The sequence below is a fragment of the Pseudomonas cremoricolorata DSM 17059 = NBRC 16634 genome, from assembly GCF_000425745.1.
Classification (GTDB): Bacteria; Pseudomonadota; Gammaproteobacteria; order Pseudomonadales; family Pseudomonadaceae; genus Aquipseudomonas; species Aquipseudomonas cremoricolorata.
Map to the genome: position 1 here is coordinate 1 of NZ_AUEA01000007.1, position 57,413 is coordinate 57,413.

The window sequence follows — 57,413 nt, forward strand, 5'->3', positions numbered from 1 at the left end:
ATTCGCAGCTCACGAACATCACATATCCGAATTCGCTGGCACGTTCACAGAACGCACCGGCTACCGAATTTCTTGACGACCATAGAGCATTGGAACCACCTGATCCCATCCCGAACTCAGCAGTGAAACGATGCATCGCCGATGGTAGTGTGGGGTTTCCCCATGTGAGAGTAGGTCATCGTCAAGATTCATTTCGCAAAACCCCTATCTGCGCGAGCAGGTAGGGGTTTTGTCTTTTCTGGCTCATAACCAGACGCGGCCCTGACTCTGCTCTCGCAGATTTCCCCCTCATTTACCACGAAAGTAGGCAAACTACGTGACTTGCCTGGCCGCTAACGGCGTCAAGACCTTGTTCTTGCCGTTTCAACAGCGCCAGGAAATGACCGCTAGGAGTGTCGACTCCAGGCGAATTTTGGATCTACCACCGAAATATCACGTGAGGTTACAAGCGAGATGGCCAAGGCCGCCGATGTCGTTGTGCAATGCCTGGAAAACGAAGGTGTCGAGTATGTATTTGGTATTCCTGGCGAGGAAAACCTCGACCTGCTGGAATCCCTGCGTAAGTCGAAGATCAAGTTGGTGCTGACCCGTCACGAGCAGTCTGCCGGCTTCATGGCTGCCACCTACGGACGCCTGACCGGCAAGACCGGTGTCAGCCTTTCGACGCTCGGTCCTGGCGCGACCAACCTGGTAACCGCCAGCGCCTACGCCTACCTCGGCGGCATGCCGATGATGATGATCACTGGCCAGAAGCCGATCAAGAAGTCCAAGCAGGGCCGTTTCCAGATCATCGACGTCTGCGGCATGATGGACCCCATCACCAAGTACACCCATCAGTTCGCCTCGGCCGACAACATCCCGGCCCGTATGCGCGAAGCGTTCCGCCTGGCTGAAGAAGAGAAGCCCGGTGCCGTGCACCTGGAACTGCCTGAGGACATCGCGGCCGAACAAACCGACTCGATGCCGATTCCGCCAAGCCTGCACCGCCGCCCCTTGGCAGAGCACAAGGCGATCGAAGCCGCTGTCGAGAAACTGCAGAACGCCCGCAGCCCGATTCTGGTGATCGGCGCCGGTGCCAACCGCAAGATGACGGCCAAGGTGCTCAAGCAGCTGATCGACAAGACCGGCATCCCGTTCATCACCACGCAGATGGGTAAAGGCGTGGTCGACGAGCGTCATCCTCGCTTCCTGGGCAATGCGGCGCTGTCGTCCGGCGACTTCGTGCACCGCGCGGTGGAAGCGGCCGACCTGATCGTCAACATTGGCCACGACGTGATCGAGAAGCCGCCGTTCTTCATGGTCCGTGGCGGCACCGAAGTCATCCATATCAACTTCCGCTCTGCCGAAGTCGATGCGGTGTACTTCCCGCAGATCGAGGTGATCGGCGACATCGCCAACGCCGTGTGGCAGATCGGCGAAGCGCTCACCGACACTACCCACTGGGACTTCACCCGGCTGATGACCATTCGTGAAGCCAACGAAGCGCAGATCGTCGAAGGCGCCGATGACGAGCGCTTCCCGGTCTACCCCCAGCGTCTGGTCGCCGACATCCGTCGTGCGCTGCCCTCTGAGGGCATCGTCGCGCTGGACAACGGCATCTACAAGATCTGGTTCGCCCGCAACTACAAGGCCCACAAGCCCAATACAGTACTGCTGGACAACGCCCTGGCGACCATGGGCGCAGGCCTGCCATCGGCCATGGCCGCGCATCTGGTGCACCCGGATCGCCCGGTCATTTCGGTGTGCGGTGACGGCGGTTTCATGATGAACAGCCAGGAACTGGAAACCGCCGTGCGCTTAGGCATGCACCTGACCGTGGTGATTCTGCGTGACGATGGCTACGGCATGATCCGCTGGAAGCAGGCGAACATGGGCTTCACCGATTTCGGCCTCGATTACGGCAACCCGGACTTCGTCAAATACGCCGAAGCCTACGGCGCCAATGGCCATCGCGTGGAAAGCGCCGAAGGCTTCCTGCCGTTGCTGCAGCACTGCATCGACACCCCAGGCGTTCACGTCATCGACTGCCCGGTCGATTACAGCGAAAACGACCGCATCCTCAACAGCGAGCTGCGTGAGCGCGCGCTGAGCGTTTAAGCCGCTAGACCGGGTCGCTACTGGCACAGTAGCGGCCCTGGCCTGATTACTCCTGATCCACACCATCCAAGCCGTTGCCCTGCGCCTGTGCTAGGGTGCATGGCTACGTGTGCCTCAGGACAGTCAGCCCATGCTCCCCTCTCTAAGCGACAAAGAACTGCTTCGCCTCGAAGACCTGCTCATCACCTACGGCAATGACTACTCGGTGCTCAACCTGGCCGAGCTCAACGGCTTTTTCACAGCGCTCGCCAGTTCGCCGGTGCGGGTATTACCTGAACAATGGCTGCCCGCGGTCGCCGGCGGCAAAGTACCCAAGTTCAAGAAGCCGGCCCATGAAGAGGCCTACACCGCGCTAATGTTGCGCTACGCCGATCAGGTGGCGCAGTCGCTGGCCGATGACTTGGACAGCTACCAGCCGCTGTTCGAACACAGTGAAGATGAACACGGCAGCATCGTGGTATTGGAAGAGTGGTGCTTCGGTTATATGCGCGGTACCCAGATCGCCGGATGGGATGAGTTGCCCGCCGCGCAGAACGAACAGCTCAAGGCCATTTCCCTGCACGGTCTGGAAGACAACTTCGAGCTGCTCGATACCATGAGCCGCGAACAACTGCAGGCGTGCGTGCCGCAGGTGCTGGAATCGGTGCGTGGGCTGTATCGCTTTCAACGGCAGCAAACGCCTAGTTGAAGTTGCCAACTCCCCCACAAATACCTCTGTACGTATGAACCTTGTCGAGCAGATTTGATCCGAGCGAACAACCTCGCATTCATCTCTGCTCAAAAGGAAGTGTCACCATGCACGATGCCAGCACTGGTAGTCTTATCAAGTCATACCGCTACGGAAGAGGCTATCTGATCTTCATTTACGGCTTCATCGCCGTATTGCTCGGCCTTGCCGCGTTCCTCGCCTACGGATATTCCATTTTCTCCACGCCAGGCGCCACCACATCGGGTGGTACCCGCTTCAATGGTCCGCCCGAAGTCCTGCTGTATGCGGCAGGTTTCCTTGTCTTCATTGCACTGTGTATGTTCGCCCTGTCGCGTTGGCAAAAGAAACTGCGTGACGCCCGCTACGACGTGCATGAACACGGCATTCGCCAGGTCACTTCGAGCGTCGATGAGTTCGTGCCCTTCGTCGAGATGAATGACCTGTACCTGTTCGCGTCGGGCCAGACCCTGACTGCCGGGCTGATCAACAACCTCGCCTATCGCCGCCACTCCGGTGAACAGTTCCGCCGGGTCAACCCGCATATGCCCAAGCTGGATGAGTTCATGGAACTGGTGCGTGACCTGCACGTGCAAGCCCGTCTGCCCATCGCCCTGGAAACCTTGAGCCAGGGTGGCTCGGTGCAGTTCAACTACGCCGACACGAAACAAGTGTGGGGCAAGCGGATGACCGGCAACTTCCTCAATGTGGAGACCAAGCCACTGTTGATCACACCCCAGACCCTGGAAGTGGACGGCCGTCGTTTCCCCATTTCGCTGTTGCGCGAAGCCAGCATGAGCAACTGGACCGAGAAGGTGGTGATCAAGGACAACGATGGCCAAGTGGTGTTGTCGACCATCGCCACCGGCATCATGAGCATGGACGTGTTCTTCAACGTGCTGGGCTGGATGCAGGAACAACAGCAGGTCGCGGTGGCCGGTAAAGTATTGGCCGATCAGTGATCATCTGAACGCACTTGGGACGCGCCATGGCCATACCCTACAAAGCCGCTGCAGTTCTGACCTTGGCCGTGCTGAGCAGCGCGTGCGTGCCGTGGAAGCGTGAACGCCCGGCCTATGCTGACCTGTGTACCTCGAAGTTCGAGTTTCAGGTGCCGGGCCCGCAAGGGCCGACACGCATCTTCCTGCAGGCCTATCTGTACGATCACGCTGCGCGTTGGTCCGATCAGCCGTTCCAGCAAGTGCTGCATGTTCAACACCCTGGCGAGAAGTATCCCCGTTCAGAGTTCTACGTGCAGTTGATTGCCTACAACCAGGACCGTCAGCGCGTGAAACGTGGCAGCGGCGGGGTGCCTGCCGTACCGATTCTGTACGACAGCCGTGAAGCGTTCATCACTTTCGCCGATGGCACACGGTTGCAGGCCAGGCCCGAGGTGTACCTCGGCGACGGCGATGTCTACGACTACACCCGCATCACGCCGCGCAACGCACGGCCCTCGCCGTATGACATCAACAGTGACGAAGTGCATGGCCTGATCCCGCGCATCACCAACAATAAGCACTATGGCTCGGCCTACGTGGTGTTCCAGACCGATCGGTTCGCCGCCGATTCGAAGTGGACCATCAACTTGGGCGCGCTCCAGGTGCAAGGCCAGAAGTTACCGATCCCGCCCTTGCAGCTCTGCCATCAACCGGTCAAGACCTGGATCGGCATCGAACCGTTGATGAGGCCCTGAACTCAGCTGGCGCTGCGGTCTCGACGCATTTGCGTGGTGAGGGTGAAGCGATCGGCCGGGTGTACGGTTTCCGAGACAGCCATCAGCTCGCCGATTTCATCGCGGTACTGACGAATGATGCGCAGGCCCGGTGAACCGGCCTCGGCCGCCAGCGCCTGGGCAAGCTCGGCGCTGAGCAGCACCGCCCGTACCTGTTGATCGACCACGGCGATCGCCCTGCCGAAATGCGCTTCGATCAGCCCGGCGATCAACTGGTCGGGATGCTCATGGGCCAGTTCGATGACATCGCTGTAGTCGCGCTGCGCATAGACGTCGGTCCAGCACAGCGGCGCTGCGTTATGCACCCGGTCGACACGAATGCTCGACACGCAGAAGTAGTGCTCGCCCGGCACCAGGCCCAGTCGCGCCGCTTCGCTCAGATCAGCGACGAAGTGGCGCACGGTCTGGATTTCCCGCTGCTGGGTTTCAGCCAGGTGGGCGAGGTCGGCCACGCTGGCGAGCGATTGCGAATACCCCCCACGCGGACTGCTGGCCTCGACCCGTGTGCCGACGCGCTTGCGCCGCGACACCAGCCCCTGCACCGACAGCTGATTGATTGCCGCACGCACGGTGTGGCGGCTGACATCGTACAGGTCGCACAGCTCGAATTCGGTGGGCAGCAGGCTGCCAACCGGGTAACGGCCTGTGGCGATACCTTCCATCAAATCCTTCGCCACGCTGGCGTATCGCGCCTGATTCATGCCTTTGGTCGTTCCCTGGAAATTCGTCGGTTGACAGTGTAACAGCGGTGGGGCAAGAATTATGTACGTACATTATCAATATGTACGGTCAATAACAACATTTCAGGATCTTGCCCATGTCCACTACCGTTTTCGATTCCACCTTGTTCCGCGACATGTTCGGCACCGCCGAAATGCGTGAAGTGTTTTCCGACAAAGCGCTGATCGAGCGTTACATCGAGGTCGAAGTGGCCCTGGCCAAGGCCGAAGCGCAGTGCGGGGTGATTCCTGCCGAAGCCGCCACGCAGATCGCCGAGCTGTCGCGCTACGAGTCGCTGGATCTGGCGCTGATGCAGCATGAAACCGAAATTGTCGGCTATCCGATCCTGCCGCTGGTCGAGCAGTTGTCCAATCTGTGCGGCGAAGCGGGCCGTTACGTGCATTGGGGTGCCACCACCCAGGACATCATGGACACCGCTGTGGTGTTGCAGGTGCGCAGCGCCCTGGCCATCGTCGAGCGCGACGTGCAAGCCGTGCGCGGTCTGCTGGCCGAGCTGGCGCAGCGCTATCGCGACACGCCCATGGCTGGCCGCACGCACTTGCAGCATGCCTTGCCGATCACCTTCGGCTACAAGTGCGCCGTATGGCTGAGCATGTTCGACCGGCACGCCGAGCGCCTGGTCGAGCTGCGCCCACGGGTTGAGGTCGGCCAGTTCGCCGGCGCCGCAGGCACTCTGGCGTCGCTGGGCGACAAGGGCCTGCAAGTGCAGGCCGCTCTGATGGCTGAACTCGGCCTGGGCGTGCCGCAAGCCACCTGGCACGTGGCCCGTGATGGTTTTGCCGAAACCCTGAACTTCCTCGGCCTGGTCACCGCCTCGCTGGGCAAAGTGGCGCTGGACATCATGATGATGATGACCAGCGAGCTGGGCGAAGCCTACGAGCCGTTTGTCAAAGGGCGTGGCGCCAGCAGCACCATGCCGCAGAAGCGCAACCCGATTTCCTGCGAACTGATGTACGCCGCAGCCAAAGGTGTACGCCAGCAGGCCGGGCTGATGCTCGATGCGATGATTCAGGACTTCGAACGCTCCACCGGTCCGTGGCAGGCCGAGTGGATCGCCATCCCAGAAGCCTTCGCCCTGTCTGCCGCCTCGCTGGGTCAGGCGCGCTTCATGCTCGCCGGCCTGGATGTGCGCACCGAGCGCATGCGCAAGAACCTCGACATGACCCAGGGCCTGATCGTCGCAGAAGCCGTGATGATGGGCCTGGCCCCGGCGCTTGGCCGCCAGGTGGCACACGACGTGGTGTACAGCGCCTGCCGCCGCGCCAACGACGAAGGCATCAGCCTGTTCGAAGCGCTGCAAGCGCAAGGCGAGGCCACCGAGCGTCTGGATCTGGCCACCCTCGAAGGGCTGTGCGACCCGAGTAACTACCTGGGCCTGGCCCCGCAGATGGTCGACCGGGCGCTTTCGCAGCCCGGCAGCGTCGCCCGCTGAGTCGATTCGGGCCCGGCGTGCCGGGCTCTGGTGCTGCTTCCCTACAAGAACAATGAGAACGCAACCATGTCGTCCACTACGAAAAAACCGCTGTACAAGGACCTGACCTTTCAGGTGCTCGCGGCGATGCTGCTGGGCATCGCCTTTGGTTTCATCGCCCCCGAGGTCGCTGCCAGCTTCAAGATTCTCGGGGACATCTTCCTCAAACTGATCAAGACCGCCGTGGCCCCGCTGGTGTTCTTCACCGTGGTGCATGGCATCGCCTCGGCCGGTGACATCAAGCGCGTCGGCAAGGTCGGCTGGCGCGCGCTGGTGTACTTCGAGGTGCTGTCCACCGCAGCGCTGGCGCTGGGCCTGCTGTGGGGCAACTTGATCGGCATCGGCTCGGGCATGCACGGCGCACACGCCAGCAGCGCCGCGTCGGCTGCGGCCAGTGCCGCGGTCGCCAAGGGCCATGCACCGACTTCGACCATGGACTTCATCTACAACATCTTCCCCGACAACTTCGTCGGCGCCTTCGCCGGCGGGCAGTTGTTGCAGGTGCTGGTGATCGCCGTGCTGTTCGGTTTTGCCTTGCTGGCGCTCAAGCATGAACGCCGCCAGGTGATCGAAGATGGCCTGAACCGGGTGTCGGAATGCTTCTTCGAGTTCATCAACCTGATCATGAAGTTCGCTCCGCTGGGCGCCTTCGGTTCGGTGGCCTACGCCGTTGGCAGCAATGGCTCGGCCGTGCTGATGTCGCTGGCCAACCTGGTGCTGATGTTCTACGTGGCGATCGCCTTCTTCCTGTTCGTGATCCTCGGCACCGTGTGCCGGTTGTCGGGCTTCAGCTTCTGGCGCTTCCTCAAGTACATCAAGGATGAAATCTTCATCGTGCTGGGCACCGCGTCTTCGGAAAGCGCACTGCCGCGTCTGTTGCAGAAACTCGAACGCCTGGGCTGCTCGAAGCAGAGTGTCGGTCTGGTCTTGCCGACGGGGTATGCCTTCAACCTCGACGGCACCTCGATCTACATGTCGATGTGCGTGCTGTTCATCGCCAACGCCTATGGCGTGCCGCTGGGCTGGGAACAGCAACTGGGCATTCTGGCGATCATGCTGGTGACCTCCAAGGGCGCGGCCGCGGTATCAGGCGGCAGCTTCGTGGTGTTCGCCGCCACGGTCACCGCCATTGGCGTGCTGCCCATCGAAGGCCTGGCCTTGCTGTTCGGCGTGTACCGCTTCATGTCGATGGCCATGGCCGCGTGCAACACCATCGGCAACAGCGTGGCCACGGTGGTGGTCGCCAAGTGGTCGGGGGAGTTCACCGAGCAGACCGCGCGTGAAGAATACGCCCGGGTGCTGGGCCGTCCGGCCGGCGCGGCGCTGTGAGGGGATGAGGCTGCGCACTGACTGACGTCGGTTTCGGCCAGCGTTTGATCGCAACCCCTGAAAGCAACGACTGAAAGCCACCTGAGCCCAGCGCTCGAGGTGGCTTTCTTGCATTCAACGCGCTTGCAGCGAGCGCCTGGCCAGCTCCAGCCAGGCTTTGGCTGCGAACGACAGATGCCCCACGCGCCGCCAGGCCAGCGAGACATTCCAGCTCAGCGGCGGCGAGCCGACCTGAGCAATGGTGAAATCCTCAGGCGCCAGCGTGTCGCAAAACACTTTCGGCAACAGCGCCACCCCCACGCCCAGGCCGACCAGCGAGGCCATGAAATCCCATTGCCCGCTGCGCCCGCTGACTTTCGGGGTGAACCCGGCTTCGCTGCACGCGGCGGTCACCATGTCATTGAGGGCAAAGGCGTCGCCGTAAAGGATGAACTCACTGTCAGCCAATTCCTCGAGTGCCACGCTGGCTCGGCCCTGCCACGGCGACTGGCGCGGCGCCAGCAGACACATCGGCGATTCGAACAACGGCAGCGACTCGAACTCCGACCACAAATCCCCGGCACCGGGAAAGTCCAACACAGTGCCCATTTCCAGCACGCCGTCGCGCAGGTGGCCGAGGGTATCGTTACTGCCGATCTCGAACAGCTTGAGCTCGATGTTGGGGTAGGCGGCGTGATAAGCCGCGAACACCGGCGCCAGAATCGAATGGGTGGAAGGCGACAAGCCCATGCGCAGCACACCGCGCTCGACCCGCTGCAGCGCATCGACCTCCTGCTTCATGCGCTGGTGCACGGCGATCATCTGCTTCGCGCGCTGATAGACGATGTCGCCGGCCTCGGTGACGCTGAAGCGTTTGCCTTCGCGCGCCAGCAGCGGCACCCCGAAGCTGTGCTCCAGCACCTGCACCATCTTGCTCACGGTGGGCTGGGTGAGGTGCAGGGCGTTCGCTGCCTTGGTGAAGCTCTGCTGATCGACCACGGTCACGAAATAGCGCAGCGCACGAATATCCATGGAGCATTCCTGTTGTGCATCATTTGCATGACTTTAATTCATTTTTTCTTTGCAAGGCATGTCGGTAGCATTCTGCTCATTCGCTGAAATGCCAGGAATCGTTCGATGTCGTCTTATCCGCAGGTCAACCCTCCACGTCCTGCCGCCTCGTGGGCAAAAGCGCTGGGACAGGTGCTGCTGCTGGGCGGCCTGTGGTGGATCGCCCAGCGCCTTGCAACCCTGCTGGCCCTGCCACTGTCCGGCGGCATCGTCGGCCTTGGCCTGCTGGTGGCGCTGTTGCTGAGCGGCCTGGTCAAGCCCGCGTGGGTGGAGGCGGGGGCCGAGCTGGTCCTGGGCAACATGCTGCTGTACTTCATTCCGCTGGTGGTGTCGGTGGTGCAGTACACCGACCTGCTCGAGCATGAAGGCCTGAAACTGCTGGTGGCGATTGGTGTGGGCTTTCTCAGCGTGATGCTGGTGACGGCCTGCGTGGTCGAGCTGATCTGTCAGCAGATTCGCAAGCGGCGGTACGGCAAATTGACCGATGTGCGTAGAGATCGCCCCGCCCTCGGCAGCCAGGTGTCGTGATGAACGATTCGCTGATCTCTCTACTGTTTCTGCTGGCGACCCTGGGGCTGTTCTATGGCAACCAAGCCGTCTACAAGCGTCATCCGCGGGTATGGCTGACCCCGGCCATCCTCACCTCGGTGCTGTTGATCGCACTGGTCGAGGCCACCTCGTCGAGCTACCCGCTGTATTTCCAGGACACCCGCTGGCTGGTGTGGCTCTTGGGTCCGGCGACGGTCGCCTTCGCCCTGCCGATCTACAACAACCGGCGCATCGTGCGCAGATACTGGATGGCGCTGCTGGCCGGCAGCGTGGCGAGCATTGTGGTGTCGGTCGGCGTGACCCTGCTGGCTGCCCGTGCGCTGGGCCTGGACCAGGCCATTACCCGCAGTTTGCTGTCACGCTCGGTGTCCACGCCGTTCGCCCTGGAGGCCACCGCGCACCTGGGCGGAACCGCGCAGCTGACCGGCCTGTTCGTGGTCATCACCGGCCTGTTCGGCATCGTCCTGGGCGAAATGATTCTAACCCTGATGCCGCTGCGCACCCGCCTTGCCAAGGGCGCGCCGCTGGGCAGCGCGGCCCACGGTTTTGGCATGAGCATCGCCCGCGGCCTGGGGCCGGAGGAGGGCGCGGTGGCGAGCCTGACGATGATCTTCAGTGGCGTGCTGATGGTGCTGGCCGCGCCGGTGATTGCCTGGGCGGTGGGGTGAGGGTTGGTTACCATAGCCGGCCTACATCCTGCCTGAACGGCCTGCACCGGAGCCCATCGATGAATTCAGCCAAATCGGTTTACCGCCTCAGCCGCTGGCTGAGTGCACTCATCCTGCTCAGCCCTGGACTGAGCAACGCTGCGTCCGCTTCAGCGTGTGGCGAAGCACGCGCTGTGTTTGAGTGCGATGTTGCAGGCGGTGTGACATTGGCGTTGTGCGCCAGCTATCAGGGCGATGCGCTCGAAGGCCTGCAATATCGCTTCGCCCGCAATGGCACTACTGAACTCGAGTTCCCCAAGGCCAGGTTTTCGCTTCGCGAGTTCAAAGCCAATCACTACGTGCGATTCCAGACCGACTACAGCCTCATCAAGTTTTCCAGCGGTGCTTACACCTACGGTATCTACAGCAATTACGACGGCGAGGCCGGTCAGGCCGATGCGCGCAGCGCAGGTGTGGCGGTGAGCAATGCGTCCGACGTCGAGGTGGCCAACAAGCGCTGCGCCAGGATCGAGGTCGACGAGCTGCAAGAGGTGATCCCGCAGCTGGCTTGCGATCCTGATGACGCTTTGGGTTGTTCGTGAGACTGAGGGCAAGATTCACGTCGCGCGCGTAGCTCAGCAATCGGCCGGGCACGGTCGATGATCACCCTGCGCCCCAGCGGGAAAGGTAGGAAAACACCAGTTGCCCAAGCAGCAATCAAGATTGCATTCGAATCGAAGCCAGCAGCTCGCCTGGTTGCTTATGCCAGTCGCTCAAGCCCGCACTGATACTTCGCACTTTCAAGGCTCGCTTCAAACGCCTCGAGCCCCGCGTATATCTGTTGCAGGCCAGTGATTTGCCCGAGTACTTCGTGTTTCTTGTCGGCAATGGCCTTGCCTGCCAATTCCCACGGCAGATCAGCACCTTGATGCCCCAGCAGAATCGCCTGCAGTTCTTTGAGCTTGAAACCCAACTGCTGCGCGCACTTGATGAACGTCAGCAGTTCGACACTCTGCTGAGTGTAAACACGGTACTGCCCTCGGCGTTCGGGCGGCGGCAGCAGGCCGATCGCTTCATAGTGGCGAATGGTTTTTACCGTGGTGCCCGACAGTTGCGCGGCTTTGCCGATATACATGAGCGGCCTCTTGTAAGGGAGCGGCGCATCATTGCATGGCACCCGCGGTTCGGGAATCACCTGAGCGCAGGTCAGACGGCAATGCCGCGTGCCCGTTCGAGCCAGGCTTCGCGGCGCTGAGCACTGGAGCCGAGCACTGGCCCGAACATCAACGTACGCAGTGGCCGGATACCGCAGAATTGCAAGGTGGTCTTGCGCACCTGATGAATGCCAGGCATGCGATACACCCAGCGGTAGTACCACGGCGGTGTATCCATCGTCACCAGCAGATGCGCCGTTCGGCCCTTGAGCAGTTGCTCGGGGAACGCCTTGCCTGCCCTGTAGCGAAACGCGAAACCGGGCAGGAACACACGGTCGAAAAAGCCTTTCATCAACGCCGGGATACCGCCCCACCAAATGGGGTAGATGAACACCAGATGCTCGGCCCAAGTGATATCGGCCTGGGCCCTGAGCAGGTCGGGTTCCAGTGGCTGGACTTGCCGGTAGCCGCTGCGCAATACCGGGTCGAAACTCAACGCATCAAGTCGTAACACCCTCACATCATGGCCGGCACCGCTGGCGGCCTCGATATAAGCCTCGGTCAGCGCCGCGCAGAAACTCTCGCCCGACGGGTGCCCCAGCAGCACAAGTACTCGTTTGCTCATCGTCGCTTCATCCTGAACATGAACGTGCAGGGTAAAGCCTGACCCTAACGGGAGAGTCAACTGATCGGGGGCGTTGCAACGCGCATTAGCTAGCGGCTGAAGCTATTCATCCGTCACCATCGATCATGGAAGTACGTCGCGCTCCGCCCTCGGCGCTAAAGCTCCTGCATCCGCAGCACTCGCTGCGCGCACTCACGCCAACTCAATCTATGCTTGCCAACCGCCTCTGGCAGGTCCGCTTCCCCAGCCAGCATCACCGGCATGTCGCGCATCCTCATCCAGGGCTCACTCTGCCAATACAACAACGTCGCGCTGCGCCCGCCAGGCCAGCACATCCGCCCGAGCTGCGGTGCATCGCCCATCCCCTCAGGCTGCCCACCCCGCAGCACCGCCACCACCTCATGGGTCAGCCACCAACGCAAATGACGGTTCTCCGGAACATGGTGATGCGCCAGCAACGTATAGGCCCCCGACTCGCTGACCATGGTCGTCTGCGCGCACTGGCCATAGCGCAGCAACTGCACAACCCGGCATTGATCCGGGTCGAGCTTGCGCAGGCAGTGTTCGTCGAAGAAGCGACCACTCAGCCGACCCAGCTCCCGGGCGCAGAACCAGGCTTGGGATTCGAGCCAGAGGGTGTGGAGAGGGCGGTTGTGGCGGGTGAAGAGAGTGGGGGAGTGGAGGTTGGTCATGGTTGGCCTCCGGGGTTTCTAGCCTGGCGAGAAGGCAAGACGCATGTTTCGCACTGCTTGGTACTGATGGATCTTGTAGGCATTTTCAGAACCTCTACGTGATTTCAGCTTTCTTAGGGCTGGGTGTCGGGAGCTAAGAAATCCCACGTAGCGGACCGGACGTATTCCCCTTCCGGGTCTTGTATTAGTCCGCTCCCGACATAACACGTTTTCTGCGCGCAGGATTAGACCACAGGCACAAAAAAGCCGCATCTGTCGGGGCGGATTGACCGCTACGTGAAGGCGTTTCTTAGGCGCCGTGGAAAAGGTACTGCTGGCGGGTGAATTGAACAATAAAAAAAGCTGTAGGAATGTTCTGAAAATTTAGCGAACTAAACTAATCATGGCGGCCAAGTTCATATGTCAGTTGTCAGCTTTCTTAGGGCTGGGTGTCGGGAGCTAAGAAACCTCACACAGCAGGCCGGACATATTCCCCTTACAGGTCTTGTATTAGCCCACTCCCGACATAACAGAATGGTTCCTGCTCGCAGGATTAGACCACAGGCATGAAAAGGCCGCATCTGTCGGGAGCGGGTGGACTGCTGTGTAAGCGTTTCTTAGGCGCTCGGGGAAAATAGGTGGGGTTGTGCTTTGCGGTCAATGGAATCTTTGTAGGGGTTTTCGGAGAATGCTTTTTGCAGTGGCGGCCAGAGCGGTTGGTTGATTAGCTTACTTTTTATCAATCTGACCTATCCCTATGTGCTGAACTGATAATGGCATCTACAGTTCTTTACACTTGAACGGGTACACCGAATGTTTGTTTTGGGCAGTGATGAGTCGATGAATCGCACTCCTCAGATCAGCGGCGCTGGCGGAGAGCATGTGGACTCTCTATGAAACACCGAGAGCCCGATTTGTAACGGGAGCCTAGAAAACGCCGACTGAGGATGAGGCCTCTTCAATTCAGGTCAGGCGTATTGGTAGCAGCTGCTGGTCGGTTGCATCTCTTGCTGAACGGCGCTACTGGTCGAAGGCTTCCGGCGGTGGATGGCCGCTTTTGCCCCAAAGCGGTCGGTCGGGGCTACTTTCGTCGTTTGCTGCCTCGGGTCAAGGGGAGAGGCAGACCCAAAGCGGGCAGCCCCGAAGCGAACGCAACGCAATTGCCCGTCAAACTGCCAGCAAAAATAATTCCAGCATTCGCGCAGCCAACGGTTTAAATTTCCCAAGTGGTGGGGAGCATGTCTGCGCTGCACCATTCAGGATCCTTCAAAGTGCAGCGGTGCTGCCCATATAAATAGCCTGAGCATCGTCACGCGAGCTTTGGTACGGCCTGTAGCCTCTATGAATAAAATATAGGTCTTTGTACCCTGCCAAGGATCATGTATGCTCGGAGAGTTAACTAAAAACAAGAGATTTGCTGGTTAAGATTTAAGAAATTTTGTTTACGAGTAGATGGGGTTATCTGGGGAGGGAATGTGATGGGCATAGATGAAAAATTATTCGAAGAGGTGATGCACTCATTAAAGCTTGCGCGTGACCTGCGTGAAGCAAGAACAATAGACTCGAATGCAATTAGCGATGTATTATGTTTTAAGCTTTCGCATCACTTTGATCCTGAAGGTGATATGGAGGAAAGTCTCGGAGATCTCCTTGATTCGGTAAAAGAACAAAGTGAGCAAGCTGTTCGGGATGCTCTTGGGGAACATCACAGTTTTGAGTTGTTCAAAGATGAACTCGAAAAAAACCCGAACTTCAAAAAAGCCATAAGGAATGGGGAGCGGGCCAAGGAAAGTATCGAAAAATTAATTGAGTATATGAAAGAAAACTATCTAGACAATGACGCAAAAGAGTTTGCCTCACTTTGCGTAAATGCCTTTACCGATATCAACTCCATGCTTCTAGAGCAGGATGTCGTGCCTCTGATCAAGAGAGGTATCTATTCCGAAGATTTGGCTTCAGCTATTACAGTCTGGCAAGACTTCGCAACTGAAAAGGCGGACGATGAACAGTTCTGGCAAATGGAGTTGTCTGCTCGAAAAGGAATATTGGAGCGACTCATCGGAGGTTATGCATTATTTTTACAGCGTGAATTTCATGTTGGCACTACAAGCGCTGAAGGCAAAGGAAGTAAACGAACAGACTTCGCATTGATAGATGGGCTAAATAATAACTTGACGTTTATTGAGATAAAAACCCCCAACACTAAACTTCTGGGCGCCACGTATCGCGGTACTTATCCGTTATCCAGCGAAGTTTCTGGGACAATCAGTCAGGTCCTAAATCAAAGAAACGAACTCATCATGAATTTTCACTCTAAGAGGTATAATAGTGAAAGCGTGTTCGAGGTTTTTTCACCGAGGTGCTTTGTCATCGTGGGTAACCTCACAAGTTTCGGTGGAGACAAGGAGAAACTGAAAGCATTTGAGGTTCAAAGACAGGCTGTAGCTGCGCACGTGACTATCGTTACCTTTGACGAGCTATATCATCAGTTTTCAACCTTCAATCAGATATAGGGCGGACCGAATTTTCGAGGTGTTATTAACTGCCGAGTATGGCATCCGATGTGAGGGACCGGTTCTGGCCGATTTCTGCCCTTCACGAATGGCCGCTATGGGTCGAATACAGCCGGTCGCGTTTAACCGCTGTCGGCCAAAGGCGGACGCTGAGCGTAAGCGGCCATCGAAGACACTTCAGCATCCCATTAATAAGGGCGATGTTATCCACCTAACATTACGTCGACACCATTGCTCTTATTAAAAGGATAATCATGCGCCAGCGTCCCTCCATCAGCACTGTTGAAGGCTGCAGACCTGGTTCTGCCCGCCCGCACACCGCTAGGCTCAAAGTCTGAAAGTAGTGGAAGCTGCGCCATTTTTGAGTACCGTTTTCCCGAGTCTTCTGCGCATCGTTTAAGAATCTCTCGGCTGGGTTAATAAAAGCTGGCCAAAGACACGGAAAAAATGGGAAACATATTGGGTCGCGCAGCCTCACCGCCACTCACGGCTAGGCCCCAGCACTTTCCCCACACCCACAAAAAATCCGATGCCCGTCCCCAAGCATCGGATCCCGTGACCCATCAGTTCGCTATAGCTCAACCCATCTCAGTTCGCTGAAACAGGCTCAGGTGCAAAACCCGCACCCGCCAATCAATCCCAGCTCAACGCCCCACCCGTCTGATACTCGATCACGCGGGTCTCGAAGAAGTTCTTCTCTTTCTTCAAGTCCATGATCTCGCTCATCCATGGGAATGGGTTGGTGGTGCCTGGGTATTCTTCTTTCAGGCCGATCTGGGTCAGGCGGCGGTTGGCGATGAACTTGAGGTAGTCCTCCATCATCGCGGCGTTCATGCCCAGTACGCCGCGCGGCATGGTGTCGCGGGCGTATTCGATTTCCAGCTGGGTCCCTTGCAGGATCATCTGGGTGGCTTCGTCTTTCATGGCCGAGTCCCACAGGTGCGGGTTCTCGATCTTGATCTGGTTGATCACGTCGATGCCGAAGTTCAGGTGCATCGACTCGTCACGCAGGATGTACTGGAACTGTTCGGCAACGCCGGTCATCTTGTTGCGGCGGCCCATCGAGAGGATCTGGGTGAAGCCGCAGTAGAAGAAGATGCCTTCCAGTACGCAGTAGTAGCCGATCAGGTTGCGCAGCAGTTCTTTGTCGGTTTCCGGGGTGCCGGTGTTGAATTCCGGGTCGGAGATGGCGCGGGTGTACTTCAGGCCCCAGGCGGCTTTCTTCGCGACCGATGGGATCTCGTGGTACATGTTGAAGATCTCGCCTTCATCCATGCCCAGCGATTCGATGCAGTACTGGTAGGCGTGGGTGTGGATCGCTTCCTCGAAGGCCTGGCGCAGGATGTACTGGCGGCACTCGGGGTTGGTGATCAGGCGGTACACGGCCAGGGCCAGGTTGTTGGCGACCAGCGAGTCGGCGGTGGAGAAGAAGCCGAGGTTGCGCATGACGATGCGGCGCTCGTCTTCGGTCAGGCCGTCCTGGCTCTTCCACAGGGCGATGTCGGCGGTCATGTTGACCTCTTGCGGCATCCAGTGGTTGGCGCAGCCGTCGAGGTACTTCTGCCAGGCCCAGTCGTACTTGAAGGGCACGAGCTGGTTGAGGTCGGCGCGGCAGTTGATCATGCGCTTCTCATCGACCGCAACGCGGGCGGCGGAGCCTTCAAGCTCAGCCAGGCCTTCGGCGATGTCGAGGTCGTTCAGCGAGGCCTTGGCGCGCTTGACCGCGTCGGAGTCGCTGGCGGTGGCGGCGCGGGCTTCTTGAGCGGCGGCGTCGCCGGCGCTGTCGAGGCGGTCCAGGTTGGCGGTCGCGGCGGCCTGGCTCGGGGTAGCGGTCTTGGCGGTGACTTCGCCGTCTTCTTTATCGAATTCGTCCCAGCTCAGCATGATATTGGCTCCTGCTTGAGGGCCGCCTGTCGGCGACCGGTTGGATTTTAAGAATGTGACGCCTGACGCAAGACCACTAAGGTGATGCACAGCGCGAGAGGCAGGCTCTCGATACATCTTTATAAGTTGTAGCGGCGGTGCCTGGCCAAGCCTCGGGAGGGGCCAGGGCACTGAATTGGGCCCTGTCAAAGGGGGCGGCATTGTACCTGAACTGACCTTGAACCGGCGTGCCGGTCAGGCAGTTCTTGCTGACTTTTTTCGACCGATCTCTGGCTCGTCGGTTCATCGACCGAACGCTATGAGTGACGGAAGGGGAGTGTAGTGGAAGCCTATATGTAGTGCCAGTCTAAATTTTCAGGCACACCATGTAGGGTTTTTGCCGGGGCGCGGCATTTCCGCGCAGGCTCAGGAAGGGCGCTCTGAGCGCCATGGCGTGAGCGTGATGCTCACGCCGCGGAGACCCTCGCCTCATTGCTCAGGGCGATCCTGGACGGCTGTCAGGTCCTACTGGAGGCACCGACTGCGCAGCGTCTCGACCACATGTGTCTTGGGCTGTCGACGGGCTTGCTCGACCGTGGTGAAACGGCCGGTTTCTGCGTTACGACCAATCTTGCGAGTTACCACTTTTTTCCGCGTCATGAGGGGACTTCCAGTGATGGCAGGTCCTGTCTTTCTACCGACTCGTGCGAGTGCTGGGCAAAGGGAGCGATTTCTCAAGGCGACGGATACAAAAACGCCACGCGGGATGCCCATCAAGGCATCCCGCGTGGCATCAAGCGGTTACTGGCAGGCTTCGCAATCCGGCTCGTCGATCGCGCAGGCTTTTGGCACGGGGGCCGGGCCTGCGGCTTGGGCCGGGGCGCTGTCGCCGCCGCTGGAGACGGCGTTGAGCTTGCCGGTGTTGATGGTCGACTTCTCGGTGCTGGTCGCGGCCAGGGCACGGAGGTAGTAAGTGGTCTTCAGACCGCGGTACCAGGCCATGCGGTAGGTCACGTCGAGCTTCTTGCCCGAGGCGCCGGCGATGTACAGGTTCAGCGATTGCGCCTGGTCGATCCACTTCTGGCGACGGCTGGCGGCATCGACGATCCACTTGGTCTCGACTTCGAAGGCGGTGGCGTACAGGTCTTTGAGTTCCTGCGGGATACGCTCGATCTGCTGCACCGAACCGTCGTAGTATTTGAGGTCGTTGATCATCACCGAGTCCCACAGGTCGCGGGCCTTGAGGTCGCGCACCAGGTACGGGTTGATCACGGTGAACTCGCCGGAGAGGTTCGATTTCACGTACAGGTTCTGGTAAGTCGGCTCGATCGACTGCGACACGCCGGTGATGTTGGCGATGGTCGCGGTCGGCGCGATGGCCATGATGTTCGAGTTGCGAATGCCTTTCTGCACACGCTCGCGCACCGGTGCCCAGTCCAGCGACTCTTCCAGATTGACGTCGATGTACTTCTGGCCACGGGCTTCGATCAGGATCTGTTGCGAGTCCAGCGGCAGAATGCCCTTGGACCACAGCGAGCCCTGGAACGTCTCGTAGGCGCCGCGCTCATCGGCCAGATCACAGGAGGCCTGGATCGCGTAGTAGCTGACCGCTTCCATCGACTTGTCGGCGAACTCGACGGCAGCGTCGGAACCGTAGGCAATGTGCTGCAGGTACAGCGCGTCCTGGAAGCCCATGATGCCCAGGCCCACCGGGCGGTGCTTGAGGTTGGAGTTGCGCGCCTGCGGCACCGAGTAGTAGTTGATGTCGATCACGTTGTCGAGCATGCGCACGGCGGTGTTGACGGTGCGTTGCAGCTTGGCGGTGTCCAGCTTGCCGTCGACGATGTGGTTCGGCAGGTTGATCGAGCCCAGGTTGCAGACGGCGATCTCATCCTTGTTGGTGTTCAGGGTGATCTCGGTGCACAGGTTGGAGCTGTGTACTACGCCCACGTGCTGCTGCGGCGAGCGCAGGTTGCATGGGTCTTTGAAGGTCAGCCATGGGTGACCGGTTTCGAACAGCATCGAGAGCATCTTGCGCCACAGGTCTTTGGCCTGGATGGTCTTGAATACCTTGATCTTGTTGTACTCGGTCAGCGCTTCGTAATACTCGTAGCGCTCTTCGAAGGCCTTGCCGGTGAGGTCGTGCAGGTCGGGCACTTCGCTTGGCGAGAACAGGGTCCACTGGCCGTCGTCGAAGACGCGCTTCATGAACAGGTCGGGAATCCAGTTGGCGGTGTTCATGTCGTGGGTACGACGACGGTCATCACCGGTGTTCTTGCGCAGCTCGATGAATTCTTCGATGTCCAGGTGCCAGGTTTCCAGGTAGGCGCAGACCGCGCCCTTGCGCTTGCCGCCCTGGTTGACCGCAACGGCGGTGTCGTTGACGACCTTGAGGAACGGTACGACGCCCTGGGACTTGCCATTGGTGCCCTTGATGTACGAGCCCAGCGCGCGCACCGGGGTCCAGTCGTTGCCCAGGCCACCGGCAAATTTCGACAGCATGGCGTTGTCGTGGATGGCGTGGTAGATGCCCGAGAGGTCGTCCGGCACGGTGGTCAGGTAGCAGCTCGACAGCTGTGGACGCAGGGTGCCGGCGTTGAACAGGGTCGGGGTCGAGGCCATGTAGTCGAAGGACGACAAAAGGTTGTAGAACTCGATGGCACGGGCTTCCTTGTCGGCCTCTTCCAGCGCCAGGCCCATGGCCACACGCATGAAGAACACCTGGGGCAGCTCGAAGCGTACGCCGTCCTTGTGGATGAAGTAACGGTCGTAGAGGGTCTGCAGGCCGAGGTAGGTGAACTGCTGGTCGCGCTCGTGGTTGATCGCCTTGCCCAGTTTTTCCAGGTCGAAGTCGGCCAGCGCCGGGTTCAGCAGTTCGAACTCGATACCTTTGGCCACGTAGGCCGGCAGGGCCTTGGCGTACAGCTCGGCCATCTCGTGGTGAGTGGCGCTTTCGGCCACTTCGAGGAAGCCCAGGCCTTCGGCGCGCAGGGTGTCCATCAGCAGGCGGGCGGTGACGAACGAGTAGTTCGGCTCGCGCTCGACCAGGGTACGGGCGGTCATCACCAGGGCGGTGTTGACGTCCTTGAGGGCCACGCCGTCGTACAGGTTCTTCAGGGTTTCGCGCTGGATCAGCTCGCCATCGACTTCGGCCAGGCCTTCGCAGGCTTCGCTGATGATGGTGTTCAGGCGGGTCATGTCCAGCGGCGCCTTGCTGCCGTCGGCCAGGCTGATGCGGATGGTCGGGTGCGCCTCGACCACGTTCTCGGCGTTGGCGCGGGTGGCGCGCTCCTTGGCCCGCTGGTCGCGGTAGATGACGTAGTCGCGGGCGACTTTCTGTTCGCCGGCGCGCATCAGGGCCAGTTCGACCTGGTCTTGGATTTCTTCGATGTGGATGGTGCCGCCCGATGGCATGCGACGCTTGAAGGTTGCGGTGACCTGTTCGGTCAGGCGCGCGACGGTGTCATGGATGCGCGACGAGGCAGCAGCGGTGCCACCTTCAACTGCAAGGAACGCCTTGGTGATGGCAACGGTAATCTTGTCGTCGGTGTAGGCGACGACCGTGCCGTTACGCTTGATCACACGCAGTTGGCCAGGCGCGGTGGCGGCCAGATCCTGATTCGAATCGGCGTCCTGTGGCAACGTGGCCTGCGGGTTCTCGCGAGTTGTGTCGGTTTGCATCGGTGGGTGTCTCCACAGTTTCTATAGTGTTCAGGCGCCTTTTGAGCGCCTACCGGTTCTGTCCACGTCTTGCGCGACCGTCCGGGGGACGCGACACGCGCGCATCCACCCATTCGGGAATGCCGACTTTCGGGACAGACTCAGGAAATAAGGGGCATGCCAATGCCGCTCCCTGGCCGAAGTCAAAGGTTGCGGATGATCCGTAACCCGTTGCCGTCTGGTGCTCGGCGCTGCCGAAAACACCCTTGACCGAACAAGGCCCTGGCGGGCTTGCCTCGGCCCCTCCGCAGGAGCGGTTGGTACCTGGAAATCACGCTAATTTCCTACACAAAAGCACTTGAGTTTGTGTAGGAAGTTGTGTTTGTGATTTACCGCGAAACCCAACATATAGTGGTTCGCTGAAATTGCGCTACAAGATAATGCGGTATTGGGGGCTTTGCAAGGCGGCCGGCTGTGGATAACTTGTGGGTACTTTGTGAGTGATTTCTCTGCACTCGCTGTAGGCCTTGTCCCAAGCAGCTTGCCGCGATTTTTGCCGATTCGCGCTCAGGCAAAGAATTTTTCGGGGGCACGCCCTGGCCCATCGAGCGATTGGCTCCAGTGCCTTGAAGTAGAGCCTGTCAGACGCTGATCAGGCTGAGCAGATGACCGTCCGTCAGGCAGAACTGGCCCTGCACCTCGCAACCCTGGCGCCAGTCGCTGGAAAGGTCAGTGAGCAGGCGCAGGCGGGCCAAGCCGTCGCTGGACCATTCCAGTAGCTCGGCATGCTCGAAATAGAAGCGCTGAAGGGTCAGCGGGTAGAGGGTCTTGAACAGGCTTTCCTTGAGCGAAAAGGTCAGCGTCACCACCAGACCGATCTGGCTGCGGTCGAGGCGCTGCAACTCGGCGGGGGTGAGGATTTCGCCTGCCAGGCGCTCGGCGCGGGCATCGTCGAGCAGGCGTTCCTGGTCCAGGCCAATGCCTTGGCAAGTGCCGTGCGCGGCCACCACCGCGGCGGCCCAGCCCTGGCCGTGGGTGATCGAGCCGCGGATATCGTGCGGCCACACCGGTGCGCGGTCTGCGCCGCTGGTGGGTACGTAGCTGCGGCCATCCAGACGCTGCAAGGCCGCGCGCGCGCAGACCCGCCCGGCCAGGTATTCGGCCTGGCGCTTGGCCACCGAGCGTTGCAGGCTGTCGCTTTGCTCGATGCCGGCGCGGGCAAAGTCATCGCCGTGCAGCCGTGCCGGGTCGAAACTGCAACTGGCCAGCACCGCCCCCGGTATCGCCTGGGGCAGTGGCCAGTGGAACTGGATGGGGTCGCAGCAAAGGGGCAGGGTGGTCATGGGCGGCGGCTGATCAACCGGCGACGAAGTTCGGCGGCGATACCAGCTCGACGGTCTGCAACTTGCGCGGTGCAAGGATTTCCGCCTCGCCTTCCACTACCAGCTCATCGTTCTGGTTGTACACGTTGGTGGCGATGCGCACCTTGAACTTGGGCAGTTTTTCCAGAATTTCCAGGCGCACGGTCAGGGTGTCGCCGATCTTCACCGGTTTTTGGAAGCGCATTTGCTGGCCCAGGTAGATGGTGCCGGGGCCGGGCAGGGTGCAGGCCACCGCGGCGCTGATCAGGGCGCCACTGAACATGCCGTGGGCGATGCGCTCGCGGAACATGCTCTTGGCGGCGAACTCGGCGTCCAGGTGCACCGGGTTGTGGTCACCGGACATGGCGGCGAACAACTGGATGTCGCGTTCCTCGACAGACTTTTCGTACTGGGCAGTCTGGCCGACTTCGAGGGCTTCGTAAGGCGTGTTGCTGACCTGGGTCATCGGGTTTCCTTGATCAATAGATTCATGTAGGCGATCCATCGCGCGCCGGGTTCGTTCCAGCGCATGCAGCAGACCCCCGAGTATATCGGCGCTGGCCGTCGGGTGACGGCTTTCGATGAGCGGTCGCGGATGAATATCCGCCGACGCGTGCCTTATAAGAGCCATAGGACGGCCTGTTCAGCCCGCGCATCACACCGCTTAACCACAAATACGATTCACGATGTTAATGGCAGCCCTTGTCCGATGGGCCGCGACGTGCAGAGCTGCTAACGTCGATTCATGCCTGCTCGGCCCAAGCCCGCGCAGGCAGCGCGAGGCTTACCCCCTCGGCCCATCGATCGCACAGGCCAGGCAAAGGAACAATAATAAATGCACGCCGACTTCTGGAACGACAAACGCCCCGCAGGCGTACCCACTACCCTCGATCTGCATCGCTACCAGTCGGTGGTGGAGGTGTTCGAGCGCTCATGCCAGCGCTTCGCCGACCGACCTGCGTTCAGCAACCTGGGCGTGACCTTGAGCTACGCCGACCTCGAACGCCACAGCGCAGCCTTTGCCGCCTGGCTGCAGCACAACACCACGCTCAAACCGGGTGACCGCATCGCGGTGCAGATGCCTAACGTTCTGCAATACCCCATCGCGGTGTTCGGCGCCCTGCGCGCCGGGCTGGTGGTGGTCAACACCAACCCGCTGTACACCGCCCGGGAAATGCGCCATCAGTTTCGCGATGCCGGGGTGCGCGCGCTGGTGTACCTGAACCTGTTCGGCCAACGCGTGCAGGAGGTGCACCGCGACGCCGGGCTGGAATACCTGATCGAAGCGAAGATGGGCGATCTGCTGCCCAGCGCCAAAGGTTGGCTGGTCAACCTGCTGGTCGACAAAGTGAAGAAGATGGTGCCGGCCTATGCACTGCCCCAGGCCATCGCCTTCAAGCAGGTGCTGCGCAGCGGCGCCACCCTGCGCCATAGCCCCGTGGCGGGGCAGCGCGACGAAGTCGCCGTGCTGCAATACACCGGCGGCACCACCGGCCCGGCGAAGGGCGCCATGCTCACCCACGGCAACCTGATCGCCAACATGCTGCAGGTGCTGGCGTGCTTTCAGCAGCACGGCGACGATGGCCAGCCGATGATCAAGGAAGGTCGCGAGGTGATGATCGCGCCGCTGCCGCTGTACCACATCTATGCCTTCACCGCGAACTGCATGTGCATGACCTTCACCGGCAACCACAACGTGCTGATCACCAACCCGCGCGATATTCCAGGCTTCATCAAGGAACTGGGCAAGTGGCGCTTCTCGGCGCTGATCGGCCTCAACACGCTGTTCGTCGCACTGATGGACCATCCAGGTTTCAGGTCACTGGATTTCTCGGCGCTGAAGGTCACCAACTCCGGCGGCACCGCGCTGGTGAAAGCCACTGCCGAGCGCTGGGAAAGCCTCACCGGCTGTCGCATCGTCGAAGGCTATGGCCTCACCGAAACCTCGCCGGTGGCCAGCACCAACCCCTACGGACAGATGGCGCGACTGGGCACGGTCGGCCTGCCGGTGGTGGGCACGGCGTTCAAGGTGATCGACGAGCAGGGTCAGGAACAGCCCCTCGGCCAGCCGGGCGAGCTGTGCATTCAGGGCCCGCAGGTGATGAAGGGCTACTGGCAGCAGCCTGAAGCCACGGCCGAGGCACTGGATGCCGAGGGCTGGCTGAAAACCGGCGACATCGCCGTGATCGACGCCGACGGCTATACCCGCATCGTCGACCGCAAGAAAGACATGATCATCGTCTCGGGCTTCAACGTGTATCCCAACGAAGTCGAAGAGGTGGTCATGGGCCATCCGCAGGTGGCCAATTGCGCCGCCATCGGCGTGGCGGACGAGCGCACCGGTGAGGCGGTCAGGCTGTTCGTGGTGGCCCGCGAGGGCGGCATCGACATTGAAGAACTCAAGGCCTACTGCAAGGCCAACCTCACCGGCTACAAAGTGCCGCGGCAGATCATCGTGCGTGATGCCTTGCCCATGACCCCAGTAGGCAAGATCCTGCGCCGCGAGCTGCGCGACCTCGCCTGAGACCTGCCCTCGAACGCCCCGCCCAGGCCCGCGCTTGCCCAGCGTTGGCTCTGGAGCGGGGCGTTGAGGGTTCGAGGGCACGATAGAGCTTTGTGACTGAATATTGATTTCTGGTTTTATTCGTGACTGTAGGGGCTTTGTACGGCTCTGGTCGGCTTTTGGCAAAGCTGTTACTCTCGGCGCGCTTTCGGTGCGAGGCCCAGTGGTAGGTCTGCACCCCCAACCATAAAAAAACGCATGAACGCGTGAGAATCCGCTGTTGCTAAAGGAGTGGGGCTCCATGATCGAAGATTTCTGGAAGGACAAGTACCCAGCCGGCATTGCGGCTGAGATCGATCCTGACGAATTTCCCAATATCCAGACAGTCCTCAAGCAATCCTGCCAGCGCTTCGCTGACAAACCTGCCTTCAGCAACCTCGGCAAGACCCTCACCTACGGCGAGCTGTACACGCTGTCCGGCGCCTTCGCCGCCTGGCTGCAGCAGCACACCGACTTGCAGCCCGGCGATCGTATCGCCGTGCAACTGCCCAACGTCCTGCAATACCCGGTCGCGGTCTTCGGCGCCCTGCGCGCGGGCCTTGTGGTGGTCAACACCAACCCGCTGTACACCGCGCGGGAAATGGAGCACCAGTTCAAGGATTCCGGCGCCAAGGCGCTGGTCTGCCTGGCCAACATGGCCCACCTGGCAGAGAAAGTGGTGCCCAAGACCGACGTACGCCATGTCATCGTCACCGAAGTCGCCGATCTGCTGCCGCCGCTCAAGCGTCTGTTGATCAACAGCGTCATCAAGTACGTGAAGAAGATGGTGCCGGCCTATCACCTGCCCAAGGCGATCCGCTTCAACGACGCCCTGGCCAAGGGTCAAGGCCAGGCGGTGGTCGAAGCCAACCCCGGCGCCAACGATGTCGCCGTGCTGCAATACACCGGCGGCACCACGGGTGTGGCCAAGGGCGCCATGCTGACCCACCGCAACCTGGTGGCGAACATGCTGCAGTGCCGTGCGTTGATGGGCGCCAACCTGCGCGAAGGTTGCGAAATCCTCATTACGCCGCTGCCGCTGTACCACATCTATGCCTTTACCTTCCATTGCATGGCGATGATGCTGATCGGCAACCACAACGTGCTGATCAGCAACCCACGCGACCTGCCGGCCATGGTCAAGGAACTGCGCAAGTGGAAGTTCAGCGGCTTCGTTGGCCTGAACACCCTGTTCGTTGCCCTGTGCAACAGTGAAAGCTTCCGCTCGCTGGACTTCTCCGCGCTGAAAATCACCCTGTCCGGCGGCATGGCCCTGCAACAGAGCGTGGCCGAGCGCTGGAAGGATGTCACCGGCTGCGCCATCTGCGAAGGCTACGGCATGACCGAAACCAGCCCGGTGGCGGCGGTCAACCCGGCCGAGGCCAATCAGGTCGGCACCATCGGTATTCCGGTGCCCTCGACCCTGTGCAAGATCATCGACGACAGCGGCGCCGAGCTGCCTTTGGGCGAAGTCGGCGAGCTGTGCGTGAAGGGCCCGCAGGTGATGAAAGGCTACTGGCAGCGCGACGATGCCACCGCCGAGATCCTCGACAGCGAAGGCTGGCTGAAGACCGGTGACATCGCCCTGATCCAGCCCGATGGCTACATGCGCATCGTCGACCGCAAGAAAGACATGATTCTCGTCTCGGGCTTCAACGTGTACCCCAACGAACTCGAAGACGTGCTCGCCGGCCTGCCCGGTGTGGTGCAGTGCGCTGCCATCGGCATTCCGGACGAGAAATCCGGCGAAGTGATCAAGGTGTTCCTGGTGGTCAAGCCCGGCATGACCCTGACCAAGGAGCAGGTCATGGAGCACATGCGCGCCAACCTCACTGGCTACAAGGTGGCGCGCCACATCGAGTTCCGCGATTCGCTGCCCACCACCAATGTCGGCAAGATCCTGCGCCGCGAACTGCGCGACGAAGAGCTGAAAAAGCTTGGCGTGAAGAAGAGCGCCTGATCGAGGCCGGGCTGGTGATGGGGCGTGATGCCGTGAGGTGGTAGACTCACGGCCGCCTTCGCGGATGCCCCCGCGCCTGATAGAGCCTACTGCCAAGCCCCATGACTGACCACGCCATCGACCGCCTGCTCCAGAACCTCGACCACGCCATGATCGCCGACCGCCACCGCTTGCGGCGGCAGTTGCACGACTTGCGCAAGCGCCCTGATGAAGCGCGCCTGGCGCAGTGGGTGGAGAAGGTGCAGGCCTCCTGCGCCCAGGTCGAGGCGCGTGAGCGCAGCGTGCCGCGTATCCACTACGACGACAGTCTGCCGATTGCGGCCAAGCGTGACGACATCAAGAAAGCACTGGCCGAGCACCAGGTGCTGGTGATCGCAGGCGAAACAGGCTCGGGCAAGACCACCCAGTTGCCGAAGATCTGCCTGGAGCTGGGCCGTGGCCGCCATGGCCTGATCGCCCACACCCAGCCGCGACGCATCGCGGCGCGCAGCGTGGCGGCGCGGGTTGCCGAAGAGGTCGGCACGCCGCTGGGCGGGCTGGTCGGCTATCAGGTGCGCTTCGAAGACCAGAGCGATGCCAACACCCTGGTCAAGCTGATGACCGACGGCATTCTGCTGGCTGAAACCCAGCACGACCGCCTGCTCGAACGCTACGACACGATCATCGTCGACGAAGCCCACGAACGCAGCCTGAACATCGATTTCCTGCTCGGCTACCTCAAGACCCTGCTGCATCGGCGTCCTGAGCTCAAGCTGATCATCACCTCGGCGACCATCGATCTCGAGCGCTTCTCGAAGCATTTCGACGATGCGCCGATCATCGAGGTGTCCGGGCGCACCTTCCCGGTCGAGACCTGGTACCGCCCGCTCACCAGCGAGCAGGATGAGGAAGGCAACGCCGTCGAGGACGACCTCACCGTCGACCAGGCGATTCTCGCCAGCCTCGATGAAATCGCTGCCCACGAGCGCAGCCAGGGCAAGGGCCTGGGCGATGTGCTGGTGTTCCTGCCCGGTGAGCGGGAAATCCGTGATGCCGCGGAAATGCTGCGCAAGGCGCAGTTGCGCCACACCGAAATCCTGCCGCTGTATGCACGGCTGTCGCCGGCCGAGCAGCAGCGCATTTTCCAGTCTCACCCTGGGCGGCGCGTGGTGCTGGCGACCAACGTCGCGGAAACCTCGCTCACGGTGCCGGGCATTCGCTACGTGATCGACAGCGGCACCGCGCGCATCAGCCGCTACAGCTACCGCGCCAAAGTGCAGCGCCTGCCCATCGAAGCGGTGTCCCAGGCCAGCGCCAACCAGCGCAAGGGCCGCTGTGGCCGGGTCGAGCCGGGTATCTGCATTCGCCTGTACAGCGAGGAAGACTTCAACGGCCGGCCAGCCTTCACTGACCCGGAAATCCTGCGCACCAACCTGGCCGCGGTGATTCTGCAGATGCTTCATCTGCGCCTGGGCGCGATCGACGCGTTCCCGTTCATCGAGCCGCCGGATGGCAAGGCCATCAGTGACGGTTTCAACCTGCTGCAGGAGCTGTCGGCGGTCAACCGCGACAACCAGCTGACCCCGCTCGGGCGCCAGCTGGCGCGCCTGCCGATCGACCCGCGGCTGGGGCGCATGCTGCTCGAAGGCGCGCGCCAGGGCAGTTTGCAGGAAGTGCTGATCGTCGCCAGTGCGCTGTCGGTGCAAGACCCTCGCGAACGTCCGCCCGAGCGTCAGCAGGCGGCTGATCAGGCCCACGCGCAGTGGAAGGACGTCGATTCCGATTTCGCCGCGCTGGTGAATTTGTGGCGCGGCTTCGAAGAACAACGCCAGGCCCTGACCGCCAACCCGCTGCGCACCTGGTGCCGCAAGCAGTTCCTTAATTACCTGCGGCTGCGCGAATGGCGCGACGCCCATCGCCAGCTGGCGCTGATCTGCCGCGACCTGCAACTGACGGTGAACAAGGAACCGGCAGATTTTCCGCGCATGCACAAGGCGATTCTAAGTGGCCTGCTTAGCCAGATCGGCCAGAAAACCGAGGACGGCGACTACCAGGGCGCGCGGCAGCGGCGCTTCTGGGTGCATCCATCGTCCGGTATCGGCCGCAAGCGCCCGCAGTGGATCATGGCCGCCGAACTGGTCGAGACCACCAAGCTCTATGCGCGCATGGTGGCGAAAATCGAGCCGGACTGGATCGAGCCGCTGGCCGGGCACCTGGTGAAGAAGAACCACTTCGAGCCGCACTGGGAGAAAAAGCGCGGACAGGTGGTGGCCTATGAGCAGGTCAGCCTCTATGGGCTGATCGTCATTGGCCGGCGGCCGGTGCATTTCGGGCCGATCGACCCGGTGGTGTCGCGCGAGCTGTTCATCCGCCACGGCCTGGTCGGCGGCGAGATTCAGTCGCGGGCCAAGTGCCTGGCGGCCAACAAGCGCCTGCTCGAGCAGCTCGACGAGCTGGAAGCCAAGGCGCGCCGGCGCGACATTCTCGCCGACGAAGAAACCCTCTACAGCTTCTACGAAGCGCGTTTGCCGCAAGAGATTCACCAGGCTGCCACCTTCGATGCCTGGTATCGCATGACCAGCCAGCAGCAGCCTGATTTGCTGATCATGCGCGAGGAAGACGTGCTCGCCCGTGAGGCCAGCGAAGTCACCGCCGCGCAGTACCCCGACAGCCTCAAGGTGGGCGAGCTGCGCCTGCCGCTGAGCTATCACTTCGAGCCGAATCACCCGCGTGATGGCGTCACCGTGCGAGTGCCGGCGCCGCTGCTGCCGAGCCTGCCGGGCGAGCGCCTGGAGTGGCTGGTGCCGGGGCTGCTGGAGGCCAAGTGCGTGGCGCTGGTGCGCAACCTGCCCAAGGCGCTGCGCAAGAACTTCGTGCCGGTGCCCGATTTCGTCAAGGCCGCGCTGGCGCGGCTGAGTTTCGGCCAGGGCGCCTTGCCCCAGGCACTGGGCCATGAGCTGCTGCGCATGACCGGGGCGCGGGTGGCGGATGAAGCCTGGGCCGAAGCGGTGACCCAGGTCGAAGGGCACTTGCGCATGAACATCGAGGTGGTCGACGGCAAGGGCAAGTTCCTCGGCGAGGGCCGCGACCTGGCCGAGCTGACTGCACGCTTCGCCGCCGCCAGTCAGGCGGCCCTCGACCTGCCACGCAGCGACAAAGCCGAGCAGCCGGTGCAGGCCAAGGCCTTCGCCGAGGTGGCGCAGACTACCCAGCAGAAGGTCGCCGGCTTGTCGTTGACGGTGTATCCGGCGCTGGTCGAGGAAAATGCCACGGTGCGCGAAGGGCGTTTCTCGACCCAGGCCGAGGCGCAGTTCCAGCATCGCCGCGCCTTGCAGCGTCTGTTGCTGCAACAGCTGGCAGAGCCTGCCAAGTTCCTGCGCGCCAAGCTGCCGGGGCTGACCGAGCTGGGCCTGCTGTACCGCGAGCTTGGCCGGGTCGATGCGCTGGTCGAGGACATCCTCCTGGCCAGCCTCGACAGTTGCGTGCTCGAGGGTGAAAGCAGCCTGCCACGCGATGGCGCGGCCCTGGCCTCGCTGGCCGAGCGCAAGCGCGGCAGCTGGGCCGAGCACGCCGAACGCCTGGCGCGGCAAACCCTCGAAGTGCTCAAGCTGTGGCATGGCCTGCAAAAGCGCTTCAAGGGCAAGATCGACCTGACCCAGGCAGTGGCGCTCAACGATATCCGTCAGCAACTGGGCAATCTGGTCTATCCAGGTTTCGTGCGCGACACGCCCGGGCAGTGGTTCAAGGAATTGCCGCGCTACCTCAAGGCCATCGAGCTGCGCCTCGAGAAGCTCGGTGCGCAGGTGCAGAAAGACCGGGTCTGGAGCGGTGAACTGAGCAACCTCTGGACGCAGTACAAGACCCGCGCAGACAAGCACGCTCAGGAGGGCAAGCGCGACGAGCAACTGACGCTGTACCGTTGGTGGCTGGAGGAATACCGGGTGTCGTTGTTCGCCCAGCAGCTGGGCACCAAGGCGCCGATTTCCGACAAACGTTTGAGCAAACAGTGGAGCCAGGTGGAAGGTTGACCCTGGGGATTTGTGGCACACTGGCCGCCGTCTACGCTTGACCCCATGCCCCAGGTTTAACCGGGGGCAGCACCTGTTCAATCTGGTACCAAGGTGCCAGCATTCAGTCCGTATTTTCGCCAGTGCCTGGCAGGTGCTGGCCCTAGAGCAGAGGAACGACCGTGCACAATGTCGTGATCAGCGGCACCGGCCTGTACACCCCGGCGCAGAGCATTTCCAACGAAGAGCTGGTGGAGTCGTACAACACCTGGGTGCGTCAGGCCAATGCCGCCCAGGCCGAGGCCATCGAGCGGGGCGAGGTCGAGGCGTTGCCTGAGTCCAATGCCGCGTTCATCGAAAAAGCCTCGGGTATCAAGAGCCGCTTCGTAATGGACAAGGCCGGCATTCTCGACCCGCAGCGGATGAAACCCAGCCTGCCCGAGCGCAGCAACGATGAACCTTCGGTGTTGTGCGAAATGGCCGTGGCTGCCGCGCGCCAGGCGCTGGAACGCGCCGGGCGTAGCGCCGCCGATGTCGACGGGCTGATCGTCGCCTGCTCCAACCTGCAGCGCCCGTATCCGGCTATCGCCATCGAAGTGCAGGCCGCGCTTGGCATCCAGGGCTTTGCCTTCGACATGAACGTGGCCTGTTCCTCGGCCACCTTCGGCATCCAGACCGCCGCCAACAGCGTGCAGCTCGGTCAGGCCCGTGCGGTGCTGGTGGTCAACCCCGAGGTGTGCACCGGCCACCTCAACTTCCGCGACCGCGACAGCCACTTCATCTTCGGCGATGCCGCCACCGCAGTGCTCATCGAGCGCCAGGACCAGGCCACCTCGGCGCATCAGTTCGACGTCGTCAGCACGCGCCTGCTGACGCAGTTCTCCAACAACATCCGCAACAACTTCGGCTTCCTCAACCGTGCTGCCGAAGACAGTGCAGCCAACGTCGACAAGCTGTTCGTGCAGGAAGGTCGCAAGGTGTTCCGGGAAGTGTGCCCGATGGTCGCCGAACTGATCGCCGGGCACCTGAGCGACAACGGCTTGCAGCCCAGTGATGTGCAACGCTTCTGGCTGCACCAGGCCAACCTCAGCATGAACCACCTGATCGTCAAGAAGCTGCTGGGGCGAGAGGTGAGCGAGAGCGAAGCGCCGGTGATCCTCGACCGTTATGCCAACACCAGTTCGGCCGGTTCGGTGATCGCACTGCACTTGTACCAGGACGACCTTGCGCCGGGCGCGGTGGGGGTGTTGAGTTCGTTCGGGGCGGGGTATTCGATCGGCAGCGTGGTGCTGCGCAAGCGCTGAGCGCACGGCGCTGTCACCGCCCCGCACACGAAAAAACGGGAAGCGCCGCATGCGATCGGCGCTTCCCGTTTTCGTTTCTCAAAACGTTCTGTGGCTTAGAACTTCGCTTCCAGATCGACCTGCAGGGTGTCGACGTCGGCGTTGCTGTTAGGCAGGTTGGAGTAGTCGGTCTTGGCCATCAGGTAGGCAGCGCCGAGCGAGAAGTTCTTGTCGATCTCGTAGCCGACCTTGAACTTGTGGCCGCGCGAGCCAGTGAAGCCGTTGCCGAAGTCCGAATCGGTGAAGGCGCTGACCACACCGTTACGCTGCACGTCGCGGTAGTTGTAGTCCAGGCTCCAGGTGCCGATCTTGGTTTTCAGACCGGCCAGCCAGGCTTGGTCCATGCCATCGGTGCTCTCGGTGTTCTTCACGTACTGGCCGTAGGCCGACAGCGGGATGGCGAAGCCGGTGAAGTCGACCTGACCGAAGCCTTCCACCAGCTGGAACTCGTCGGTGGTGTTGCCCAGGGCGCGCAGTACCGCCGATGGCTTGTCGTTGTCGTAGCCGTACAGGCTGGCACCGACGGTGAACTTGAGCGCGTCGGTGGCGGCGAACTTGGTGCCCAACTGAGCGTGGTACAGCTGCGCATCGTGCTTGAACTGCACGCCGTTGCCGTCGACGTTGTCCTTGAGCATGTAGTGACCGATGCTGCCGAACACCTCGGCGCCGCCCAGGTCATGCTTGTAGGTGGCCGCTACACCTTCTGGGTTGATGTCGCTGTCCCAGATGATGTCGCCCATGCTCACCCAAGGTTGCTGCATCTTGCCGCCGATCAGGTGCAGGTTGGGGATGGCGGTCGGGTGCCAGTCGAGGTAGGCGAGGTCAACCCACAGCGATTTCTTCTCGAAGTAGTTGTCCAGGCTCTGGTTGGTCGAGCGCGCATCGGCGCTGCTGCCGGTGGCGATACGCACGCCGGCGTCGACCTGCGGGTTGATCTCGCTGTAGAAGCCGACACGGGCGCGAACGCGTTCGCGGTCCTGGTTGTTGCTGCGGCTGTTCGGGTCGTTGACGTTGACGTCTTCGTAGCGCAGACGCACATCGCCCTTGATCTGGGTCTTGGCGGCCCAGGCCACTTTCTGTTCGAAGGAACTCATGCGCTCGGACTGAGCTTTCTGTGCGGCCTTTTCCTTGGTCTCGTTGGCCAGATCCGCTTGCAGCTCGCTGTACTGTGCCTGGTTGATCGAGCCGTTGGCTCGCAGCATTTCGAGCAGCTTGGCGTCGACGGCAGCACTGGCCGGAGTGCTCAGTGCCAGTACCATGCCGGTCAGGCTGACTCCGGTAAGTGTAGAAACAAGACGCATACAGTTCTCCCTGTTGGAAAAAGTGGGGAGGCCCAAACGCCCGCCCCTGAGTTGGCATGCCTTCGGAAACGCCCTGACTAGACAGGTTTCTCAGGTTCCGAAAAACAGGCGCAAGTATTGCGAGGGGGGGTGACAGATTCATGTCTGGTTGATGGCACTTCGTTTAAAACGCGTCTTCAGGTTTGAGTGTGCGCGGCAACTTCCCTGATACTGCTTGCCTCTTTATGCCCGAGTAGCGCCCGTGATCAGCCTGCACAGCCTTGCCCACCTGCACGACCTGCCCGCAGCGACCTGGGACGCTCTGGTGCCGCCCGACCAGCCGTTTCTGCGCCATGCTTTTCTCAGCGCCATGGAAGACAGCGCCAGTGTCTGCCGCGCCACCGGCTGGGCCGCCGAGCACCTGGTGCTCGAGCGCGATGGCCAGGTGCGCGCGCTGCTGCCGGCATACCGCAAGTGGCATTCGTTCGGCGAGTACGTGTTCGATCACGGCTGGGCCGAGGCCTGTGAACGGGCCGGCATCGCCTACTACCCCAAGCTGCTGGGCGCCGTGCCGTTCAGCCCGGTCAGCGGCCCGCGGCTGCTGGCGCATGACCAGGCCGATGCCCAGTTGCTGTTGCAGGCGCTACCCGAATACCTGAACAAGGGGCAGTTGTCGGGCGCACACATCAACTTCACCGACCCAGGCCTCGATCGACTGCTGGCCGCGCAGCCCGGCTGGCTGCAACGACTGGGCTGCCAGTTCCACTGGCGCAACCGCGACTACCGCGACTTCCAGGATTTCCTCGACACGCTGACCTCGCGCAAACGCAAGCAGCTGCGCAAGGAGCGCGAGCAGGTGGCGGGGCAGGGCATCGTTTTCACGCATTACCAGGGCGGCGAGCTAAGCCAGGCGCAGTGGGACTTCATCTACCGCTGCTACGCCAACACCTACGCGGTGCGCCGCCGCGCGCCGTACCTGACCCGCGAATTCTTCAGCCTGATTGCCGAGCGCATGCCCGAGGCGATTCATGTGGTCATCGCCCGGCAGGGCAGTCGTGAGGTGGCCATGGCCTTGAGTCTGCTGGGCAGCGACAGCCTGTATGGGCGTTACTGGGGCTGCCTGGACGAGTTCGACCGGCTGCATTTCGAGACCTGTTTCTATCAGGGCATGGAGTTCGCCATCGGCCAGGGCCTGCGCCGCTTCGACGCCGGCGCCCAGGGCGAGCACAAGCTGATTCGCGGTTTCGAGCCGGTGCTCACGCACTCCTGGCACTACCTGCTGCACCCCGGTCTGCGCCAGGCGGTGAACGAGTTTCTGCGTGAAGAGCGCGTGGGCGTGCAGGCCTACGCCGAGCAGGCGCAGACCCTGTTGCCGTATCGCTGTGAGTGAGGGACGCCGACTGTTCATGGCTGGCAGCAGCAACCAGCCATGAACCGCGGCAGGCATCAATCGATGCCGACGAAGCCGCCGGTCTGGTGCTGCCACAGCCGGGCATACACGCCCTTGTGCGCCAGCAGCTCGGCATGGCTGCCCATCTCGACGATCTTGCCTTTGTCGAGCACCACCAGGCGGTCCATGCGCGCGATGGTCGACAGGCGGTGGGCGATGGCGATCACCGTCTTGCCTTGCATCAGCGTTTCCAGGCTCTCCTGAATCGCCGCTTCGACTTCGGAATCGAGCGCCGAGGTGGCTTCGTCCATGATCAGAATCGGCGCGTTCTTCAGCAGCACCCGGGCAATGGCGATGCGCTGACGCTGGCCGCCCGAGAGCTTGACCCCGCGTTCACCGACATGCGCATCGAAACCGGTGCGGCCCTGGGCATCGGAAAGTTGCGGGATGAACTCGTCGGCGCGTGCCTGGCGCACCGCTTCACGCATCTCGGCCTCGCTGGCCTCGGGTCTGCCATACAGCAGGTTTTCGCGAATCGATCGGTGCAGCAGCGAGGTGTCCTGGGTGATCATGCCGATCTGCGCGCGCAGGCTGGCTTGGTTGACCGTGGCGATGTCCTGGTCGTCGATCAGAATCTGTCCGCCATGGATGTCGTACAGGCGCAGCAGCAGGTTGACCAGGGTCGACTTGCCGGCGCCGGACGGCCCGATCAGGCCGATCTTCTCGCCCGGACGGATGTTCAGTTCCAGCCCTTCGATGACCTTGTTGGCCTTGCCGTAGTGGAAGTCGACGTGGTGGAAATGCACCGCGCCGCGGCTGACCTCGAGCGCCGGCGCGTCGGCCTGGTCGCGTACGGTAACCGGCTGGGCGATGGTCTGCAGGCCGTCCTGGACCATGCCGATGTTCTCGAAGATGCCGTTGACCACCCACATGATCCAGCCCGACATATTGACGATACGGATCACCAGGCCCGTGGCCAGGGCGATGGCGCCGACGCTGATCAGCGACTGCGTCCACAGCCACAGCGCAAGGCCGGTGGTGGTCACCACCAGCAGGCCGTTGAGGCTGGTGATGACCACGTCCATGCTGGTGACCACGCGCGAGGCGAGCTGGGTCTTTTCGGTCTGCTCGCGGATCGCTTCGCGGGCGTATTGCTGCTCATGGTCGGTGTGGGCGAACAGCTTCAGGGTGGTGATGTTGGTGTAGCCGTCGACGATGCGCCCCATGAGCTTGGAGCGGGCGTCGGAGGACACCACCGAGCGCGCCTTGACCCGCGGCACGTAGTAGCACAGCGCACCGATGTAGCCGACGATCCACACCAGCAGCGGCAGCATCAGCCGCCAGTCGGCCTCGGCGAACAGCACCAGCGAGGTGATGGCGTAGATCAGCACGTGCCACAGCGCATCGACCGCCTGCACCGCCGAGTCGCGCAGCGAGTTGCCGGTCTGCATGATGCGCTGGGCGATGCGCCCGGCGAAATCGTTCTGGAAGAAGTTCAGGCTCTGGCGCAGCACGTAGGTGTGGTTCTGCCAGCGGATCAGGCTGGTCATGCCGGGGTTGATGGTCTGATGCACCAGCAGGTCGTGCAGGCCGAAGAAAATAGGCCGCAACAGCAGCACCACCACCAGCATCCAGATCAGCTCGCCGCTGTGCTGGCTGAAGAAATTGACGTTGGGCGTGCCCTGGGCCAGATCGATGATGCGGCTGAGGAAACTGAACATCGCCACTTCGATCAGCGAGGCGATCAGGCCGACCACCAGCAGCGCGGCGAAACTCGGCCACACCTGGCGCATGTAGTAGAGGTAGAAGGGCAGTACCTTGCCGGGCGGCGCCTCGCTGGGCGCCTCACGGAAGATGTCGATCAGTTGCTCGAAACGCCGGTACAGCATGGGGACGAACACTCCTGGCAAGACTCGCGCGGGGTAGCGACTGCACATCCCTGTGCAGCGAGACGATCAGTCGATGCGCTTGGCCGACTTGATCAGCACCGGATCGACCGGCACGTCACGCATACCTTTCTTGATGGTGGTGGGCGAGGCGACGATGCGGTCGACCACGTCCATGCCCTTGGTGACCTTGCCGAATACCGCGTAACCCGCGTCGCGACCCGGGTCGAGGAAGGCGTTGTCGGCCACGTTGATGAAGAACTGGCTGGTCGCAGAATTAGGGTTGGAGGTGCGCGCCATCGACAGCGTGCCGCGGGTGTTGAGCAGGCCGTTGCTGGCTTCGTTCTTGATCGGGTCTTTGGTGTCTTTCTGCACCATCTGCTCGGTGAAGCCGCCGCCCTGGACCATGAAGCCCGGAATCACCCGGTGGAACTGGGTGCCGTTGTAGAAACCGCTGTCGACGTAGGCGAGGAAGTTCTTGGTGCTGAGCGGCGCCTTGTCGGCATTGAGCTCGATTTCCACTGCGCCGAAGCTGGTGTCGAGCAGCACATGCGGGGTCTTGTCGGAAGCCATGAGGTTGGCAGCGAAGGCCAGCGAGCAGGTGGCGAGAAGCAGTTTCTTCAGCATGGGTAGGCAGTCCTTGTGGAGTTGAGACCACCGGCGCAGGGCGCTGGCGGATTCTGTGGGGTCGAACGAGGCGTCTAGGGTGCCGCGATTCGTCGATCACCGCCAGTGCGACGCCTGTCCTGACAGGGCTCACCAGCTCCGACACTGTGTCGGGCAGTGGTGTTCCGACACCGCGTGCGGATCACGCCTGGGCCGGGGCGGCGAATGGCACGTCGAGCGGCGCGGTGTCGAAGTTGCGCAGCAGGTCGATGAGGATCTGCGTGGCCGGGCCGAGGGTCTTTTCCTTGCTGGCATACAGGTAGAACAGAGGGTGACGACGGCCGCCCTGTTCCAGTGGCAGCGGCTTGAGCACGCCTTCGCGCAACTCGCGCTCGATCATGTGACGCGGCAGCCAGGCAAAACCCAGGCCGCTGCTGACGAAGGTTGCCGCAGTGCCCAGGCTGCCCACCGTCCAGCGCTGCTCGGCGCCGAGCCAGCCGACATCCCGCGGCTGCGCCCGGCCCGAGTCGCGGATCACCACCTGCAACTGGCTTTCCAGGTCCTGGAAGGTCAGTTGCCGGCCGCTGCGGTGCAGGCTGTGCTCGGGGTGGGCGACGGCGACGAACTCCACCGCGCTCAGTTCGCTGCCCAGGTAGCCGCCGATGCTGTAGCTGCTGATGGCAAGATCGGCGACGCCTTCGAGCAACACTTCCTCGACCCCCGACAGCACTTCTTCACGCAGCCGCACCCGGCAGCCGCGGCTCTGCGGCATGAACGCGCTGAGGGCGCGCACCAGCCGCGCATTGGGGTAGGCGGCGTCGACCACCAGGCGCACCTCGGCTTCCCAGCCCTGTTCCATGTGGTGGGCGAGGTCTTCGAGCTGACTGGCCTGCTTGACCAGATGCCGCGAGCGACGCAGCAAAACGTCGCCGGCTTCGGTGAGCACCGCCTTGCGCCCGTCGATGCGCAGCAGCGGCACGCCCAGTTGTTCCTGCATGCGCCCAACCGTGTAGCTCACCGAGGATTGCGAGCGGTGCAGGGCTTCGGCGGCCTGTGCAAAGCCGCCGTGGTCGACCACCGCCTGCAGGGTTCGCCATTGATCGAGGGTGACGCGGGGCGCTTTCATGGGGGCTTCCTGTTGTCCTAAGCTGCGCTCCTACAAGGAGCACGTCTGATGAAGATCTATTGCCTGATGCTGTTGTGCAGCCTGCCGATGCTCGCGCAGGCCTATCCCATCGAAGTGGAAAAAAACCTGGAAGGGGTCAAGGTCGACTTCACCGCCTACGACCCGGCGCCCGACCTCGGCGCTGTAACGTTGAACAACTACGGCCAGCAACCTGCGGCCTGTAAGGTGACCCTGCGCAATGGCCCCGAAGCGCCGCGGGTGCGGCGGGTCAACCTGGCCCCGGGGCAGCGGGCAAGCGTGACCGTGCGCTTCAACCGCGAGGTGCTGAAACTGCGGGTCAGCGTAGCCTGTACGAATCAATAAGCGAATAATTCGATAGATTGAACCCAGTTTTTACGCTTTTTTATCGATCGGTCAACCGCTAGTCTCACCTCCATCGCAGCACACATTTCGCCGATGGAGGCATTCATGTCCCGTGTATTGATTATCGAGAGCAGCGCCCGCCAGCAAGATTCCGTGTCGCGTCAACTGACCCGCGAGTTCATCGAGCAATGGCAGGCCAGCCACCCCGACGATCAAATCACCCTGCGCGACCTGGCCGTGAACCCAGTGCCGCACCTGGACGCCGACCTGCTTGGCGGCTGGATGAAGCCCGAAGCGCAGCGCTCGACGGCCGAGGCCCAGGCGCTGGCGCGCTCCAATCTGCTGACCGATGAACTGCTGGCCGCCGATGTTCTGGTGCTGGCCGCACCGATGTACAACTTCACCATCCCCAGCACGCTCAAGGCCTGGCTCGACCACGTGCTGCGCGCCGGCATCACCTTCAAGTACACCCCGACCGGCCCGCAAGGCCTGCTCACCGGCAAGCGCGCCATCGTGCTCACGGCCCGTGGCGGTATCCATGCCGGTGCGGTCAGCGATCACCAGGAACCCTACCTGCGTCAGGCCATGGCCTTCATCGGCATCCACGAAGTCGACTTCATCCACGCCGAAGGCCTGAACATGAGCGGCGACTTCCACGACCAGGGCATGGCCCACGCCAAGGCGCGTATCGCTGCGGTGGCCTGAGCCTTAAGGAATTCCCAAACCTGACACCCTGTTTTGCTCCTTTGGGTGTACCTGCCCGGCCAGCGATGGTCGGGCGTTTTTTTGCCTGTTGGACGGGCGCTGCGCAACCCGCTAAGGTCGCCGCCTTGATTGAGACGAGGGCGTCATGGGCTACCTGATAATCGTTGCGCTGATCCAGGCGTTTTCCTTCAACCTGATCGGCGAATACCTGGCCGGGCAGGTCGACAGCTACTTCGCCGTGCTGGCGCGGGTAGTGCTCGCCGCAGTGGTGTTCTTGCCTTTGACGCGCTGGCGCCAGGTCGAACCGCGCTTCATGCGCTCGATGCTGCTGATCGGCGCCTTGCAGTACGGCATCACCTATGTGTGCCTGTACCTGAGTTTCCGCGTGCTGACAGTGCCCGAGGTGTTGCTGTTCACCGTGCTCACCCCGCTGCACGTGACCCTGATCGAAGACGCCCTGAACCGCCGCTTCAACCCTTGGGCGCTGCTGGCGGCACTGGTGGCGGTGGCTGGCGCTGCGGTGATTCGTTTCGACAGCATCAGTGGCGATTTCTTCATCGGCTTCCTGCTGCTGCAACTGGCCAACTTCACCTATGCCGCCGGCCAGGTGCTGTATCGCCACCTGGTCGCACGCCACCCCAGCGACCTGCCGCACTATCGCCGCTTCGGCTACTTCTACCTGGGGGCCTTGCTGATCGCCTTGCCGGGTTTTCTGCTGTTCGGCAACGCCGAGCACCTGCCCAGCACCGATACCCAGTGGCTGGTGCTGGCCTTCCTCGGCCTGGTGCCGACGGCGCTGGGGCTGTACTGGTGGAACAAGGGTGCGTGCCTGGTGCCTGGCGCCACTCTGGCGGTGATGAACAACCTGCATGTGCCGGTGGGCCTGGTGCTCAACCTGCTGATCTGGAACCAGAACGCCCCGCTGGGCCGCCTGCTGGTGGGCGGCACGGTGATTCTGGCGTCGGTGTGGATGAGTCGATTGGGGCCGAGGCGGTATTGAACTGCGTCCCAAAAGTGGACGGGTGTCCAACATTTGAGGTGCAGTTCAACCCAATCAGCGCGCGGCCCAGGCGTTGAAACGCTCTTCCAGCTCTTCACCGTGGTCAACCCAGAACTCGGCATCCACCAGTTGGGCCTGGGCCAGGTTGGCTGGGGCGGTGGGGAGCTGTTGCTGGACCTCCTGGGGCAGCTGTGCCAGGGCGTCCTGGCGGATCGGGCCGTAGGGGATCTGCGTCGAGAAGGTTTTCTGCGCATCGGCCTGGCTGGCGAAGCGGATGAAGTCTTCGGCCAGGGACTTGTTCTTGCTGCCGCGCACGATGGCCCAGTGGTCCGGGTCGTACAGGCTGCCGGGCCAGACGATGTTGAGCGACGAACCTTCCTGCTGCGCCGAGGCGATACGCCCGTTGTAGGCCGCCGACATCACCACATCACCGGCCACCAGCCATTGCGCCGGCTGGGCGCCTGCTTCCCACCACTGGATGCTGGACTTGATCTGATCGAGCTTCTTGAACGCCCGGTCGACCCCCTCGGGGGTGGCCAGCACGCGGTACAGTTCCTCGCGCTTCACGCCGTCGGCGAGCAGGGCGAACTCCAGCGTGTACTTGGCGCCCTTGCGCAGGCCGCGCTTGCCGGGGAAGCGCTGGGTGTCCCAGAAATCGGCCCAGGAGGCGGGGCCGGTGGTGAGTTTTTTCGGGTTGTAGGCCAGCACCATCGACCACACGTAGCTGGCCACCCCGCATTCACTGACGGTGCCGGGCAGGTAGCCCGATTGCGCGCCGATGATGTTGGCGTCGAGCTTCTCGAACAGCCCCGATTCACAGCCGCGGATCAGCTCCGGGCTTTCCACCTCGACCACATCCCATGACACATGGCCGACATCGACCATGGCCTTGATCTTCGACAGCTCGCCGTTGTATTCGCCGGCCACCACGCGACCGGCGCCGCTTTGTTCGAACGGCTGGAAATAGGCTTTCTGCTGCGCCGCCTTGGTGGCACCGCCGAAGGAAATCACCGTGAGGCTGGAGGAGGCGGCGCTGAACGCCGGAAAGCTGATGGCCGAGAGCAAGGCAAGGCTGAGCGACACGTTACGAGTACGCATGGAAACTCCCTCATTACTTTATGGTTGTATGGTCGAGAGGCAGTAAGGGGTGAATGCTCTGGCGCCGTGCGGCGTGGGCGGCGGCGCTGTTGTTGTGGTTCGATGGTGCGCCACTGTGGCGGCGAGGAAAACGATTAAAAATATGCTTCGGGGTTATGAAAAAGCTCGCCAGGCCAGGCGGCCAGGTGCGGTATGGTGGAGCACCATTTCCCCGGCTCGGCGCGTGCCGGCCCGTTCACCGCGAGGGGCGTCCGTGGCTTCCTACACCCTGCGACAGTTGCGCTACTTCGTCACCACGGTCGAGGCCGGCAGCGTCGCCGAAGCCTCGCGCCAGCTGTACATCGCCCAGCCGTCGATTTCCACGGCGATCAAGAATCTCGAAGGCAGCTTCGGCGTGCAGCTGTTCATCCGCCATCACGCCCAGGGCGTGTCGCTGACCCCAAGCGGCAAACGCTTCTACCACAAGGCCCAGGAACTGCTGCGCATCGCCCATGAGTTCGAACAGAACGCCCTGGCCGACAACGCGGTGATGACCGGGCAGATCGACATCGGCTGCTTCGAAACCGTGGCGCCGCTGTACCTGCCGCAGTTGATCGCAGGCTTCAGCGCGCTATACCCCGGCGTCAACATCCGCCTGCGCGACGGTGACCAGCAAGAGCTGGTGCAGGGCCTGACCGCCGGCAGCTTCGATGTGGCGTTTCTCTACGACCACGAACTGGACAACACCATCGAAACCGAGCCGCTGATGCCGGCGCAGAAACCCTACGTGCTGCTGCCGGCCGGGCACCGCTTCGCCAGTCAGGCCAGGGTTTCGCTGCGCGAGCTGGTGCACGAGCCGATGATCCTGCTCGACGTGCTGCCCAGCCGCGCCTATTTCGTCAGCCTGTTCCACGAACTGGGGCTGACCCCGAACATCGTCTTCGGCTCACCGTCCATCGAGATGGTGCGCGGCATGGTCGGCCAGGGCTTTGGCTTCTCGCTGCTGGTGACGCGGCCGTTCTCCACCCACAGCTACGATGGGCAGAAGTTGGCCACCGTGGAGCTGGCCGAGGCGGTGACGCCGTCTGGGCTGGTCAGTGCGCGCCTGCGCAAGAGCCAACTGACCAAGCCGGTGCAGGTGTTCGTCGACTTCTGCCGCGAACGCCTGACCGCGCTGAGTCAGTCGGGGCAGGGCGGTGCCTAGGGGCTTTACGAAACGCTAGCTCGCCTCGGCCTGCAGGTAATCGGCCAGGCGCGCAAGCATCGCGTCGCAGCCGTCCAACTGTTCAAGGCTGACGAACTCGTCCGGCTTGTGGCCTTGGTCCATGCTGCCCGGCCCGCACACCACGGTGGCGATGCCAGCGGCATCGAACAGCCCGCCCTCGGTGCCGAAGGCCACGGTGGTGAAGGCGTCCGAGCCGCACAGGCGCGCCAGTAACTGCGCCGCCTCGCTGTCGGCGGCGGTGGCCAGGCCCGGGTAGGCGGAGAGTGGCTGTAGCTCGATGTCACTGGCGGCGCTGACCGCGCGCATGCGTGGCAGCACTTCACGTTCGGCGTAGGCGTGCAGTTCATCGACCACGCTTTGCGGGTCGAAGCCGGGCAGGGCGCGCACTTCGAAATCGAAGGTGCATTCGGCAGGCACGATGTTCAGCGCCCGCCCGCCGTGAATCAGCCCGGTCTGCACGGTGGAGAACGGCGGCTCGAAGCGCGCGTCGTGCAGCGCAGGTTCGGCCAGGCGCTGGCCAATTTCGCCCAGTTGGTTGATCAGCCGCGCGGCGTATTCGATGGCATTGACCCCCTGCGGCGCATACGCCGAATGACACGCCGCGCCACTGACCTGGCAGCGCATCGCCAGTTTGCCCTTGTGCCCCAGCACCGGCTTGAGCTCGGTCGGCTCGCCGATCAGGCACAGCCGCGGTGGGTTGGGGCGCTGACGCAAGGCGTCGAGCATGGGCCGCACACCCAGGCAGCCGACTTCCTCATCGTAGGAAAACGCCAGGTGCACCGGCTGGCGTAGCGGTTTGCGCAACAGCCGTGGCACCGCTGCCAGTACGCAGGCGATGAAGCCTTTCATGTCCGCCGTGCCACGCCCATACAAACGCCCGTCGGCCTCGCTCAGGCAGAACGGCTCGACCGTCCAGGCCTGGCCATCGACCGGCACCACGTCGGTGTGGCCCGACAACACGATGCCGCCGCCGTTGTCGTTGCCCAGGGTGGCGAACAGGCTGGCCTTGCTGCGCGCCTCGTTGTACAGCAGCTCGGCCTGCACGCCGTAACCGGCCAGGTACTGGGCGATGAAGTCGATCAAGGCCAGGTTGGAGTCGCGGCTGACCGTGGCAAAGCCGACCAGCGCGGCCAGCAGGTCGCGGCTGCGCGGCTCATTCATCGCCCGGCACTCCATAAGTGGGCGCGGCGGTGGGGTCCAGGGCGCGGGTGATGTAGTCCTGCATCTGCGGCTGGTAGGCCTGCCACAGCGTGTCGAGCTGGCCGATGGGGTCGTGCTCGGCCCAGTCCACGCGCAGGTCGACGATCGGCCAGATCAGCTCGTCGACCACCTTCAGCGCCGCCGAATGCACCGGCCCCGCTTCACCGCCTGCGGCCATCGCTGCCTGCATGGCGGCGAGCAGGCGCTCGGCCAGTTGCCCCGGCGCCTGTTCGAAGGCGGCAGTCATGGCCTCGATCACCTCGGTGCCGGCCAGCAGGTTGCCCGCCGCCACGCAGCCGTCGCCGGCCACGGCGTGGTGCACGCCCAGCGCCTGGTCGCCACTGAACAGCGCCACCCGGCCCTGGTCGTCGATCACCGTCACTTGCCGGTACTGGCTCCAGCCATTGGCCTGCAGCGCCTGTTCCAGCGCCGCTTGCGGGTCGAGCTGGCCCTGTTCGAGCAGGTCGAGAATCTGCGGCCCCAGAGCGGGCAGGGTGACGTTCTGCGTTGCCACAGCGCCAACCCCTGCACGCAGCCACGGGCAGCGTGCGCCGACGGCGATGCTCGATGAGCTGATGGCCACCCCCAACTGCCCGGTTTCGGCGCAGCGGCCGATGATGGAGAAGGTCATGGGCGCGCCTCGGGTTGTGCTGGCCAGTCTTCGGGAATTACCGCGATCACGTCGATTTCCATCAGCCACTGCGGCTGGCCCAGGGCCGACACCACCAGCCCGGTGGAAATCGGAAAGACCCCGCGCAGCCACTTGCCGACCACTTGGTACACCGGCTCGCGGTAGCGCGGGTCGATCAGGTAGGTGGTGGTCTTGACGATGTGCGAGAGGTCGCTGCCGGCTTCTTCCAGCAGTTGCTTGACGTTCTTCATGGCCTGTTCGGCCTGGGCCGCGGCATCACCGAGGCCGACCAGGTTGCCGTCGAAATCGGTGCCGACCTGGCCGCGTACGTACACGGTATTACCGGCGCGTACCGCCTGGCACAGGTCGTTGTCCAGCGACTGGTTGGGGTAGGTGGTCTTGGTGTTGAACATGCGAATACGGGTGTGCGTGGGCATCGGAAAATCCTTCAAGGCAAATGCAATTGGGGCAGGGTGGGGTTCACTGTTCGGCCTGGCGCTGCCCGGCATCGCGGTAGGCGCTGTAGCTGCGCTGCGTGGCGATGTGTCCGGCGACGTGCTTGGCGTCGTGCCACACCCCCCAGATGAAGCTCGAACCGCGCCGCGACAGCCAGGGCAGGCCGAGGAAGTACACGCCAGGTTCGCTGGACACCCCGCGCTGGTGCTGCGGCTTGCCCTTGGCATCGAAGGCATCGACCTGCAACCAGCTGTAGTCCACCGAATAGCCGGTGGCCCAGATGATGCTGGTGATGCCGGCTTCGGCCAGGTTCAGCGAAAGAATCGGCTGGCTGATGCAGGCCGCGTCCGGGTGGCGCTGGCGCGCCTGCGGCTCGGGCGGCAGGTCGAGGCCATGGCGCTCGACATAGGCGTCGGCGGCATCCAGCACGGCCAGGTAGTTGGCGTCGCCAGCGTTGAGGTTGTCGGCAAGATCGGCGCGGAAGGTCACCACACCGTCGTTGAACGACTCGGTGAGGCCGACCAGAGTCATGCCTTCCTGGGCCAGGGCGCGAAAATCGATGGTGTTGCCCCCGCGCGCGCCGCTGACGGCGATGGTCACGTGCTCGCGGCCCTGGCGCGGGGTTTCTGCGTCCCACTCCCCGAGCACCCCCAGCCACCAGCAGAAGTCGCGGTTGCGGTAACGCCGTGGCGGCCGGTCGTGGGCGCCGACCGACAGGTACACCTGCTTGCCGGCGCGTTGCAGTTCATCGGCGATCTGCACCCCGGAAGAACCGGCGCCGACCACCAGCACCGCGCCGTCAGGCAATTGCTGCGGGTTGAAGTAGGCGGCCGAGTGGATCTGATACAGGCTTGGGTCGTGCGGCGCGATGGGCGGAATCACCGGGGTCTGGAAAGGCCCGGTGGCCACCACCAGACGCTGCGCCTCGATCACCCCGTCGCTGGTTTCCACCCGAAAACCGCTGCGGCCCTCATTGCGCACCACCCGCGTGACCTCCACCCCGGTGCGCACCGGCACCTGGAATTTCTCGACATAGGCCTCGAAGTAGTCGGCCACCCGATCCTTGCCGGCGAAGGCGTCCGGGTCGAGGTCATCGAAGTCCAAGCCCGGAAAGCGGTCGTGCCACACCGGCCCATTGGCCACCAGCGAATCCCAGCGGCCACTGCGCCAGGCCTCGGCAACGCGCTTGCGCTCCAGCACCAGGTGCGGCACGCCGAGGCTGCCGAGGTGTTCACTGGCGGCGATACCGGCTTGGCCGGCGCCGATCACCAAGGTGTCGATGGTGGTTGTCTGTGCGGGCATGTCTGCGTCCTTCGAACAGGTCTGAGAGCGGCCAGGACGAGTGCCCGGCGCGGGTTGCCCCCATAGTGTTCAGAATGCACACCCAGCGAAATGATGATTTTTGTGGTGGTTGCAGAGGAAAAAGCTGGGGCGCCCGCCACCCAGGATGGCGTGGGCCGCTGGCGCTTCACGAGGCCTCGAGCTGGCTGTACTGATTGCCGCAGAAGTCCAGGGCGACCAGATGCTCACGCGCGTGGGCGACGGGTGCGCAGAGTCGGCGAAACTGCACCTTCTCGCGTCGGAAGTAGCGTTCTATCGAGGTGTTGGTCACGGCGATCACGTCACGGGCGCCGAGGTGCGCAGCGAAGCGCAAGGACGCCTTGAACAGGTCGATGCCAAGCCCTGGATGCAGATCGGAAGCCGCCCCGTAGCGCGACAGTTCCCAGACCTGCGGATCGTGCGGAACCGAGTCACCGCACAGATGGGCGAACACTTGCCCGAGCAGGTAGGGGCGTGTGGTGGGCAGCAGTCGAGTGCAGCCGATCAGGTTGCGCTTGCCGTCGCGGGCCAGCACATAGCAGGTCCCGGTGGTATCGAATTCATCGAACTCGATCAGGGTGTCGCGTCGCACGCCGGGCAGATCCCAGCCGAGCCGACTGACGAAGACCCGATGGCGGAACAGGCCGAGTTCGTGGAGCTGGGCGGCAGACAAGTGTTCGTGGCGTTGCAGTGTGAAGTGATACACGGTCGGTCCTTGAATGAACCGCCCCATGCCGATGCTGCCGGCGCGGAGCGGTGTCCTTGGGGCATGCGGGGGTGCCGCAGTGCCGTCAGATGAGCCCGAGCGCGGCGGCGTAGGCAGCGGCCGATATGCGGTTACCAGAGCCGAACTTGCGCTGCAGGTTCTTGACGTGGAAATTCACGGTGTTCTCGGAAAGGCCGATGATTTCGGCGATGCTGTTCGAGCATTTGCCATCGGCGATCCATTTGAGAATTTCTGTTTCACGTCGACTCAGGTCGATCGCCGGGTAGGCGCAGGCGGGGCGTGGCCGCTGCTGGCGCTCGAGCCACTCGGTGATGCAGCGAAGTTTCAGCTGCAGCGACAGGTACTCTGCGGCGCGCACCGCTTCATCGGCGCGGGCGACGCCCAACACGTGGGTGCTGTGGTCCAGGCCGCGCATCATGAAGGTCGCGCCGATGTTAAGACCGCAGGCACGCGCCTCATTGAAGATCACGCAGTCGTTGAAATCGCTGTGCTCGGCCCAGACGGCAAGGCCTGTCTGCCGCGCTGTGGCGATCGAGGGGTCGCTGGCGCCGTAGCACTGTTGGTTGTAGTGCGCAATCCACGTCTGCGGATAGCTGCCGATGATCGAGTGATTGCTCTGGGAGAACGGCACCGGTCGCCGATGGCTGTAGGCGAAGCAGTCGAAGCCGATTCGCCTGACCTGCCGATCGATGTGGGCGAGCCAGCCGTCTTCGCTGACTGGATCGGTGTTGAGCGCCACCCACCAGTCGAAAAAGTCAGCATCGTAGGCGCTGGACAGCATGACAAACTCCCTTCCCTGATGAACGTCCACCCAACTTCCTGTTAGGTGCCAGCATGGTGCTGCGGCCAGAGGTATAGCACCAATTGCCGAGCCTGCGTACCGCGTGTTCCTGGTTCGCTGAATTAGAACGATCGAACGCTGCCTGGATTAAGCCGAACCGTCTTCGTGCAGCCCGCTGCGGCCTTGCCGATTGTCAACTACCTGTTCAAGTAGTTGCGCCAGCATGCCCGTTGCAAGAGGCTTGCCCGCTGAAAAATCGGCTTCGACGAGGCCGAGCCTGGCCCGGCGAAGCGACGGGTCGTGTGTAGGAGTGGGTCAATGTCCGAAGAGGCGTTCATAGCCTATCTGCTGGTGCTGGTCGTCGGCGCGGTACTGATCGAAGCGCTGATTCTGGCGGCAAGGCGCTCGGCCCATTGGCAGCCCCGCGAGGGTGTCACCAATCTGTTGCTGGGCATCACCAATCTGGTGGTCGGCGTGCTGTTCACGGCAGTCAACCTGTCGGTCTACACCTACCTGTACGAACATTTTTCCCTGGGCCTGAGTTTCGACGGGTTTGCGGCAAACCTGCTGTTCGCGTTGCTGGTCTATGACCTGCTGTACTGGATCAATCACTGGGCCCACCATCGCCTGTCGATACTCTGGTGCAACCATCTGGTGCATCACTCGGGCAGGTCGTTCAACCTGACCACGGCGGTCAGAATCGGTTGGTTGGGCAACTTCACGGTGTGGTTGTTCTTCTTGCCCATGGCCATGCTCGGCATCGCCCTTGAGTACTACCTGCTGGTGGTCGCGGCGCAACTGATCTACCAGTTCTTCATTCACAGCTCGATGATCCCCGAGCTGGGCGTGCTGGAGAAAGTGCTGGTCACGCCGTCCCAGCACCGGGTTCACCATGCCAGCAACCCCCAGTACCTGGACAAGAACTTTGGCTGCTTCTTGGTCATCTGGGACAGGTTGTTCGGCACCTACCAGGCCGAACTCGAGCACCTGCCGGTGAGCTATGGCATCACCACACCGATCATCCACGAGCACGCCACCGGTTACCTGAACACGTTCCTCTACCTGCCGTATCTGCGCACGGCATTCGCCCAGGTCGGCTGGCGCGCGAAGTGGCGGGTATTACTGGGCGGCCCGGAGCGAGTCGAGCTTGCCGACAACGCCGAGCGAGCCGCCTTCGCGACCCGCGCCAGCCACGGTCACTGGGTGGGTTTCATAGCTCCGACCTTGCTGGGCTTTTACCTGGCCATGCAATACCCGGCGTTGCCGACCAGCAGCGCCGTCATCACCGCCGCCGTGTTCTTGCTGGCGGCCAACGCGGCGGGCCTGCAGCACCGCTCTGCTCGGGCCCATGGCGCGTTCAACGCAGCGGTGGCGCTCGCGCAGATAGCGGTCAGTGGCCTGCTGTTGCTGGAGTCGAGCGAGCACGCTTACTTGCTGGTAGCGGTGGCGTTGAGCGCCGCTGGCGCACTGATTCATCCACTGTTGCAGCGCAGCCCATCCCGCGCAGAGCACACCCCCACATGAAGTTGACAGGAAGTCGAGGACCCAACGGTGCCTAATAGTCTGGCAAGGAACGATGTTTTTCTGGGCTCGATTCTGGAGCGCTACGAGCGTTTCATCGAAAACGGCAACATGGAGGTGGTCGGGCGAGTGTTTCACTCCAAGGCCACCAAGAACAGCGTGGTCAGTTACAGCCGGGGGCGCGACGATCGGCGACCTCAGGAAGTGCTGCACATGGGGTCATACAACTATTCGGGCCTCAACGGACACCCGCAGATCAGTCAGGCGGCCATCCAGGCCATAGGCGAATACGGCACCACCTCCAGTGGGGTGCGCCTGCTCAACGGGACCTGCGACCTGCACCTGGAGGCCGAGCGCCGGCTGGCGCGTTTCCTCCGTGTGGAAGAGGTGCTGACGTTCTCGTCCGGGTTTTCCGCCAACCTGGCCGTGCTGGGCACCTTGTGTCGACCAGGCGATGTGGTGCTCAGCGACATGCTCAACCATCAGTCGATCGTCGACGGCCTGAAGCTCAGCGAGGCCAAGGTCGTGCCTTATCGCCACGGCTCGGTGAAAAGCATCGAGCGCTGCCTGCAGGGCCTGAGCACAGAGCAACGCAAGTTCATCGTCACGGACGGCGTGTTCAGCATGGATGGCGACCTGGCGCCCTTGCCGCAGATCGTGGCGCTGGCCAGGCAGTACAACGCCTTCCTGATCGTCGACGACGCCCACGGCACCGGACACATCGGACCCAATGGCCGTGGCACGCCCGCGCATTTCGGTCTCGTCGAGCAGATCGATGTCCTGACCGGCAGTCTGAGCAAGGGGTTGCCAGGCGTCGGCGGCTTCGTCGCTACCAACCGACGTACCGCCAACATCCTGCGCATCGGCTCCAATCCCTACATTTTTTCTGCTTCGCTGCCCCCTGCGGTGTTGGCCTCGATAATCGCTGCGCTCGATGTGCTGGAGGCTTCGCCCGAGATCATTTCCGAGCTCAAGAGCAAGACCGACTACTTCGTCGCACGCCTGCGCGCCGAAGGCTTCAATTTGCTCAACACCCAAAGCAGTATCGTGCCGCTGCTCACGTATGACGAAGACACCGCCTATGGCCTGGCCAAAGCCCTTCACGAGCAGGGGATCTACGTCAATCCGATCGCCTACCCGGCGGTGAGCAAGTCTCGCGCCCGAATTCGCATCAACCTGAGCGCGAACCTGACCTACGAAGAACTCGATTTCAGCATCGCGCAGATCACCCAGGCCGGCCGCGCGTTGAATCTGCTCCAGAACGGTCAGGCTTGAATGCGTTATTCATTCCAGTGGTCCGCGTCCCTCGAGGCGATCTCCATCAGTGACTGGCAACGGTGTTTCGACGCCAGCGATGCGCTCACCTCGTACGCGCTCCAGCAGGCGCTGGAGCGTGCTGGCATGGTCGAGGCGTTCCATTACCTGCAGGTATTCGCCGACGGAGTTCCCACAGGACTGGTGCCGTGCTGCGTGATGGAGTACCCGTTGGCCGACCTGGCGCCGAAGAAGGTGCAGCGCCTGGTCGGCAACATCCAGAAGGTCTACCGCAACTTCCTGCGGGCCAGGATGTTCGTGGTCGGCAGCCCGATCGCCACCTGTTCCGACATGCTGGGCATCCCTGTCCTGAAACGAGGCGTTGCGCCGGCCGAGCTGATCGGCGCACTGGCCACGCAGATCGAGCGCAAGGCGGCCAGCCTCGGCATCGCTTTCACCTGCCTCAAGGAGCTGTCACCGTCGCTCAACCAGCGCCTGCTGGACGAGTTCGGCAACACCTATGTGGTGTGCCGCAGCCCCGATACCACCTATGTCTGCACGGCGCCGGTGGGGGAGTTGAGCTATCAGCAGAACATGCTCAGCAAGTATCGAAACGTCATGAAGAAACGCCAGAAGGACTTTGCCACTACCGGCCTGGTCTGGCGGGTGGTCGATGATTTCGGCGCATACGCCGCGCAGATGCATCGGTTGTACCTGAATGTCCTGGCGCGTTCGCACACCAAGTTCGAGCGCCTGACCGAAGCGTTCTTCCGGGAGGTCAACCAGCGGCTGGGCGGCTCGGCCTACGCCCTGATGTGCTTCGACGGTGCGCATTTGGTGGCATTCGAGCTGTTTCTCAAGGGCGAGCAACTGCATCCGCTTTACCTGGGTATCGACTACGACTACCGAGAGGCTGGGTCGCTGTACTTCAACTGCCTGTACAAGATCGTCGAACAGGCCGAGCAGCAGGGCCTGGCCTACATCGAACTGGGCCAGACCAGCTACGAGCCCAAGTTCAGCATCGGCGCGGTGTCCGTCCCCCGTTACTTCTACATCAAACATCGTTCGGCGCTGATGACCCATTTGCTCAGGCTGGGCAAACCGTGGTTGTTCCCCGACCCGGTCATTCCCGAACTGCGCAGCGTATTCAAACTCAAGGACCAGTACCTGCAAACCCTTCGCGCGACCGGGGTGCTCGACCATGTTGATTGAGCGGTTCGATTGTCAGGGGATGTGCGTCAGCCTCTACGACAGTGTCACCGACCTCGCCGTGCAGCTGTGGGACGCCACGCTCGCTGACGGCCACCCCTATCGCACGCATGCCTTCATGACGACCGTCGAGGCGGTTTTCCCGCAGCGTCAATACCGCTACTGGCAGCTGCGCGGCGCCGACGACGCTCTGCTCGCACTGGGCTTCAGCAGCCTGGCCGACGTCGATCCGCTGGCCGATGTCACGGGTATCGGCCAGCGGATCGTAAGCGCCATTCGCCGCGGCTACCGGCGTTTCGGGCTGCTCAAGGTCGCCATGCTGGGGTGTTACGAGACCTCCGGAAGGCATTGGTGGATCGCGCCGGGGGTGGAGCCAGGTTCGATACATGGGGCCATGGCCGTGGTGCTCGAACGTGCCCATGCAAGTGCCAAGGTGCTGGTCTATCGGGATATCGAACATGGCGAAGCGTCGGCAGCCGCCGCCCATCACGCGTTGACCCAGCGTGGCTATGCCGAGGCCGCGAACTATCCCTTGGCCCTGATCTTGACCCAGGGCCGAGGGTGGGACGCGCACTGCGCCGCGTTGCGCTCGAACTGTCGCAAGATCATCAACAAGGCGCTGGCCGACTTCCGCCAGTCGGGGTTCACCATCGAGCACCACCGCGGGCAGGTGGCGGATTTGCCGCGCCTCTACGCGCTGTATGCCAATACCCATGCCAAGGCCGTGGAGTTCAAGCGAGAGTTGTTGCCTTACGCGTTTCTGGAGCGTTTGATCAGCGACTGCGATTCGATCGTGTCCGTGCTCTACGACAGCGCAGGCCAGGCGCAAGCCTTCATTCTCACCGGGGTCAGCGAAACAGTGTTGAACCCGTTCCTGTTCGGGCGCGATTATCACGCCGGTCGTACCGTCAATGCCTATTACGTACTGCATGCGCAAATGCTCGAACACTGTGCCGGGCCGCAGGTGCGTTGCATCGACCTCGGCATCACCAACTATTTCGTCAAGCAGAACTTCGGTGCCACGCTTGCGCCGAACGCTATTTACATCAGGCTCAGGCATGCTGGGTTGAACGGCCTATTGGGGAAGCACATTGCCAAATTCTTTGCAGTCGAGCAGCCAGCCGAGCGCAGTGGGCTCAAACGAACGGCCCAGGCTTGAAGCGCTCGATGTCAGAAACGCGTTCACCACGCGCATTCACTCGACCACGGCCAGGGCCGCTGAACTGGCCCGCCGCATCAAGGGCGTGGAAGCGGCCCGGCTGGTGGTGTTTCTGATCATTCCGACCCTGGCCTACCACGGCTTGAGCGAAGGCTTTGCCGGCTGGCTGGTCGCAGCGCTGATCATCAGCGTTCTGGCGTTCGTGCTGTTGGTCGCGCTCCACGCTGGCCTTGAGCAGCGTCGCCGTCATGCCCTGTGTGTGGTGGCCGTCAACCAAGACTCGCTGGCGCGGCTCGAGCGTGATTTCGCGGCGCTGCCAGCGTGCCCGGTCGGCACCACGCAGCGCTGTTCGCAGCAGGATCTGGACCTCAACCTCTATGGTCCAGCCTCGCTTGGGCAGTTGCTGTTCAACCAAGGCACGCGCCTGGGGCAGGCCAGGATCGAGCAATGGTTCGCCCACCCGGTGAGCTACCCCCAGATCAGGGCCAGGCAGCAGGCGATCAGCGAGCTGGCGCAGTTGCTGGACCATCGGCAAACCCTCAGCGCTTACGCGCGTCAAATCAATACCGGGCACTTGAACCTGGCCGATCTGGTGGGCTGGGTTCAGGCAGAACGCGGCTACGGCTTTCCGACCCACGTGCTGGTCATCGGTCATGCCCTGACCGGGCTGACGCTACTGGCCGGGGTGGCCGTGGCGCTGTCACTGCTCCCGGCCATGCTGTTGGCAGGCTGCGTCCTTGCCAACCTGGTGTTCTATGGGCTGACCGCCCGATCCCTGCACTCGGTGTTCGCCGGTACCGACGAGGCCGCCGATGCCTTGAACGCGTTGTCGCGGTGGATGGGCGCGTTCAGCCGCCAGCGCTACGCCAGTGCCATGCTGGTCGAACTGCAGCGCCAGGTGTTCGCCCACGACACGGGCCCTGTGCAGGCGATCAAACGCCTGGACTCGATCCTGAGCTACGCCCGACTGCGACATAATCCGACGGTCAGCTTCTTCGCCCAGGCCTTTCTCAACTGGGATTTCCACACGGCCTGGGCAACCTATCGCTGGAAGCGTGCCCATCAGCAGCATGCGCCGGTCTGGTTGCAGGCGATGGGCGAGCTGGAGTGCCTTTGTGCCTTCGCCTCCCTGGCCCAGGAAAACCCGGCCTGGAACTTCCCGGTGATGTCTGCTGACCTGTGCATTCGCGGCAGGCAGGTGAGTCATCCGCTGATGCAGCCGCAGCACGCGGTGGCCAACGACGTTGAGCTGTGTCCAGGCAGGATGGTGGTGATCACCGGCTCCAACATGTCCGGCAAGACTACCTACATGCGCACCATCGGCCTCAACCTCAGGCTTGCACAGGTGGGCTCGGTGGTCGCCGCCGGCTCGTTCGAGTTCAATCTGGCGAAGATGGTCTCGTCGATTTCGGTGGCGGACTCACTGAATCAGGGGCTGTCGTACTTCATGAGCGAAGTGCTGCAGATCAAACAGGTGGTCGACACCGTGCGCTGCGAATCGCCGGTGATCGTGTTGCTCGACGAGCTGCTCAAAGGCACCAACGAAAAAGAACGCACCATCGCCATTGTCGAGATTCTGCGCACGTTGTGCGAGCACCAGGCGCTGGGGCTGATCACCACGCACAATGTGGCGTTGGCCACTGCGCCTGAGCTGTCGGATTGCACGCGCAACATCTACTTCGAGGAGGAGTTCGACGCGCTCGACCAGGCCACGCTGCGCTTCAGCTACCGGCTGCAGGAGGGAGTGTCGCAGAACACCAACGCGATCAAGTTGCTGCGCTCGATGCAGGTACTGTCGTCATGACGGCGGCACCTGCGCCACACCTGCAATACGACATCGCTCGCGCGCAGGACGCACCTGCCATCGTCGAACTGATCCGCAGCATCGCACCGGCGGCGCTTGAACAGATCTACGGCGCGCACAGGCTGCGGGGATACCTGCTCGACGCACTGTTGCGCGATCAGGGACATTTCGGCCTTTCTCGGCACCGTGTGCTGCGTCTGGAAGGGCGTTGCATCGCGGTGATCGCAGGCTATCGCAGCGCAGACAAACTCAGACTTGACCTCGCCACCCTCGTTTCGATTGTCAGGCACTACAACCCGGTGCGCGGCTTGGCGGTGATCAGGCGCCTCGTCGAATCGGTCCAGCACTGCGAAAAGCCCGGTAAAGGCGCGTACTTCATCTACAACTTCGCCATTGCCGAGGCGTTTCGCTCGCAAGGCCTTGGCACGGCGCTGTTCCTGCGCGAAATGCAGCAGGCGGCGCGCAGTGGCTGCAACGCCATGCAGCTGGACGTGGACGCCGGCAATGCCGGTGCGGTGAAGTTCTACGAGCGCCTGGGCCTGACCGCGCGCAGCTGTTCGCCAGCGCGCGCCAGCTTCACCCACGCGCCCATGCTGCGAATGACAGGCGAGTGCCGCTCGAGCGAGCTGGACCGGCACCCCAGTTTGCGGCCCTCTTGCGAACGTGCTGACAACCTCCCGCTGTCACCTTAGCGGCCGGCAGGCCGCTTGCGCTTGAGCACCAAATCTCGGGCAAAGCGGACGGAGCCAGCGCGCGGGTGCTGGCCGCTCAGCCCTCGTCAAGCCTCAGGGCAAGCAGCGCCGCGCCCAGCGCCTTGCCATGGGCATCGAGTGCCAGCGAGCGTGTCACCCCACCGCGCAGGATGCCTGGCAGAACGAAATTCAACGCACCCAGTTGCGGCAGTTCATAGCGCCGTACCGGCGGGCTGTCGGCGCCGAGCAGCTCGGCGAAACAGGCGCTGACGCGCTCAGCGCTCAGCTTGGCGGCCAGGCGCGGGAAGTCGTCGATATCGTAGGCGATGATCGAAATGTTCGAGGTATCGCCCTTGTCGCCCGTGCGGCTATGGGCCAGTTCGCCCACGGTAAGCGTGCTCATGGGGTGTTCTCCAGATGGACCTGCACATTGACGGCGTCGCGCGGCAGCTGCAATGAGGCCACGGCCATCACCTGACGCACCGATTTGCTCGCGCCACCGCCGCCGTAAGGGCCGTTGGTGTAGAGGGTTTCAACTTCATTGCCGATGCGCAGCGCCTGCTGTTTGTCGGCACAGCGCGCCGCCACGCGCAGGCGCACCTCCCACGGCTCAGCAGCGCCCTGGCTACCCAGCGCCTCGCCATGCAGGCTGCTGATGCCGATCAGCTCGGCGCGGATGTCCTCATGGGCCACCCCGCACAGGGCCAGGCGCTCGAGCACGATCCGCTGCGCCAGACGCCCACGCGCCACCGCGTTGGGCCCGCCGTACGACATCTGTCCTTCGCCGATCCAGCCATCGAGGTAGCCCACCGAAACCTTCAGGGTTTCGGGTCGCGGATGACCGTCGGCCCCGTGCACACGTACCTGGTCGGCCGCCACGCAGTCGAAGCGGGTCTGGCTGAAGTCGGCGGTGACATCCGGGGTGAGGTAGGCCGTCGGGTCGTGGACTTCGTAGAGCAGTTGCTCGGTGCAGGTGGCGCGGTCGATGCGCCCACCCGAGCCTGCCACCTTGCTGATCACCGCCGCGCCACTGGCGTCGATCTCGGCCAGCGGAAAGCCCAGGCGATGCAGGTCATGCACGTCTTTGCGGCCTGGATCGGCGAAGTAGCCGCCGCTGATCTGCCCCGCGCATTCGAGCAGGTGACCGATCAGCGTGCCTTTGCCCAGCAGCGTCCAGTCATCGCTGCGCCAGCCGAATTCGAACAGCTGCGGTGCGAGAAACAGCGAGGGATCTGCGACGCGACCGGTGATGATCACGTCGGCGTCGGCCTGCAGGGCCTGGACGATGCCTTCGGCGCCCAGGTAGGCGTTGGCCGAGATCAGCCGCTCGCCCAGCGCGCGCAACGACAGCCCGTTGTCGAGTTGCCGCGTGGGCTCGCGCAGCAGCGTCGCAAGTACGTCGTCGCCGGTCACTGCCGCGACCTTGATGTCGGGCAGACCCAGCTCGGCGGCGAGCCGGCGCACTTCCCGCGCCGCACCGAGCGGGTTGGCCGCGCCCATGTTGGTGATGATGCGCAGGCGTCGACGCTGGCCGTCGGCGCCACGGCCGACGAAGGGCAGCACGCGCCGCATGCGCTCGCCGAGCAAGGGGTCGAAGCCGCTGGCCGGGTCGCTCAGATACGCCTGCTGGGCCAGGGCGATGGTGCGTTCGGCCAGACACTCGAAGACCAGGTAATCCAGCTGACCCTGCTCGGCCAGCTCTACCGCAGGTTCGATGCGGTCGCCGGAATACCCGGCGCCTGCGCCGATACGTAGGGTTTTCATTCAGAACACTCCAATGGCCATGGCGGTCAGGGTCATCAGGACCGACGCCGCGAACAGGAAGGGGATGGTGAAGCGCTGATGGTCGGCCAGTTCGATCTTGCACAGGCCCACCAGCAGGAAGGTGGCAGGGGTCAGTGGGCTGACCGGGAAACCAGTGGTGTGTACCCCCAGCAGCGATGCCTGGGCCACCTGCATCGGGTCGACGCCCAGGGCGCGGCCAACTTCGGCCACCAC

General features: G+C 62.6%; 48 protein-coding genes and 1 rRNA gene (1 of these 49 running past the window's edge). 26 read left to right on the forward strand and 23 right to left on the reverse strand.

The features are described 5' to 3' along the window. Positions 1-71: 71 nt before the first annotated feature. The 5 genes from rrf (at position 72) to H618_RS0108680 (ending at position 4,499) form a co-directional block, all read left to right on the forward strand. Positions 72-187 (forward strand): 5S ribosomal RNA (rrf, locus tag H618_RS0108660). A 266-nt stretch (positions 188-453) separates the two neighbouring features. After that, a complete protein-coding gene (locus H618_RS0108665) occupies positions 454-2,097 on the forward strand; it encodes an acetolactate synthase large subunit (protein ID WP_028694705.1) in 1,644 nt (547 codons plus the stop codon). Between the two features lie 130 nt (positions 2,098-2,227). Then, positions 2,228-2,785, forward strand: coding sequence for a UPF0149 family protein (locus H618_RS0108670; RefSeq protein ID WP_028694706.1), 558 nt, complete (start codon positions 2,228-2,230; stop codon positions 2,783-2,785). Positions 2,786-2,892: 107 nt separating this feature from the next. Then, positions 2,893-3,765, forward strand: a complete 873-nt coding sequence (locus H618_RS0108675; protein WP_028694707.1) for a hypothetical protein — start codon at positions 2,893-2,895, stop codon at positions 3,763-3,765. A 26-nt stretch (positions 3,766-3,791) separates the two neighbouring features. Continuing rightward, entirely contained in the window at positions 3,792-4,499 is a 708-nt protein-coding gene (locus H618_RS0108680; protein ID WP_028694708.1) for a hypothetical protein, read from the forward strand. Positions 4,500-4,501: 2 nt separating this feature from the next. Here H618_RS0108680 and H618_RS0108685 read toward each other — a convergent pair whose 3' ends face one another. Next, entirely contained in the window at positions 4,502-5,239 is a 738-nt protein-coding gene (locus H618_RS0108685) for a GntR family transcriptional regulator (protein ID WP_028694709.1), read from the reverse strand. A gap of 116 nt (positions 5,240-5,355) precedes the next feature. Here H618_RS0108685 and H618_RS0108690 point away from each other — a divergent pair, with 116 nt between their 5' ends. Further along, positions 5,356-6,711 carry a class-II fumarase/aspartase family protein gene (locus H618_RS0108690; protein WP_028694710.1) on the forward strand — a complete coding sequence of 452 codons (1,356 nt, stop codon included), beginning with the start codon at positions 5,356-5,358 and terminating at the stop codon, positions 6,709-6,711. Between the two features lie 66 nt (positions 6,712-6,777). Further along, on the forward strand, positions 6,778-8,079 hold the full coding sequence (locus H618_RS0108695) for a cation:dicarboxylate symporter family transporter (protein WP_028694711.1): 1,302 nt from the start codon (positions 6,778-6,780) through the stop codon (positions 8,077-8,079). A gap of 114 nt (positions 8,080-8,193) precedes the next feature. Here H618_RS0108695 and H618_RS0108700 read toward each other — a convergent pair whose 3' ends face one another. Next, complete coding sequence (locus H618_RS0108700) at positions 8,194-9,090, reverse strand: LysR family transcriptional regulator (protein WP_028694712.1); 897 nt, start codon at positions 9,088-9,090, stop codon at positions 8,194-8,196. 105 nt (positions 9,091-9,195) lie between these two features. Between H618_RS0108700 and H618_RS0108705 the strand changes: the two genes are divergently transcribed. From H618_RS0108705 to H618_RS22075, 3 genes are all read left to right on the forward strand, one after another. After that, entirely contained in the window at positions 9,196-9,657 is a 462-nt protein-coding gene (locus H618_RS0108705) for a CidA/LrgA family protein (protein ID WP_028694713.1), read from the forward strand. Continuing rightward, on the forward strand, positions 9,657-10,346 hold the full coding sequence (locus H618_RS0108710) for an LrgB family protein (protein WP_028694714.1): 690 nt from the start codon (positions 9,657-9,659) through the stop codon (positions 10,344-10,346). The genes H618_RS0108705 and H618_RS0108710 overlap by 1 nt, the downstream gene beginning before the upstream one ends. Positions 10,347-10,546: 200 nt before the next feature. Next, positions 10,547-10,927 carry a hypothetical protein gene (locus H618_RS22075; protein ID WP_154660638.1) on the forward strand — a complete coding sequence of 127 codons (381 nt, stop codon included), beginning with the start codon at positions 10,547-10,549 and terminating at the stop codon, positions 10,925-10,927. A gap of 158 nt (positions 10,928-11,085) precedes the next feature. On the opposite strand, the gene H618_RS0108720 is transcribed toward H618_RS22075, so the two are convergent. The 3 genes from H618_RS0108720 to H618_RS0108730 all read right to left on the reverse strand — a co-directional run bounded on the left by H618_RS0108720 (position 11,086) and on the right by H618_RS0108730 (position 12,796). Then, positions 11,086-11,460 (reverse strand): MerR family transcriptional regulator, encoded by a 375-nt coding sequence (locus tag H618_RS0108720; RefSeq protein ID WP_028694715.1) that lies wholly within the window; start codon positions 11,458-11,460, stop codon positions 11,086-11,088. Positions 11,461-11,531: 71 nt separating this feature from the next. Further along, positions 11,532-12,104, reverse strand: a complete 573-nt coding sequence (locus H618_RS0108725) for an NAD(P)H-dependent oxidoreductase (RefSeq protein WP_028694716.1) — start codon at positions 12,102-12,104, stop codon at positions 11,532-11,534. Between the two features lie 155 nt (positions 12,105-12,259). Then, a complete protein-coding gene (locus H618_RS0108730; RefSeq protein WP_028694717.1) occupies positions 12,260-12,796 on the reverse strand; it encodes a BRO-N domain-containing protein in 537 nt (178 codons plus the stop codon). A 1,457-nt stretch (positions 12,797-14,253) separates the two neighbouring features. Here H618_RS0108730 and H618_RS0108735 point away from each other — a divergent pair. After that, entirely contained in the window at positions 14,254-15,288 is a 1,035-nt protein-coding gene (locus H618_RS0108735; protein WP_081673739.1) for a Shedu immune nuclease family protein, read from the forward strand. 633 nt (positions 15,289-15,921) lie between these two features. Here H618_RS0108735 and H618_RS0108740 read toward each other — a convergent pair. The 4 genes from H618_RS0108740 to H618_RS0108755 all read right to left on the reverse strand — a co-directional run bounded on the left by H618_RS0108740 (position 15,922) and on the right by H618_RS0108755 (position 22,638). Then, positions 15,922-17,172, reverse strand: coding sequence for a ribonucleotide-diphosphate reductase subunit beta (locus tag H618_RS0108740; protein WP_028694719.1), 1,251 nt, complete (start codon positions 17,170-17,172; stop codon positions 15,922-15,924). A 780-nt stretch (positions 17,173-17,952) separates the two neighbouring features. Beyond that, positions 17,953-20,832, reverse strand: coding sequence for a ribonucleoside-diphosphate reductase subunit alpha (locus H618_RS0108745; RefSeq protein ID WP_028694720.1), 2,880 nt, complete (start codon positions 20,830-20,832; stop codon positions 17,953-17,955). A 620-nt stretch (positions 20,833-21,452) separates the two neighbouring features. Then, positions 21,453-22,154, reverse strand: coding sequence for a 4'-phosphopantetheinyl transferase family protein (locus tag H618_RS0108750; protein WP_028694721.1), 702 nt, complete (start codon positions 22,152-22,154; stop codon positions 21,453-21,455). Between the two features lie 13 nt (positions 22,155-22,167). Continuing rightward, a complete protein-coding gene (locus tag H618_RS0108755; RefSeq protein WP_028694722.1) occupies positions 22,168-22,638 on the reverse strand; it encodes a MaoC family dehydratase in 471 nt (156 codons plus the stop codon). Positions 22,639-23,007: 369 nt separating this feature from the next. Between H618_RS0108755 and fadD2 the strand changes: the two genes are divergently transcribed. The 4 genes from fadD2 to H618_RS0108775 all read left to right on the forward strand — a co-directional run bounded on the left by fadD2 (position 23,008) and on the right by H618_RS0108775 (position 31,964). Further along, complete coding sequence (gene fadD2 / locus H618_RS0108760) at positions 23,008-24,696, forward strand: long-chain-fatty-acid--CoA ligase FadD2 (protein WP_028694723.1); 1,689 nt, start codon at positions 23,008-23,010, stop codon at positions 24,694-24,696. 280 nt (positions 24,697-24,976) lie between these two features. Next, complete coding sequence (gene fadD1, locus H618_RS0108765; RefSeq protein WP_028694724.1) at positions 24,977-26,674, forward strand: long-chain-fatty-acid--CoA ligase FadD1; 1,698 nt, start codon at positions 24,977-24,979, stop codon at positions 26,672-26,674. Between the two features lie 101 nt (positions 26,675-26,775). Continuing rightward, entirely contained in the window at positions 26,776-30,681 is a 3,906-nt protein-coding gene (hrpA, locus tag H618_RS0108770) for an ATP-dependent RNA helicase HrpA (protein ID WP_028694725.1), read from the forward strand. A gap of 161 nt (positions 30,682-30,842) precedes the next feature. After that, positions 30,843-31,964 (forward strand): beta-ketoacyl-ACP synthase III, encoded by a 1,122-nt coding sequence (locus tag H618_RS0108775; RefSeq protein ID WP_028694726.1) that lies wholly within the window; start codon positions 30,843-30,845, stop codon positions 31,962-31,964. Positions 31,965-32,059: 95 nt separating this feature from the next. Here the strand turns inward: H618_RS0108775 and H618_RS0108780 are convergent, their stop codons facing one another. Further along, positions 32,060-33,304 carry a putative porin gene (locus H618_RS0108780; protein ID WP_028694727.1) on the reverse strand — a complete coding sequence of 415 codons (1,245 nt, stop codon included), beginning with the start codon at positions 33,302-33,304 and terminating at the stop codon, positions 32,060-32,062. Between the two features lie 241 nt (positions 33,305-33,545). On the opposite strand from H618_RS0108780, the gene H618_RS0108785 reads away from it, so the two are divergent. Next, positions 33,546-34,673: a GNAT family N-acetyltransferase gene (locus tag H618_RS0108785; RefSeq protein ID WP_028694728.1), complete on the forward strand. Its 1,128-nt coding sequence runs from the start codon at positions 33,546-33,548 to the stop codon at positions 34,671-34,673. 56 nt (positions 34,674-34,729) lie between these two features. Here the strand turns inward: H618_RS0108785 and H618_RS0108790 are convergent, their stop codons facing one another. The 3 genes from H618_RS0108790 to H618_RS0108800 all read right to left on the reverse strand — a co-directional run bounded on the left by H618_RS0108790 (position 34,730) and on the right by H618_RS0108800 (position 38,291). Then, the gene (locus H618_RS0108790; RefSeq protein WP_028694729.1) at positions 34,730-36,562 is read right to left on the reverse strand and encodes an ABC transporter ATP-binding protein; all 1,833 of its coding nucleotides are present in this window, start codon (positions 36,560-36,562) and stop codon (positions 34,730-34,732) included. A gap of 66 nt (positions 36,563-36,628) precedes the next feature. After that, positions 36,629-37,186 (reverse strand): peptidylprolyl isomerase, encoded by a 558-nt coding sequence (locus tag H618_RS0108795; RefSeq protein ID WP_028694730.1) that lies wholly within the window; start codon positions 37,184-37,186, stop codon positions 36,629-36,631. 181 nt (positions 37,187-37,367) lie between these two features. After that, positions 37,368-38,291, reverse strand: coding sequence for a LysR family transcriptional regulator (locus tag H618_RS0108800; RefSeq protein ID WP_028694731.1), 924 nt, complete (start codon positions 38,289-38,291; stop codon positions 37,368-37,370). A 48-nt stretch (positions 38,292-38,339) separates the two neighbouring features. On the opposite strand from H618_RS0108800, the gene H618_RS0108805 reads away from it, so the two are divergent. The 3 genes from H618_RS0108805 (at position 38,340) to H618_RS0108815 (ending at position 40,359) form a co-directional block, all read left to right on the forward strand. Further along, on the forward strand, positions 38,340-38,654 hold the full coding sequence (locus H618_RS0108805; RefSeq protein ID WP_028694732.1) for a hypothetical protein: 315 nt from the start codon (positions 38,340-38,342) through the stop codon (positions 38,652-38,654). A gap of 105 nt (positions 38,655-38,759) precedes the next feature. Further along, a complete protein-coding gene (locus tag H618_RS0108810) occupies positions 38,760-39,359 on the forward strand; it encodes an FMN-dependent NADH-azoreductase (RefSeq protein WP_028694733.1) in 600 nt (199 codons plus the stop codon). Between the two features lie 145 nt (positions 39,360-39,504). Beyond that, positions 39,505-40,359: a carboxylate/amino acid/amine transporter gene (locus H618_RS0108815; RefSeq protein ID WP_028694734.1), complete on the forward strand. Its 855-nt coding sequence runs from the start codon at positions 39,505-39,507 to the stop codon at positions 40,357-40,359. 54 nt (positions 40,360-40,413) lie between these two features. Here H618_RS0108815 and H618_RS0108820 read toward each other — a convergent pair whose 3' ends face one another. Further along, positions 40,414-41,457 carry an ABC transporter substrate-binding protein gene (locus H618_RS0108820; RefSeq protein ID WP_028694735.1) on the reverse strand — a complete coding sequence of 348 codons (1,044 nt, stop codon included), beginning with the start codon at positions 41,455-41,457 and terminating at the stop codon, positions 40,414-40,416. 253 nt (positions 41,458-41,710) lie between these two features. Between H618_RS0108820 and H618_RS0108825 the strand changes: the two genes are divergently transcribed. Then, positions 41,711-42,640, forward strand: coding sequence for a LysR substrate-binding domain-containing protein (locus tag H618_RS0108825; RefSeq protein ID WP_028694736.1), 930 nt, complete (start codon positions 41,711-41,713; stop codon positions 42,638-42,640). Positions 42,641-42,655: 15 nt separating this feature from the next. Here H618_RS0108825 and argE read toward each other — a convergent pair whose 3' ends face one another. From argE to H618_RS0108855, 6 genes are all read right to left on the reverse strand, one after another. Then, on the reverse strand, positions 42,656-43,822 hold the full coding sequence (argE, locus tag H618_RS0108830) for an acetylornithine deacetylase (protein ID WP_028694737.1): 1,167 nt from the start codon (positions 43,820-43,822) through the stop codon (positions 42,656-42,658). Further along, positions 43,815-44,492 carry a DUF1028 domain-containing protein gene (locus H618_RS0108835; RefSeq protein WP_028694738.1) on the reverse strand — a complete coding sequence of 226 codons (678 nt, stop codon included), beginning with the start codon at positions 44,490-44,492 and terminating at the stop codon, positions 43,815-43,817. The genes argE and H618_RS0108835 overlap by 8 nt, the downstream gene beginning before the upstream one ends. After that, positions 44,489-44,929, reverse strand: coding sequence for a RidA family protein (locus H618_RS0108840; RefSeq protein ID WP_028694739.1), 441 nt, complete (start codon positions 44,927-44,929; stop codon positions 44,489-44,491). Before H618_RS0108840 ends, H618_RS0108835 begins: the two co-directional genes overlap by 4 nt. A gap of 43 nt (positions 44,930-44,972) precedes the next feature. Further along, entirely contained in the window at positions 44,973-46,250 is a 1,278-nt protein-coding gene (locus tag H618_RS21445; protein ID WP_033727598.1) for a flavin-containing monooxygenase, read from the reverse strand. 166 nt (positions 46,251-46,416) lie between these two features. Next, positions 46,417-46,974, reverse strand: a complete 558-nt coding sequence (locus H618_RS21450; protein ID WP_161628444.1) for an acyl-homoserine-lactone synthase — start codon at positions 46,972-46,974, stop codon at positions 46,417-46,419. Between the two features lie 85 nt (positions 46,975-47,059). Beyond that, a complete protein-coding gene (locus H618_RS0108855; protein ID WP_050577258.1) occupies positions 47,060-47,776 on the reverse strand; it encodes an autoinducer binding domain-containing protein in 717 nt (238 codons plus the stop codon). Positions 47,777-48,094: 318 nt separating this feature from the next. Between H618_RS0108855 and H618_RS22080 the strand changes: the two genes are divergently transcribed. The 6 genes from H618_RS22080 to H618_RS0108885 are packed head-to-tail and all read left to right on the forward strand — an operon-like array spanning position 48,095 to position 55,415. After that, positions 48,095-49,300 (forward strand): sterol desaturase family protein, encoded by a 1,206-nt coding sequence (locus H618_RS22080; protein ID WP_050577259.1) that lies wholly within the window; start codon positions 48,095-48,097, stop codon positions 49,298-49,300. A gap of 27 nt (positions 49,301-49,327) precedes the next feature. Beyond that, the gene (locus tag H618_RS21460; protein ID WP_050577260.1) at positions 49,328-50,572 is read left to right on the forward strand and encodes an aminotransferase class I/II-fold pyridoxal phosphate-dependent enzyme; all 1,245 of its coding nucleotides are present in this window, start codon (positions 49,328-49,330) and stop codon (positions 50,570-50,572) included. Next, positions 50,573-51,763: a GNAT family N-acetyltransferase gene (locus tag H618_RS0108870; RefSeq protein WP_028694741.1), complete on the forward strand. Its 1,191-nt coding sequence runs from the start codon at positions 50,573-50,575 to the stop codon at positions 51,761-51,763. Next, positions 51,753-52,919 carry a GNAT family N-acetyltransferase gene (locus tag H618_RS0108875; RefSeq protein ID WP_081673754.1) on the forward strand — a complete coding sequence of 389 codons (1,167 nt, stop codon included), beginning with the start codon at positions 51,753-51,755 and terminating at the stop codon, positions 52,917-52,919. The genes H618_RS0108870 and H618_RS0108875 overlap by 11 nt, the downstream gene beginning before the upstream one ends. After that, positions 52,891-54,723 carry a MutS-related protein gene (locus H618_RS0108880; RefSeq protein ID WP_154660639.1) on the forward strand — a complete coding sequence of 611 codons (1,833 nt, stop codon included), beginning with the start codon at positions 52,891-52,893 and terminating at the stop codon, positions 54,721-54,723. Before H618_RS0108875 ends, H618_RS0108880 begins: the two co-directional genes overlap by 29 nt. After that, the gene (locus H618_RS0108885; protein ID WP_028694744.1) at positions 54,720-55,415 is read left to right on the forward strand and encodes a GNAT family N-acetyltransferase; all 696 of its coding nucleotides are present in this window, start codon (positions 54,720-54,722) and stop codon (positions 55,413-55,415) included. The genes H618_RS0108880 and H618_RS0108885 overlap by 4 nt, the downstream gene beginning before the upstream one ends. Before the next feature lie 76 nt (positions 55,416-55,491). Here H618_RS0108885 and H618_RS0108890 read toward each other — a convergent pair whose 3' ends face one another. The 3 genes in view from H618_RS0108890 to H618_RS0108900 are tightly spaced (each overlapping or abutting the next) and all read right to left on the reverse strand, a layout consistent with a single transcriptional unit that may run on beyond the window. Then, a complete protein-coding gene (locus tag H618_RS0108890) occupies positions 55,492-55,818 on the reverse strand; it encodes an AtuA-related protein (RefSeq protein ID WP_028694745.1) in 327 nt (108 codons plus the stop codon). After that, positions 55,815-57,179 (reverse strand): acyclic terpene utilization AtuA family protein, encoded by a 1,365-nt coding sequence (locus H618_RS0108895; RefSeq protein WP_028694746.1) that lies wholly within the window; start codon positions 57,177-57,179, stop codon positions 55,815-55,817. Before H618_RS0108895 ends, H618_RS0108890 begins: the two co-directional genes overlap by 4 nt. Next, on the reverse strand, positions 57,180-57,413 hold the 3' end of the coding sequence (locus H618_RS0108900; RefSeq protein WP_028694747.1) for a CitMHS family transporter. Its footprint extends 1,059 nt past the window's final position; 234 of the gene's 1,293 nt are visible here — the last part of the coding sequence; its start codon lies off the right edge, out of view; its stop codon occupies positions 57,180-57,182. It lies immediately after the preceding gene.

What these genes read in the sequence shown, in the direction of transcription:
- H618_RS0108665 (WP_028694705.1), top strand. Translation starts at nt 454, where the DNA reads ATGGCCAAGGCCGCCGATGTCGTTGTGCAATGCCTGGAAAACGAAGGT.
- H618_RS0108670 (WP_028694706.1), top strand. Translation starts at nt 2,228, where the DNA reads ATGCTCCCCTCTCTAAGCGACAAAGAACTGCTTCGCCTCGAAGACCTG.
- H618_RS0108675 (WP_028694707.1), top strand. Translation starts at nt 2,893, where the DNA reads ATGCACGATGCCAGCACTGGTAGTCTTATCAAGTCATACCGCTACGGA.
- H618_RS0108680 (WP_028694708.1), top strand. Translation starts at nt 3,792, where the DNA reads ATGGCCATACCCTACAAAGCCGCTGCAGTTCTGACCTTGGCCGTGCTG.
- H618_RS0108685 (WP_028694709.1), bottom strand. Translation starts at nt 5,239, where the DNA reads ATGAATCAGGCGCGATACGCCAGCGTGGCGAAGGATTTGATGGAAGGT.
- H618_RS0108690 (WP_028694710.1), top strand. Translation starts at nt 5,356, where the DNA reads ATGTCCACTACCGTTTTCGATTCCACCTTGTTCCGCGACATGTTCGGC.
- H618_RS0108695 (WP_028694711.1), top strand. Translation starts at nt 6,778, where the DNA reads ATGTCGTCCACTACGAAAAAACCGCTGTACAAGGACCTGACCTTTCAG.
- H618_RS0108700 (WP_028694712.1), bottom strand. Translation starts at nt 9,090, where the DNA reads ATGGATATTCGTGCGCTGCGCTATTTCGTGACCGTGGTCGATCAGCAG.
- H618_RS0108705 (WP_028694713.1), top strand. Translation starts at nt 9,196, where the DNA reads ATGTCGTCTTATCCGCAGGTCAACCCTCCACGTCCTGCCGCCTCGTGG.
- H618_RS0108710 (WP_028694714.1), top strand. Translation starts at nt 9,657, where the DNA reads ATGAACGATTCGCTGATCTCTCTACTGTTTCTGCTGGCGACCCTGGGG.
- H618_RS0108720 (WP_028694715.1), bottom strand. Translation starts at nt 11,460, where the DNA reads ATGTATATCGGCAAAGCCGCGCAACTGTCGGGCACCACGGTAAAAACC.
- H618_RS0108725 (WP_028694716.1), bottom strand. Translation starts at nt 12,104, where the DNA reads ATGAGCAAACGAGTACTTGTGCTGCTGGGGCACCCGTCGGGCGAGAGT.
- H618_RS0108730 (WP_028694717.1), bottom strand. Translation starts at nt 12,796, where the DNA reads ATGACCAACCTCCACTCCCCCACTCTCTTCACCCGCCACAACCGCCCT.
- H618_RS0108735 (WP_081673739.1), top strand. Translation starts at nt 14,254, where the DNA reads ATGGGCATAGATGAAAAATTATTCGAAGAGGTGATGCACTCATTAAAG.
- H618_RS0108740 (WP_028694719.1), bottom strand. Translation starts at nt 17,172, where the DNA reads ATGCTGAGCTGGGACGAATTCGATAAAGAAGACGGCGAAGTCACCGCC.
- H618_RS0108745 (WP_028694720.1), bottom strand. Translation starts at nt 20,832, where the DNA reads ATGCAAACCGACACAACTCGCGAGAACCCGCAGGCCACGTTGCCACAG.
- H618_RS0108750 (WP_028694721.1), bottom strand. Translation starts at nt 22,154, where the DNA reads ATGACCACCCTGCCCCTTTGCTGCGACCCCATCCAGTTCCACTGGCCA.
- H618_RS0108755 (WP_028694722.1), bottom strand. Translation starts at nt 22,638, where the DNA reads ATGACCCAGGTCAGCAACACGCCTTACGAAGCCCTCGAAGTCGGCCAG.
- fadD2 (WP_028694723.1), top strand. Translation starts at nt 23,008, where the DNA reads ATGCACGCCGACTTCTGGAACGACAAACGCCCCGCAGGCGTACCCACT.
- fadD1 (WP_028694724.1), top strand. Translation starts at nt 24,977, where the DNA reads ATGATCGAAGATTTCTGGAAGGACAAGTACCCAGCCGGCATTGCGGCT.
- hrpA (WP_028694725.1), top strand. Translation starts at nt 26,776, where the DNA reads ATGACTGACCACGCCATCGACCGCCTGCTCCAGAACCTCGACCACGCC.
- H618_RS0108780 (WP_028694727.1), bottom strand. Translation starts at nt 33,304, where the DNA reads ATGCGTCTTGTTTCTACACTTACCGGAGTCAGCCTGACCGGCATGGTA.
- H618_RS0108790 (WP_028694729.1), bottom strand. Translation starts at nt 36,562, where the DNA reads ATGCTGTACCGGCGTTTCGAGCAACTGATCGACATCTTCCGTGAGGCG.
- H618_RS0108795 (WP_028694730.1), bottom strand. Translation starts at nt 37,186, where the DNA reads ATGCTGAAGAAACTGCTTCTCGCCACCTGCTCGCTGGCCTTCGCTGCC.
- H618_RS0108800 (WP_028694731.1), bottom strand. Translation starts at nt 38,291, where the DNA reads ATGAAAGCGCCCCGCGTCACCCTCGATCAATGGCGAACCCTGCAGGCG.
- H618_RS0108805 (WP_028694732.1), top strand. Translation starts at nt 38,340, where the DNA reads ATGAAGATCTATTGCCTGATGCTGTTGTGCAGCCTGCCGATGCTCGCG.
- H618_RS0108810 (WP_028694733.1), top strand. Translation starts at nt 38,760, where the DNA reads ATGTCCCGTGTATTGATTATCGAGAGCAGCGCCCGCCAGCAAGATTCC.
- H618_RS0108815 (WP_028694734.1), top strand. Translation starts at nt 39,505, where the DNA reads ATGGGCTACCTGATAATCGTTGCGCTGATCCAGGCGTTTTCCTTCAAC.
- H618_RS0108820 (WP_028694735.1), bottom strand. Translation starts at nt 41,457, where the DNA reads ATGCGTACTCGTAACGTGTCGCTCAGCCTTGCCTTGCTCTCGGCCATC.
- argE (WP_028694737.1), bottom strand. Translation starts at nt 43,822, where the DNA reads ATGAATGAGCCGCGCAGCCGCGACCTGCTGGCCGCGCTGGTCGGCTTT.
- H618_RS0108835 (WP_028694738.1), bottom strand. Translation starts at nt 44,492, where the DNA reads ATGACCTTCTCCATCATCGGCCGCTGCGCCGAAACCGGGCAGTTGGGG.
- H618_RS0108840 (WP_028694739.1), bottom strand. Translation starts at nt 44,929, where the DNA reads ATGCCCACGCACACCCGTATTCGCATGTTCAACACCAAGACCACCTAC.
- H618_RS21445 (WP_033727598.1), bottom strand. Translation starts at nt 46,250, where the DNA reads ATGCCCGCACAGACAACCACCATCGACACCTTGGTGATCGGCGCCGGC.
- H618_RS0108855 (WP_050577258.1), bottom strand. Translation starts at nt 47,776, where the DNA reads ATGCTGTCCAGCGCCTACGATGCTGACTTTTTCGACTGGTGGGTGGCG.
- H618_RS22080 (WP_050577259.1), top strand. Translation starts at nt 48,095, where the DNA reads ATGTCCGAAGAGGCGTTCATAGCCTATCTGCTGGTGCTGGTCGTCGGC.
- H618_RS0108870 (WP_028694741.1), top strand. Translation starts at nt 50,573, where the DNA reads ATGCGTTATTCATTCCAGTGGTCCGCGTCCCTCGAGGCGATCTCCATC.
- H618_RS0108875 (WP_081673754.1), top strand. Translation starts at nt 51,753, where the DNA reads ATGTTGATTGAGCGGTTCGATTGTCAGGGGATGTGCGTCAGCCTCTAC.
- H618_RS0108885 (WP_028694744.1), top strand. Translation starts at nt 54,720, where the DNA reads ATGACGGCGGCACCTGCGCCACACCTGCAATACGACATCGCTCGCGCG.
- H618_RS0108890 (WP_028694745.1), bottom strand. Translation starts at nt 55,818, where the DNA reads ATGAGCACGCTTACCGTGGGCGAACTGGCCCATAGCCGCACGGGCGAC.
- H618_RS0108895 (WP_028694746.1), bottom strand. Translation starts at nt 57,179, where the DNA reads ATGAAAACCCTACGTATCGGCGCAGGCGCCGGGTATTCCGGCGACCGC.